The organism is Arthrobacter sp. AG367 (genome assembly GCF_007828995.1).
In the GTDB taxonomy this organism is placed as follows: domain Bacteria; phylum Actinomycetota; class Actinomycetes; order Actinomycetales; family Micrococcaceae; genus Arthrobacter.
On sequence record NZ_VIVE01000005.1, the window covers coordinates 169,380 to 224,753 of the forward strand.

The 55,374-nt window shown below is 67.3% G+C and carries 56 protein-coding genes (2 of these 56 running past the window's edge); 19 read left to right on the top strand and 37 right to left on the bottom strand.

The genetic code is table 11. The features are described from left to right. From uca to FB478_RS14705, 4 genes are all read right to left on the bottom strand, one after another. Positions 1–287, bottom strand: the beginning of a protein-coding gene (gene uca, locus FB478_RS14690; protein ID WP_144600981.1) for an urea carboxylase. 3,481 nt of this gene lie to the left of the window's left edge; the window shows 287 of its 3,768 coding nt (coding positions 1–287); its start codon is at positions 285–287; the stop codon falls past the left edge of the window. Continuing rightward, positions 284–961 (bottom strand): urea amidolyase associated protein UAAP2, encoded by a 678-nt coding sequence (locus FB478_RS14695; RefSeq protein ID WP_144600982.1) that lies wholly within the window; start codon positions 959–961, stop codon positions 284–286. The genes uca and FB478_RS14695 overlap by 4 nt, the downstream gene beginning before the upstream one ends. Then, positions 958–1,848, bottom strand: coding sequence for an urea amidolyase associated protein UAAP1 (locus tag FB478_RS14700; RefSeq protein WP_144600983.1), 891 nt, complete (start codon positions 1,846–1,848; stop codon positions 958–960). The genes FB478_RS14695 and FB478_RS14700 overlap by 4 nt, the downstream gene beginning before the upstream one ends. 64 nt (positions 1,849–1,912) lie before the next feature. Next, positions 1,913–3,415 carry an amino acid permease gene (locus FB478_RS14705; RefSeq protein ID WP_134165306.1) on the bottom strand — a complete coding sequence of 501 codons (1,503 nt, stop codon included), beginning with the start codon at positions 3,413–3,415 and terminating at the stop codon, positions 1,913–1,915. Positions 3,416–3,644: 229 nt separating this feature from the next. Between FB478_RS14705 and FB478_RS14710 the strand changes: the two genes are divergently transcribed. Together FB478_RS14710 and FB478_RS14715 are read left to right on the top strand one after the other, a co-directional pair. After that, positions 3,645–4,316, top strand: a complete 672-nt coding sequence (locus tag FB478_RS14710) for a TetR/AcrR family transcriptional regulator (RefSeq protein WP_056388396.1) — start codon at positions 3,645–3,647, stop codon at positions 4,314–4,316. A 58-nt stretch (positions 4,317–4,374) separates the two neighbouring features. Then, a complete protein-coding gene (locus FB478_RS14715) occupies positions 4,375–5,211 on the top strand; it encodes an alpha/beta fold hydrolase (RefSeq protein WP_144600984.1) in 837 nt (278 codons plus the stop codon). Between the two features lie 10 nt (positions 5,212–5,221). On the opposite strand, the gene FB478_RS14720 is transcribed toward FB478_RS14715, so the two are convergent. Both FB478_RS14720 and FB478_RS14725 read right to left on the bottom strand, forming a co-directional pair. Further along, a complete protein-coding gene (locus FB478_RS14720) occupies positions 5,222–6,724 on the bottom strand; it encodes an MDR family MFS transporter (protein WP_144600985.1) in 1,503 nt (500 codons plus the stop codon). 121 nt (positions 6,725–6,845) lie between these two features. Continuing rightward, a complete protein-coding gene (locus tag FB478_RS14725; RefSeq protein WP_134165307.1) occupies positions 6,846–7,412 on the bottom strand; it encodes a type 1 glutamine amidotransferase domain-containing protein in 567 nt (188 codons plus the stop codon). A 495-nt stretch (positions 7,413–7,907) separates the two neighbouring features. Between FB478_RS14725 and FB478_RS14730 the strand changes: the two genes are divergently transcribed. Further along, positions 7,908–9,536: an HNH endonuclease signature motif containing protein gene (locus FB478_RS14730; RefSeq protein WP_261377423.1), complete on the top strand. Its 1,629-nt coding sequence runs from the start codon at positions 7,908–7,910 to the stop codon at positions 9,534–9,536. A gap of 73 nt (positions 9,537–9,609) precedes the next feature. Here the strand turns inward: FB478_RS14730 and FB478_RS14735 are convergent, their stop codons facing one another. Next, positions 9,610–10,137 (bottom strand): TetR/AcrR family transcriptional regulator, encoded by a 528-nt coding sequence (locus FB478_RS14735; RefSeq protein ID WP_018770248.1) that lies wholly within the window; start codon positions 10,135–10,137, stop codon positions 9,610–9,612. A gap of 251 nt (positions 10,138–10,388) precedes the next feature. On the opposite strand from FB478_RS14735, the gene FB478_RS14740 reads away from it, so the two are divergent. Then, entirely contained in the window at positions 10,389–10,655 is a 267-nt protein-coding gene (locus FB478_RS14740) for a hypothetical protein (protein WP_018770249.1), read from the top strand. A 56-nt stretch (positions 10,656–10,711) separates the two neighbouring features. Here the strand turns inward: FB478_RS14740 and FB478_RS14745 are convergent, their stop codons facing one another. The 14 genes from FB478_RS14745 to dacB all read right to left on the bottom strand — a co-directional run bounded on the left by FB478_RS14745 (position 10,712) and on the right by dacB (position 24,668). Then, positions 10,712–11,641, bottom strand: a complete 930-nt coding sequence (locus FB478_RS14745; RefSeq protein ID WP_144600986.1) for a pantoate--beta-alanine ligase — start codon at positions 11,639–11,641, stop codon at positions 10,712–10,714. Next, positions 11,642–12,535 carry a Rossmann-like and DUF2520 domain-containing protein gene (locus FB478_RS14750; protein ID WP_144600987.1) on the bottom strand — a complete coding sequence of 298 codons (894 nt, stop codon included), beginning with the start codon at positions 12,533–12,535 and terminating at the stop codon, positions 11,642–11,644. Continuing rightward, positions 12,528–14,216 (bottom strand): PH domain-containing protein, encoded by a 1,689-nt coding sequence (locus FB478_RS14755; protein WP_395858352.1) that lies wholly within the window; start codon positions 14,214–14,216, stop codon positions 12,528–12,530. The genes FB478_RS14750 and FB478_RS14755 overlap by 8 nt, the downstream gene beginning before the upstream one ends. Further along, complete coding sequence (locus tag FB478_RS14760; RefSeq protein ID WP_018770253.1) at positions 14,213–14,725, bottom strand: PH domain-containing protein; 513 nt, start codon at positions 14,723–14,725, stop codon at positions 14,213–14,215. Before FB478_RS14760 ends, FB478_RS14755 begins: the two co-directional genes overlap by 4 nt. After that, complete coding sequence (locus FB478_RS14765) at positions 14,706–15,254, bottom strand: DUF3180 domain-containing protein (RefSeq protein WP_144600988.1); 549 nt, start codon at positions 15,252–15,254, stop codon at positions 14,706–14,708. Before FB478_RS14765 ends, FB478_RS14760 begins: the two co-directional genes overlap by 20 nt. Then, complete coding sequence (gene folK / locus FB478_RS14770) at positions 15,251–15,796, bottom strand: 2-amino-4-hydroxy-6-hydroxymethyldihydropteridine diphosphokinase (protein ID WP_144600989.1); 546 nt, start codon at positions 15,794–15,796, stop codon at positions 15,251–15,253. Before folK ends, FB478_RS14765 begins: the two co-directional genes overlap by 4 nt. Continuing rightward, positions 15,793–16,185 (bottom strand): dihydroneopterin aldolase, encoded by a 393-nt coding sequence (gene folB, locus FB478_RS14775; RefSeq protein WP_056388411.1) that lies wholly within the window; start codon positions 16,183–16,185, stop codon positions 15,793–15,795. Before folB ends, folK begins: the two co-directional genes overlap by 4 nt. A 13-nt stretch (positions 16,186–16,198) precedes the next feature. Beyond that, on the bottom strand, positions 16,199–17,137 hold the full coding sequence (folP, locus tag FB478_RS14780; RefSeq protein WP_018770257.1) for a dihydropteroate synthase: 939 nt from the start codon (positions 17,135–17,137) through the stop codon (positions 16,199–16,201). 9 nt (positions 17,138–17,146) lie between these two features. Further along, a complete protein-coding gene (gene folE / locus FB478_RS14785) occupies positions 17,147–17,791 on the bottom strand; it encodes a GTP cyclohydrolase I FolE (RefSeq protein WP_018770258.1) in 645 nt (214 codons plus the stop codon). A gap of 9 nt (positions 17,792–17,800) precedes the next feature. After that, the gene (gene ftsH, locus FB478_RS14790) at positions 17,801–19,864 is read right to left on the bottom strand and encodes an ATP-dependent zinc metalloprotease FtsH (RefSeq protein ID WP_144600990.1); all 2,064 of its coding nucleotides are present in this window, start codon (positions 19,862–19,864) and stop codon (positions 17,801–17,803) included. A 220-nt stretch (positions 19,865–20,084) separates the two neighbouring features. Further along, positions 20,085–20,636 (bottom strand): hypoxanthine phosphoribosyltransferase, encoded by a 552-nt coding sequence (gene hpt / locus FB478_RS14795; protein WP_018770260.1) that lies wholly within the window; start codon positions 20,634–20,636, stop codon positions 20,085–20,087. 30 nt (positions 20,637–20,666) lie between these two features. Then, positions 20,667–21,740 (bottom strand): tRNA lysidine(34) synthetase TilS, encoded by a 1,074-nt coding sequence (tilS, locus tag FB478_RS14800; protein WP_186447808.1) that lies wholly within the window; start codon positions 21,738–21,740, stop codon positions 20,667–20,669. Positions 21,741–21,851: 111 nt separating this feature from the next. Next, entirely contained in the window at positions 21,852–22,982 is a 1,131-nt protein-coding gene (locus FB478_RS14805; protein ID WP_026265930.1) for a zinc-dependent metalloprotease, read from the bottom strand. A 162-nt stretch (positions 22,983–23,144) separates the two neighbouring features. Continuing rightward, positions 23,145–24,668: a D-alanyl-D-alanine carboxypeptidase/D-alanyl-D-alanine-endopeptidase gene (gene dacB, locus FB478_RS14810; protein ID WP_144600991.1), complete on the bottom strand. Its 1,524-nt coding sequence runs from the start codon at positions 24,666–24,668 to the stop codon at positions 23,145–23,147. Between the two features lie 155 nt (positions 24,669–24,823). Here dacB and FB478_RS14815 point away from each other — a divergent pair, with 155 nt between their 5' ends. The 3 genes from FB478_RS14815 to FB478_RS14825 all read left to right on the top strand — a co-directional run bounded on the left by FB478_RS14815 (position 24,824) and on the right by FB478_RS14825 (position 27,590). Beyond that, positions 24,824–25,312, top strand: coding sequence for an inorganic diphosphatase (locus FB478_RS14815; protein WP_018770264.1), 489 nt, complete (start codon positions 24,824–24,826; stop codon positions 25,310–25,312). Between the two features lie 177 nt (positions 25,313–25,489). Beyond that, complete coding sequence (locus FB478_RS14820) at positions 25,490–26,833, top strand: carboxylesterase family protein (protein ID WP_082581652.1); 1,344 nt, start codon at positions 25,490–25,492, stop codon at positions 26,831–26,833. 4 nt (positions 26,834–26,837) lie between these two features. Next, positions 26,838–27,590 carry a DUF429 domain-containing protein gene (locus tag FB478_RS14825; protein WP_144600992.1) on the top strand — a complete coding sequence of 251 codons (753 nt, stop codon included), beginning with the start codon at positions 26,838–26,840 and terminating at the stop codon, positions 27,588–27,590. Positions 27,591–27,597: 7 nt separating this feature from the next. On the opposite strand, the gene FB478_RS14830 is transcribed toward FB478_RS14825, so the two are convergent. Further along, the gene (locus tag FB478_RS14830) at positions 27,598–30,039 is read right to left on the bottom strand and encodes a phosphoketolase (RefSeq protein ID WP_144600993.1); all 2,442 of its coding nucleotides are present in this window, start codon (positions 30,037–30,039) and stop codon (positions 27,598–27,600) included. A 222-nt stretch (positions 30,040–30,261) separates the two neighbouring features. Between FB478_RS14830 and FB478_RS14835 the strand changes: the two genes are divergently transcribed. After that, positions 30,262–30,861, top strand: a complete 600-nt coding sequence (locus tag FB478_RS14835) for a hypothetical protein (protein ID WP_056388417.1) — start codon at positions 30,262–30,264, stop codon at positions 30,859–30,861. Positions 30,862–30,912: 51 nt separating this feature from the next. Here FB478_RS14835 and FB478_RS14840 read toward each other — a convergent pair whose 3' ends face one another. The 4 genes from FB478_RS14840 to serS form a co-directional block, all read right to left on the bottom strand. Continuing rightward, on the bottom strand, positions 30,913–31,497 hold the full coding sequence (locus tag FB478_RS14840) for a histidine phosphatase family protein (protein WP_134165316.1): 585 nt from the start codon (positions 31,495–31,497) through the stop codon (positions 30,913–30,915). A gap of 62 nt (positions 31,498–31,559) precedes the next feature. After that, positions 31,560–32,453 carry an HAD family hydrolase gene (locus tag FB478_RS14845; protein ID WP_026265932.1) on the bottom strand — a complete coding sequence of 298 codons (894 nt, stop codon included), beginning with the start codon at positions 32,451–32,453 and terminating at the stop codon, positions 31,560–31,562. Positions 32,454–32,648: 195 nt separating this feature from the next. After that, positions 32,649–33,692 (bottom strand): type IV toxin-antitoxin system AbiEi family antitoxin domain-containing protein, encoded by a 1,044-nt coding sequence (locus FB478_RS14850; RefSeq protein ID WP_144600994.1) that lies wholly within the window; start codon positions 33,690–33,692, stop codon positions 32,649–32,651. A gap of 138 nt (positions 33,693–33,830) precedes the next feature. After that, positions 33,831–35,111: a serine--tRNA ligase gene (serS, locus tag FB478_RS14855; RefSeq protein ID WP_026265933.1), complete on the bottom strand. Its 1,281-nt coding sequence runs from the start codon at positions 35,109–35,111 to the stop codon at positions 33,831–33,833. Positions 35,112–35,202: 91 nt separating this feature from the next. On the opposite strand from serS, the gene FB478_RS14860 reads away from it, so the two are divergent. Further along, on the top strand, positions 35,203–36,285 hold the full coding sequence (locus FB478_RS14860; protein WP_144600995.1) for a diacylglycerol kinase family protein: 1,083 nt from the start codon (positions 35,203–35,205) through the stop codon (positions 36,283–36,285). A gap of 67 nt (positions 36,286–36,352) precedes the next feature. On the opposite strand, the gene FB478_RS14865 is transcribed toward FB478_RS14860, so the two are convergent. The 3 genes from FB478_RS14865 to FB478_RS14875 form a co-directional block, all read right to left on the bottom strand. Beyond that, complete coding sequence (locus tag FB478_RS14865; RefSeq protein WP_018770274.1) at positions 36,353–36,556, bottom strand: hypothetical protein; 204 nt, start codon at positions 36,554–36,556, stop codon at positions 36,353–36,355. Positions 36,557–36,650: 94 nt separating this feature from the next. Then, positions 36,651–37,631, bottom strand: a complete 981-nt coding sequence (pheA, locus tag FB478_RS14870) for a prephenate dehydratase (protein ID WP_018770275.1) — start codon at positions 37,629–37,631, stop codon at positions 36,651–36,653. After that, a complete protein-coding gene (locus FB478_RS14875) occupies positions 37,631–37,957 on the bottom strand; it encodes a rhodanese-like domain-containing protein (protein ID WP_056388424.1) in 327 nt (108 codons plus the stop codon). Before FB478_RS14875 ends, pheA begins: the two co-directional genes overlap by 1 nt. A 209-nt stretch (positions 37,958–38,166) precedes the next feature. On the opposite strand from FB478_RS14875, the gene FB478_RS14880 reads away from it, so the two are divergent. The 5 genes from FB478_RS14880 (at position 38,167) to FB478_RS14900 (ending at position 41,657) form a co-directional block, all read left to right on the top strand. Further along, the gene (locus FB478_RS14880; protein ID WP_144600997.1) at positions 38,167–39,576 is read left to right on the top strand and encodes an amidase; all 1,410 of its coding nucleotides are present in this window, start codon (positions 38,167–38,169) and stop codon (positions 39,574–39,576) included. 148 nt (positions 39,577–39,724) lie between these two features. Then, positions 39,725–39,949 (top strand): hypothetical protein, encoded by a 225-nt coding sequence (locus tag FB478_RS14885; protein ID WP_018770278.1) that lies wholly within the window; start codon positions 39,725–39,727, stop codon positions 39,947–39,949. Between the two features lie 131 nt (positions 39,950–40,080). Further along, on the top strand, positions 40,081–40,284 hold the full coding sequence (locus FB478_RS14890) for a hypothetical protein (RefSeq protein WP_018770279.1): 204 nt from the start codon (positions 40,081–40,083) through the stop codon (positions 40,282–40,284). Positions 40,285–40,547: 263 nt separating this feature from the next. After that, entirely contained in the window at positions 40,548–41,012 is a 465-nt protein-coding gene (locus tag FB478_RS14895) for a lipopolysaccharide assembly LapA domain-containing protein (RefSeq protein ID WP_144600998.1), read from the top strand. 63 nt (positions 41,013–41,075) lie between these two features. Continuing rightward, on the top strand, positions 41,076–41,657 hold the full coding sequence (locus tag FB478_RS14900) for a dihydrofolate reductase family protein (RefSeq protein WP_056388429.1): 582 nt from the start codon (positions 41,076–41,078) through the stop codon (positions 41,655–41,657). Between the two features lie 63 nt (positions 41,658–41,720). On the opposite strand, the gene FB478_RS14905 is transcribed toward FB478_RS14900, so the two are convergent. The 3 genes from FB478_RS14905 to FB478_RS14915 are packed head-to-tail and all read right to left on the bottom strand — an operon-like array spanning position 41,721 to position 45,872. Beyond that, on the bottom strand, positions 41,721–43,235 hold the full coding sequence (locus FB478_RS14905; protein WP_144600999.1) for a carboxyl transferase domain-containing protein: 1,515 nt from the start codon (positions 43,233–43,235) through the stop codon (positions 41,721–41,723). A gap of 1 nt (position 43,236) precedes the next feature. Next, a complete protein-coding gene (locus FB478_RS14910) occupies positions 43,237–44,445 on the bottom strand; it encodes a CaiB/BaiF CoA-transferase family protein (protein ID WP_144601000.1) in 1,209 nt (402 codons plus the stop codon). A 59-nt stretch (positions 44,446–44,504) separates the two neighbouring features. Beyond that, positions 44,505–45,872 carry an SLC13 family permease gene (locus FB478_RS14915; protein WP_018770284.1) on the bottom strand — a complete coding sequence of 456 codons (1,368 nt, stop codon included), beginning with the start codon at positions 45,870–45,872 and terminating at the stop codon, positions 44,505–44,507. Between the two features lie 136 nt (positions 45,873–46,008). Between FB478_RS14915 and FB478_RS14920 the strand changes: the two genes are divergently transcribed. Next, complete coding sequence (locus FB478_RS14920; RefSeq protein WP_144601001.1) at positions 46,009–46,707, top strand: FadR/GntR family transcriptional regulator; 699 nt, start codon at positions 46,009–46,011, stop codon at positions 46,705–46,707. Between the two features lie 122 nt (positions 46,708–46,829). Then, on the top strand, positions 46,830–48,275 hold the full coding sequence (locus FB478_RS14925) for a cytosine permease (RefSeq protein ID WP_144601002.1): 1,446 nt from the start codon (positions 46,830–46,832) through the stop codon (positions 48,273–48,275). 84 nt (positions 48,276–48,359) lie between these two features. Here the strand turns inward: FB478_RS14925 and FB478_RS14930 are convergent, their stop codons facing one another. Together FB478_RS14930 and FB478_RS14935 are read right to left on the bottom strand one after the other, a co-directional pair. Beyond that, on the bottom strand, positions 48,360–48,821 hold the full coding sequence (locus FB478_RS14930) for a DUF4190 domain-containing protein (RefSeq protein ID WP_134165326.1): 462 nt from the start codon (positions 48,819–48,821) through the stop codon (positions 48,360–48,362). Between the two features lie 35 nt (positions 48,822–48,856). Next, the gene (locus FB478_RS14935; RefSeq protein WP_261377420.1) at positions 48,857–49,453 is read right to left on the bottom strand and encodes a LysE/ArgO family amino acid transporter; all 597 of its coding nucleotides are present in this window, start codon (positions 49,451–49,453) and stop codon (positions 48,857–48,859) included. Positions 49,454–49,524: 71 nt separating this feature from the next. On the opposite strand from FB478_RS14935, the gene FB478_RS14940 reads away from it, so the two are divergent. Beyond that, positions 49,525–50,451, top strand: a complete 927-nt coding sequence (locus FB478_RS14940; RefSeq protein WP_134165327.1) for a LysR family transcriptional regulator ArgP — start codon at positions 49,525–49,527, stop codon at positions 50,449–50,451. On the opposite strand, the gene FB478_RS14945 is transcribed toward FB478_RS14940, so the two are convergent. After that, a complete protein-coding gene (locus FB478_RS14945) occupies positions 50,411–51,367 on the bottom strand; it encodes a nuclease-related domain-containing protein (RefSeq protein ID WP_056388444.1) in 957 nt (318 codons plus the stop codon). The two genes, FB478_RS14940 and FB478_RS14945, sit on opposite strands and share 41 nt — an antisense overlap. Positions 51,368–51,607: 240 nt before the next feature. Between FB478_RS14945 and pgm the strand changes: the two genes are divergently transcribed. Further along, positions 51,608–53,272 (top strand): phosphoglucomutase (alpha-D-glucose-1,6-bisphosphate-dependent), encoded by a 1,665-nt coding sequence (pgm, locus tag FB478_RS14950; RefSeq protein ID WP_056388446.1) that lies wholly within the window; start codon positions 51,608–51,610, stop codon positions 53,270–53,272. On the opposite strand, the gene FB478_RS14955 is transcribed toward pgm, so the two are convergent. Beyond that, positions 53,269–53,790 (bottom strand): 2'-5' RNA ligase family protein, encoded by a 522-nt coding sequence (locus FB478_RS14955; protein WP_056388448.1) that lies wholly within the window; start codon positions 53,788–53,790, stop codon positions 53,269–53,271. The two genes, pgm and FB478_RS14955, sit on opposite strands and share 4 nt — an antisense overlap. A gap of 134 nt (positions 53,791–53,924) precedes the next feature. After that, positions 53,925–54,530, bottom strand: a complete 606-nt coding sequence (locus tag FB478_RS14960; RefSeq protein WP_018770293.1) for a malonic semialdehyde reductase — start codon at positions 54,528–54,530, stop codon at positions 53,925–53,927. A gap of 199 nt (positions 54,531–54,729) precedes the next feature. On the opposite strand from FB478_RS14960, the gene FB478_RS14965 reads away from it, so the two are divergent. Next, on the top strand, positions 54,730–55,374 hold the start of the coding sequence (locus FB478_RS14965) for a uracil-xanthine permease family protein (RefSeq protein ID WP_144601003.1). The gene runs 708 nt beyond the window's last position; only the first 645 of its 1,353 coding nucleotides appear in the window; its start codon is at positions 54,730–54,732; the stop codon falls past the right edge of the window.

Genomic DNA, 55,374 nt, shown 5'->3' on the forward strand with positions numbered 1-55,374 from the left:
TCCTCGGAGAGGAAGCCGTAGCCGGGGTGGATGGCGCCGGCGCCGGTTTCCTTTGCCGCCGCCAGGATTGCGTCCACCCGGAGGTAGGACTCCTTGGCCGGCGCGGGCCCCAGCAGTACAGCCTCGTCGGCGAGCCGGACGTGCTTGGCGCCGCGGTCCGCCTCGGAGAAGACGGCAACGGTGCGCAGGCCCAACCTGCGGGCGGACTCAATGATGCGGCACGCGATCTCGCCGCGGTTGGCGATCAACAGTTTGTCGAAGGTGTTCGGCGTGTCAAAGGGGTTCACAGCGCAGCCTCCGGCCGGGTGACGATCATGCGGACGGGGGTGGGGTTGAAGCCGTTGCACGGGTTGTTGATCTGCGGGCAGTTGGAGACGAGCACCAGCGTGTCCACCTCCGCCTTCAGTGCCACGCGCTTTCCGGGGGCGGACAGGCCGTCAACGATGCCCAAGGCGCCGTCCGGGTCCACCGGGACGTTCATGAACCAGTTGATGTTGGACACCAGGTCCCGTTTGCCCAGGCCCCAGCGCGAGCCCTCGATCAGGAAGTTCTCCACGCAGGCGTGCTGTTCGCGGGTGTGCTGGCCGTAGCGGAGGGTATTGGATTCCTGTGAGCAGGCGCCCCCGATGGTGTCGTGCACGCCCACTTCGTCTGCAACGACAGTCATCAGGGCAGCGCCGGTGTCGGCGCGCAGGACCGAACCGGTGGTGAGGACGATGGACTGCTGTGCGGCGATGGTGGCTGCCGCCGAGTAGCGCACCGTGGTGTCCGCCGCGGCGTACAGCAGGCAGTCAACCGCCTGGTTGCCTTCCAGGTCCACGATGGTCAGCACGTCGCCTGCTGCCACCACGGCAGACCAGGGGCCGCGGGCTTCGACGAACTCATCAAGTACAACGGCGCCAGGGGCCAGCGCGGTGGCGGCGGCGTCCAGGATGGGCGTGGTGTCAACGGCAGTGTTCATCGGGCGTTCCTTGCGGCGAGGTCGTGTTCGGTGTTGCGGAGGGCCTGCAGGTGTTCCGGGGCCAATGGTCCGGCCAGGTGGCCGGCCTCCAGTGCTGCCAGGTCCTGCGGCGCGTGCCAGGCGACGATGTCGACGGCGGTCCCCGCAAAGTCAGCGCGCGGGTCCAGGGGGTGGGCGGTGTTGGCCAGTACCAGCACGGTGTCCAGCTGGAGCAGGAGTTCGACGGCGGCACCGGGCCCGGCGCTTCCGGTAAAGGTGATGCTGCCGGCAGGGTCGACGGTGATGCCTTTGAAGAAGGAGATGGACGGCGCCACGTCGCGGGTGCCCAGGCCGTTCTTGAGGGCGCCCAGGGTGAGCAGTTCGCGTGCTGCCGGGGAGGGGCTGTGGGCGGTTCCGGCGCCGTACTTGGCGGTGTTGCCGGCGAGGGTGGTGGCGCCGGTGAGTGCGTCATGCCGGGACGACGTGTCCGCCACGATCGTTGCCATCAGGCGGCCGGCGTCGGACAGCAGCGGGTGCCCGGCGGCGGGGTAGGCCTGCCACGGGACCTTGACGGTGTCGGCGACGTTCAGTCGTTCGTGGGTGGCCCCGGCGCGGTACAGGAGTGCGTGCACGCAGGCGTCGCCTGCCTTGTCGGTGAGCCGGACCCGGGTGCCGCGCGCCAGGGACATGGTGGTGTAGCGGCCAAAGGCGACGGATTCCGCCCATGTGGGGGACGCGGCGTCGGCCCCGTCCACTCCGGGCAGTCCGGCCAGAAGGTGCGCGGGCGCGGACGCTGCCGGTACGTGGCGCATGGTCTCAGCGGTCCTGCCGTGCTGTTCCCGGGCATGGGCGCGGGCACCGGCCGTGGTGGCCGTCCCGGCGGCTGGCGTTTCGATGGTCTGTGTCATGTCAGTCCTGTAGGTCTGGAAGCGTGGCTTGCGGAAGCGTGGTTTTTGGGTGCGGGGCGGGCGGTCAGGCCTTGGCGGCCAGGTTCCTGCTCCGGACCCAGATGCCCAGGAGCAGCACCGCGGTGACCATCAGCGGCGCGGACCAGAGAAGGAGGCCGTTCTCGCCTGTGGGGTCGTACACCTCGGGCCGGGGCCATGCCAGGTTGACCACCATGACGCCGCCGTAGAGGACGGCGAGGATGTTGACCGGAAGGCCCCAGCGGCCCAGGGAGAAGAGGCCTGCCGGCATGGTCTGCCCCACCCGGTTCCAGTCGCCGCGGAGGCGGTTGACCAGCTGCGGGACGGTGACCAGGAGGTAGGCGAGGTAGACCATCACGATGCAGACGCTGCACAGGGTGGTGAACAGGGCGGCGTTGCCGACGTTGATGGCCAGCACGGCGACTGCAAGGGCGCCGATCACGATGGAGGGCCACATGGGGGTGCCGCGGGTGGGGTGCACGGAGGAGAGCAGGGCCGACGCCGGGAGCTTGCCGTCGCGGGCCATGGAGAAGACCAGGCGGGAACCGGCGGTCTGGATCGCCAGGGTGCAGACGAAGATGGCGATGGCGACATCCACCAGCAGGACCTTGCCCCAGAAGGTGCCCAGGACCGCGGTGAGGACGTAGGGCAGGCCTTCGGTGGCGAGGCGGCCGTCGTCGAGGCTGGGCGCTGCCATGAGGGCGGTGATGATCATCAGCGCCCCGCCGATGCCGGAGATGAGGAGGGCGGAAAGGATGGTCCGGGGTGCGGTGCGGCGCGGGTCCTTGGTTTCCTCGGACAGTTCACCGGCGGAGTTGAAGCCCACCATGACGTAGGCGGCCATCAGCCCCGAGACCAGGAAGGCTCCCACGGCGCCCAGGTCCGATCCCTGCAGCACGGTGGTGTCCGCAACCACGTCGGGTCCGCGCTGGGCGGCACTGACGAGGGCCAGGATGACGGCAGCGACGCCCACGATCTCGCAGGTGACACCCACGGAGTTGACGTGGGCCATCAGCTTCACGCCCAGGGAGTTGATGATGGTGGTGGCGACCAGGAGGACGGCGCCGAGGACCACGGCGTTGGAAGCGCCGGTCACCGTGTTGAGCGCGGAGTCGCCGCCCACCACCTGGAAACCGTCCCAGAGCTGGGGCAGGACCACCTGCAGGGCGATTGCGGCAGCAGCTGCGGTGACCACCTGTGCGATCGCCATGAACCAGCCGGCGAACCAGCCTACGCCTTCCCCGCCCACGCGCCGCGCCCACTGGTAGACGGCACCGGACAAGGGGTAGCGGGCCGCAAGTTCGGCGAAGTTCAGGGCCACGAGCAGCTGGCCCACCAGCACTACGGGCCAGGTCCAGAAGAAGGCCGGCCCGGCGAAGGAGTAGCCGAACGCGAAGAGCTGGAAGATGGTGGTGAGGATGGAAACGAACGAGAAGCCTGCGGCAAACGAAGCGTAGCGGCCGAGCTTCCGGTGGAGGGTGGGCTGGTAGCCAAGGGACGTCAGGTCTGCGTCGTCCTGGTGGACGGTAGGGAGAACGGTTGATGTCATCGGGAATCTCCGGGGCTGGAAAGGGATCTTGGGGGCGAAGCCTCCCGGCACTGCAGCGCTCGGCCGAAGGCTGCGGATTACCGGTCACTTGATAGTTTTCCAGCGGGATGTCCCCAAACAGTTTCGCCTCTGTAAAAGGCGGATAGACATCCTGTTTCCGGCAGATTTCCGTCCCCTCACAACGTCCGGGCGTCATTTCCGCCGCGCCCGGCAATGCAAGAATGGGGCCGTGACTTCAGCCGGACCGGGACGCCCCCGCCACCAGCAGCCCTCGCGGCCAGGTGCCACCGCCCGCGATGAAATCCTGGACGCCGCGGCAGAGCTTTTCACCACCCACGGCTTTGCCAGCACCTCCACCCGGTCCATCGCGGACGCGGTGGGCATCCGGCAGTCGTCCCTGTACCACCACTTCAAGACCAAGGACGACATCCTCGAGGACCTCCTCGAGGGGACGGTGTCCGGTGGGCTGACGTTCGCACGCTCGGTGGCCGCGCTTCCTGCCGACGCACCTGGAACCGAAAGTCCGGCTGGAAGCCGGCTGCACGCCGTCGCGCTTTATGACGGCACCCAACTGTGCAGCGCCCGGTGGAACCTTGGCGTGCTGTACCACCTGCCCGAGGTCCGGAGCACCCGCTTTGCCCGGTTCCTCAACAACCGCCAGGAACTCAGGCGGCTCTACGGGGAACTGGGCGCCGGGTTGTCAGCCTCCCCGCACGGACCCGACGGCGGCGACTTCACCTTCCGCCTGGTCGAATCCCTGATCTACCTCCGCGCGGACGGCGCGGCCAACGCCGAATCGGCACTGCAGGCCGCCGACGCCGGGCTGATCCTGTGCGGGCTCGGGGACCGGCTGCCGGCCATCCGCGCCGCGAGCCAGGCCATCATCGACCGCCTTGCCTGACCTCCGGGCCGCCGGTGGCCGGGATGCCCCGCCCGGCTTGCTCGGCTAGGCTCGGAACATGACGCGAGAGAACATCAGGACCCCCGACGGCGGCACTGTGGAGCTCTTCTCCACCGGCGCTGAGCTTGCTTCTGCCGGTTCGGGCGTGGTGGTTGTGCCGCCTTCCATGGTGACCGCCGCGGATTACACCAAGTTCGCCCAGAAACTGAGCGCCTCCCTGGGCCGGCCCGTACACACCTTCAACCGGCGCGGCCGCGGATCCTCGTCACCGCAGCCCGAGGACTACACGCTGGACGTGGACATCCGGGACCTGGACACGGTGATGAAGCACACCTCCAGCACGGACGTCTTTGGGCACAGTTTCGGCGGCGCCGTCGCACTGCACGCGGCCCGGACCCTTCCGGTGGAACGGCTGGCCGTCTACGACCCCGCGGTCTCGGTGAACGGCAGCGTCACGGCCGACTGGATCGTGGAGTACGAGCGTGCCATCGCCGCAGGAGACCATGACCGCGCCCTCGCCGTGATCCAGCGCGGGCTGGAAGCCGGCGGCTCCTTCTCATCGCGCATGCCGCTGTCCATGCTGACCCTGGCCAACAAACTGACCGCCGGCACCAGCGAAGGCAAGCAGCAGCGCGAGCTGATGCGCACCGGAGTCCGCGAGATCAAAGCCATCATTGCCGCCGACATGCCGGCCGAACCGTTCCAGGCGCTCCCGCTGGAGACGCTGATCGTGGTGGGCGAAAAGAGCCCCGCCTACTTCGGCATCGCCTGCGGCCAGATCCACGACGTGCTTTCCGGCTCCAGCTACACCATCCTGCCCGGGCTGGGCCACGACGGCGCCATCAAGGCCCCGGACAGGCTGATCAAGGAACTGAGCGACTTCTTCGCCGGCTAGCGCGGCCTGGCTAATGTCCTGCGCCGTGGCCCGCGCCGGCGCCTTCGGTCTTGCGCATCATCGCTGAAAGCACGACGGCGGCAAGGGCTATGACGGTTGCCGTCAGGAAGGCGGCGCTCATCCCGGCGACGAGTCCCGACGTCGCGCTCACAACCGCGAAGATCGACACCAGCAGCGCCGTTCCAGCGGCACCGGCCACCTGCTGGGTGGTGCTCATGATCGCGGAGCCGTGCGAGTAAAGGTGCGGCGGGAGCGGGTTGAGCCCGGTGGTGAAGGCGGGGGTAAACAGCAGCGCGAGGCCGAAACTCAGCCCAACGTGCAAGGTGACGATCCACCACACCGCTGTTCCGGCGTCGAGCATTGAAAACTGCCAGAGGGTCACCACCATCAGGACGGACCCGGTAATGGTGAGCGGCAGCGGACCCACCTTGTCGAACGCCCGGCCGATGACCGGGCCCAGCAGGCCCATGGCCAGGCCGCCGGGGAGCAATGCCAGGCCGGTTTCCAGCGAACCCAGGCCCCGGACCTGCTGGAGGTAGAGCGGCAGCAGGATGACGCCGCCGAACAGGGCCATCATGGCCACCACCATCAGCAGGACGGAGACGGTGAACATCCGGAACTTGAAGGCGCGCAGGTCCAGCAGCGGCGCGGCTGCTTTCTGGAGGCGCACCTGGCGGAGGACGAAAACCGTCAGGGCGGCCACGCCGATGACCAGGGCTGCGATGGCGCCGGCACTGGGGCCGGCCTGGCCGCCATGGCCGCCGCCGATCTGGCTGAGCCCGTAGACCAGGCCGCCAAAGGCCGGGACGGTAAGGATGACGGACAGCACATCCAGCCTGGCCTTTTCAGGCTTCCCCACGTTGGTGAGGTATTTGGCGCCGATGGCCAGCGCCGCCAGGGCAACCGGCAGCACGAAGACGAACATGAAGCGCCAGGTGAAATGCTCCAGGATCAGGCCGGACACTGTGGGACCCATTGCGGGTGCCACAGAGATGGCAATGCTCACGTTGCCCATGACGGCGCCGCGCTTGGCCAGCGGGACCAGGGTGAGGATGGTGGTCATCAGCAGCGGCAGCATGATGGCGGTGCCGCCGGCCTGGACAATGCGCGCCAGGAGCAGGACCTCGAACCCGGGAGCCACCGCCGCAAGCGCCGTTCCACCCGCGAACAGGCCCATGGCCAGCATGAAGACGGCGCGCGTGGACAGGCTCTGGAGGATGAAGCCGGTAGTGGGGATCACCACCGCCATGGTTAGCATGAACCCCGTGGATAGCCACTGGACCGTGGGAGCGTCCACGCGAAGGTCCACCATGAGCCGCTGCAGGGCGACGTTCATGATGGTCTCGTTGAGGATCACCACGAATGTCGCCACCAGCAGCGTGCTGATGATGGTTACCGATTCACGGGACATCTTCTCCGGCGCTGCGGACTGGGTTCCTTTGCGGGTTTCAGCGCGTATTCCTTCGCCCTGAACGGGCTTGCCGCTGGCGTTCGGAGAGACTTCGGTAGACATGGGTGTTCCCTCAGGGGTTTTTGGAAGTGATGCACGGCCGGCGCCGCTGCAGATGCAAACACTCTACCCGCTGGAGTAATTCCTCCATACGGGTTTTTCAACCCTGAGGGAACATTGGGGGTCAGGCGGTCTGGCCCGCGTGCTGGCCTTCGGAGATCTCTTCCACCAGCTTGTTGTTGAAGGCCGGGAGGTCGTCCGGGTTCCGGCTGGTCACCAGGCCCTGGTCCACCACCACTTCCTGGTCCGTCCAGTTGGCGCCGGCGTTCTTCAGGTCGGTTTCAAGCGTGAAGTAGGACGTGACGTTCCGGCCCCTGATGACTCCCGCCTCGATCAGCAGCCAGGGTCCGTGGCAGATGGATGCCACGGGCTTGTGCTGTTCAAAGAAGCTGCGCGTGAAGCTCTGGGCATCCTTGTCCACCCGCAGGTGGTCCGCGTTGACGACGCCCCCGGGAAGCACCAGGGCGTCAAAGTCCGTGGCATTCGCCTCTGCCACGGTGAGGTCGACGTCGAAGGTGTCGCCCTTCTCGGTGCCGTTGTAGCCCTGCAGCTTGCCGCTCTTGGGTGCCACCAGGGTGGGCTCGCCGCCGGCATCCTTCACTGCCTGCCAGGGGCTGGTGAGCTCCACCTGCTCCACGCCGTCAGTGAGCAGGAATGCCACCTTCTTGCCTGCGATGCTGTGCTCTGACATTGATCCTCCTCATGCTTGCGGTTGCACGCTTTTGGCGCACAGGTCCCGCTTCGAGAGTTGTTTGCCTGACGCTTTCCAGCCTAGGAAAGTTGAAAGTCATAAGCAAGCTGACTATTTACTGTCCGGGGTACGTGCTTCGTTCGGTACGGCGGCTGCGCCGGCAAGGACGACGGCGGCACGGGGCTGCACGCTGGCGGGTTGTCTGCGGGCCTTCGGGTTCCTTCTGCGCACGGCATAGGGAGCCGTGAGTCCTGCGGATTGTGCCTTGGCGCCCTTTTCGCTGCGGATATCTTTTGGCGCTGCGCATCTTCCTTTTCGCGCGGCATATTTGGGGTGCGAAAAGGAATGTGCGTGTCGACAAGGCGTACGACGGCGGCACGGGGCTGGCACGCTCGCGGCACCTTGGCTGCGGCTGACGTTGGGGTACGGGCAGGAGCCTGGGGGCAGGGCTGGTCGGCAGGCCTGATTGTCAGTGCCTCGCTGGATGATGTTTCCATGGGAATCGGCACGGGTGTTGGGGTGGTTTTGGAGGGTGTTTCTGCCTCTGTTGCTGCCCTCGATGCGCTGGACCGTGAGGATCATTTCCTTGCCGCCGGGACTGGTGTTGGCGCTGATGTCGATGTGCTGCAGCGGCGGTATGAGCTCCGGCTGGAACGGCTGGAGGCAGTCTCCCGGGTCGAGGCTCAGCTCGCGGCGGTGAAGGCCCGTGACGCGGCAGAAGCGGTCGAGATCCAGCAGGCACTGCTTGCCCCCGACGCCCCGGTGGATGAGCGCATGTTTTCGGAGATGTCAACGGTGGAGGAGATCGCCGGTGTCCTGACCGTCAGTTCCGCGGCCGCGGGTGCTTTGGTGGAACAGTCCCGCCGGGTGTGTTCCCTGCCGCCGATGATGGCTGCCCTGTCAGCCGGTGACCTGTCGTGGCAGCATGCCAGGATCGTCGCCGATGAAACCGAAGGGCTCACCCCTGACGGGGCTGCTGCCTTGGTGGCGCACTTCTTCGACCCCGACGCGCCCAACCCCGCCCGCGGCGCCGCGCCCGGTGAACTTGTCCCTGCCCGGTTCCGCGCCAAGGTCCGCGCCTGGCGGGAACGCCACCACCCCGAAACCCTCGAAAAACGCCACGCCAAAGGTGTGGCGGACCGGCGGATGGAATACACCCCCGACCGCGACGGCATGGCCTGGCTCTCGCTCTACCTCCCCGGCGACACCGCCTGCGCCATCTGGAACCGCACCACCGCCACCGCCCGCGGCCTGCAGGGCCCTAACGAGCCCCGCACCCTCACCCAACTCCGCCCCGACATCGCAGCATCACTCCTCCTCGGCGCCGGAACCACCACGGCCACGGGTGAGGCTGCTCCGGGTGGGGCTGCACGGGCTACAGGTGATACGGCGGGCGCAGGCAGCGATTCCGGCACAGGGGGCACTGGTGATGTTGGCAAGGTCCCCACCCCGCGGGCCGATGTCCTGGTCACCGTCCCGGTCTTCGCCCTGCTCGGACTCACCGATGAGCCGGCGGCGCTGGACGGCATGGGCCCGATCCCGGCGTCGATGGCGCGGAGGCTTGTCGCGGACGGGGCGGAGTCGTTCTACCGGGTCCTGGTCGACCCCCGCGACGGGGCACCCCTGGAGATCGGACGCACCCGCTACCGGCTCCCCGAAACCATCAAACAATGGATCCGCATGCGGGACCGGAAATGCACCTTCCCCGGCTGCACCAACCACACCCCCGACAACCACACCGACCACCTCACCGCCTGGGAACACGGCGGCAGAACAGCCGTCCGGAACCTGGCGCAGCTTTGCCCCAAACATCACCGTTTGAAGCACGCCCGCACCTGGAACCCGGATCCCGCGACGGAACACGGACCACCCGGCTGGACCTCACCCACAGGCCGCCACTACAACCCCGAACACCAAGACCCCGAACCAACCCACTGGCCACAATGGCCCATGCCCGCTGCTGCAACCCCGGGTGGAGATCCCGGCCCGGAGCACCCACAGTGGGAACCAGACGACGACACCTTCATAGACCTCAACGACCTGTCACCCGAAGACCCCCTCTGGGCAGACTTCTACACCACGCCATTCGCGCCCTTTCCGGACCGCGTTGGCGCCGGGCAGTAGTAACTGTGGCGCCGGAGCAATGCATCGCGTCGTACCTTATGCCTCGCCCCGGACGCCTATCTGGCGTCGGGCGCTATGCCCGGTGGTGCTCGATGAGCCAGCGCGCCATCTGTTGGGCGCGCTGGGCGGCCTGGAGGTCACCCTCGGTGGCTGAAGTTATGGAGCCCTTCATCAGGATGTGCCAGGAACGCGAAAATTCCTCCGGTCGGGCCAGACCGGCTTCCTCCGCCAGCCCCCGGACGTGCCCGCGGACCTTCGCCAGGTAGTCGATGCTCGCCTGGCCCAGAGGGTGGGAGGGCCCCATCTCCAGCAGGACATTGATAAAGGCACTGCCTTCGAAATCGTCCTGCTGGAACCAGTCGCCCAGGACGTCGAAGATCGCCAATAGTTGCTCAACGGGAGTGCTTCCCTTGCTGCGGGCCTTGGAAATGATGCTGTCCTCCGTCCACTGCTTATCCCGCCGTTCCAGGAAGGCCAGGACCAGCGAATCCTTGGATGGGAAATGCCGGTAGAAAGTCGCCTTCGCTACACCCGAACGCTCGATGAGCTCGTTGACGCCCACAGCCCGGATCCCCCGGCGCGAGAAGAGCTCGTACGCCACGGACAAGATCCGTTCCTCCGGGCTCGACTGGCCGCTCGGCGAAGCCGGCGCCGCTGGGGGTGGCACTGGCGATTCCGGCCCTGACGATGCTGGGGACGATGAATTTTCGGGCTCCGGATTCGTCACGTCCATGGGGTAATTCTGTCATGAGACAGACTTGTCTTCCCCGTTGTAGTGTTTGTCCTACGTGCAGTGCATTCGAACGTCGCGGTGGTTCCCCGGCCACTGCAGCTTGATGCAAGGAGGCCACTATGACCGTAGAGCGGTCGGTCCAAGGCGTGCCGTCGGCTCCCGAGCCGTGGATCCCCAGTGATACTCCTGTGGAGATCCGCCAGTTCGCCATCGAATCCCTGCGCTGGCAGGCACAGGAGATTATCGACGAACAGCTTTCCAGCACGGATCCGGCCGAAGAACTCTCCAGGGCACGGCTTCGACAGTTCGTTGCACGCAACCCCGGCCGTCCGGAAAAGGCACTCCTGGAACAGCTGATGGCCAGCGAGGACGGGCTTGCCCCTTAGCCCGCCATCCTCGTTCCCGGCGCTTCAGCCCGGCTGGAGGCCAGTGAAACAAGAAGTCAGGAACTGAGCGGCATATTGTCGATCAGCCGCACCGGGCCAACCTTGGCGGCGATGAGCGCCAGGGCCTCCCCCCGGAAGGGAGTCTCGCGGCAGTTCTCGGCCAACGGTTCAAGGGTTCCCGGATCCACTACCTCGAAGTAGTCCAGTTCCACCAGTGGCTGGGACCTCACAAGCGCCAGCGCTGAGTCCAGGTCCAGCGGGTCATGCGCGTTTGCCCGCTCCTCCAGCAGCCGCAGGGCCCTGGACAGGACAAGCGCGGCCTCCCGCTCGGCGTCGGACAGGAAGCGGTTGCGGCTGGACAACGCCAAGCCGTCCTCCGCCCTGACCGTGGGCACGCCGACGATCTCGACCGGAAAGTTCAGGTCGGCAGCCATCCGCCGGACCAGGGCCAGCTGTTGTGCGTCCTTCTGCCCAAAGTAGGCCCGGTACGCCGGCAGGCCGCCTGCTTGTGAAGCCCCGTCAGTGGAACCGGAAGGAAGGCCCGCTGCCGGCATTCCGTAGTGCAGCAGTTTTGCCACAACGGTCAGGGCGCCGTCGAAGTGTCCGGGCCGGGAAGCGCCCTCCCACTTCTCCCCCAGGCGGCCGGAGGTAATCCGGACCAACGGCTCCCCACCGGGGTAAACCTCCTCCACGGACGGCGCGAACACCAGGTCAACACCCTGTTCCTCCAGCAGCGCAAGGTCGGCGTCCAGCGTCCTGGGATAGCGGTCAAGGTCCACAGCGTCGCCGAACTGCAGGGGGTTGACGAAGATGCTGGCCACCACAACGTCATTGTGCTCGACGGCGGTGCGCGCCAGAGCGGCATGGCCTTCGTGGAGTGCGCCCATGGTGGGCACCAGGCCCTGCGAGGTCCCGCGCCTGGCGCCAAGGAGCCTGGCGCTTTCCGCGTGCAGTTCGTGAACGGTTTTGACGAGTTGAATGGACATTCAGTCCTCCTTTGGATCGAGGGCCTCGTGCAGCCCCTTCAGCTGGTCAGGTTTCAGCAGTCCACGTCCTTCTGCCCTGAGGGCAGTGGCCCGCGCCATCGCAAGGTAGGCCTCAAGCACATCACCGTGCCCGCCGTCATCGAACTCCCGCAAAGCCTCCGCATGGGCACGGACCGTCCCCACGTCCCCGCGGGCCACCGGGCCGGTCAGCGCAGACTCCCCTGAGGCCAGCGCGTTTTCCAGCGTGGCCCTCAGCAGCGGACCAAGCATGCGTTCGGGCGCCTCCACGCCAACCTCCCGCAGGAGCTGCGACGCCTGCGCCACCAGGGTCACCAAATGGTTGGAGCCGTGCGCCAGGGCAGCGTGGTAAAGCGTCCGGTCCGCCTCGGCGATTGCAACCGGTTCCGCCCCCATCTCCACTACCAGCGCCTGGGCGATGGGCAGCATGGCGGCATCGGCCGTCACCCCGAAGGTGCAGTCCAGCAGCCGGGTGAGGTCCAGGCTCATTCCGGTGAAAGTCATGGCCGGGTGCAGCGCCAATGGAATGGCACCGGCGGCGCGGACGGGATGCAGCACGCCGACGCCGAACCGACCGGAAGTGTGTGCCACAAGCTGGCCGGGCTGCCATGCCCCAAGCTTCGCCAGGCCCTCCACCAGGCCCGGGAGGGCGTCATCCGGCACTGCCAGCAACACCAGTTCCGCGCGCTCAACGATGTCCTGCACTTCCAGGATGGGCACGCCGGGCAGCAGCGCTTCAGCCCGTTCCCGGCTTGCGTCGGACACCGCCGACACCCCGACGACGGCGTGCTCGGCTGCGCGCAAAGCCGCGCCAAGCACGGCTCCCACCTTGCCGGCACCGATGATTCCGACGCCGAGGCGTCCGGGCTTAGCCATGCTGCTGGCCTTCCTGTTGGTGGTGGGTGCGGGTTTCGCCGGCCGCCGCCTGGGACATCGGCGCGGCAGGGGTCGGCCCGGCAGGCAATTGCACGCCCAATTGCATGCCACCCGGCAGCGTGGGCGCAACTGCCGGAACAACCTGCAGCAACCATTGTTCGGTGGTTTGCCGCTTCCGGGCCAGCCGTGCGCGTGCTGACTGGTCGTCGAAGAGTTGCCTGGCTTCGTCCAGCCCGGCCTGCCTCAGGCGCGGCACAACCGGCCCGGCGGTTGTATGCAGGACCAGGTCCGCCACCCGGAACCGGCGTGCCAGGGGCCCCTGGTGCAGGGCCAGCGACTGGGTCCGCTGATGGGGAACCAGCACCAGCTCACGCCACCACCGCCCGGAACGGATCAGGAGGGCCGTGTCCGTTGACGTGAACCCGTTCCGGCGCCACGCGAGGGGCGCCAGCAGCCGGGCCCGGCGCGGCGTGGTGACGAATCCGCCGTCGGAATCCCTGCCTGCAAGCCCGGTGGTGAACACCAGCTCCGGCCGGTCCGTCCCGGGGTCCGGCAGGACCAGCGACAGCATTGCCATGACGTCGGCAAGCTTGCCGACGGGCAGGAGGATGGTCCTGGTGTTGCCCTCGACGGCGTTGCCGGAAACCCCGTAGCCGGCCGCATTCACCTGCATCCGATACCAGCCGAACGGCCGCCACAGCGGAGGCTGGGCGATTTTCACCGCCTGGATCCGGCCGGGCGGAAGCGTCTGCGCCTGGGTGTCCAGCAGCCCGTACCGCAGCCGGATGCCGTCGGGCGAAACCGCTGCGGTGAAGTTGAATCCCTTGTTGAAATAGTTCCAGTAGCCGGCGGCAAGGCCCAGGGCCGCGGGCACCAGGTAGAAGTAGAACGCGCGGTTGTCCGTCAGTGCCGACAGAACCACCGACGCAATGCCGCCCACCACAATGAAGACGCTTTGCTCGCTGAGGATCAGCGATCCGAGAAGGCGCGACGGCGGCACGGCGAGGACAGTGATTTCCGGCGCCTCGGGTGCGGGTTGGGGAAAGCGTCCCGGCCCCTTACTATCCCCGGAAAAACCATCCGGGGCGGAACCAGCGCCGGCACCGGTATGGGAACCGGCGCCGGAGACTGCTCCGGAAGCCTGCGCCAGGATGGTGGCACGAAGCTGGCGGGCGTCATCGATCTTCAGGTAGGCCAGGCGCACCGCTGATTCGCCGGCGTCGGCCACCTCGAATTTGAGTTCGGCCAGTCCGAAGATCCGGGCCAGCAGGGGCTGCACGATGTCAATGGCCTGCACCCGGTCCAGCCGTGCCTGCCGGTGCTGGCGGAAGATGAGCCCGCTGTTGACCCGGACGTAGCCACCGGATACCTGGTACTTGGTGAAGTACCAGGTAAGCACGAATCCCAGCACCGCCACGGCCAGCACCACGGCCCCGCCGCCCAGCAGCCATGGGGCGCGCCTGGCGAACCCCTCCTCGAACACGGGCTGGCCCTGCAGTGTCCGCTCGAAGAGGTCCCGGCCGAAGAAGAACGTGATGGCTGCCAGGGCAACCCAGCCGCGGACGAACGGCGAGGCGGGATGTACGCGCAGCCATTCGCCGTCGGGCGTTCCGTTGGTTTGCGGCCCGGCCGCAGCAGGCGGAACCGCTGCCTGCCCGGGCAGCTGGCCGTCAGTGGTCACAGCCCTGCCAGCCTGGCTTCGCCGCGGGCGGCCAGCTGTTCCCGGAGCCGTGCGCCCTCCGCTGCCGGCAGGCCGGGGATGCGTGCGTTCGTTCCGGGTGACGCGGTGTGCAGCTTCACGGTGCACAGGCCCAGCGCGCGTTCCACGGGTCCGACGCCGATGTCCACGTACTGCATGCGGCCGTAGGGGACGGCCATGGTGCGCTGGAAGAAGATCCCGCCCCGGATCAGCAGGTCCTCGTCGCGCTCGGCGTAGCCGATGGCCCTGACCTGCCGCGGAATGAGCACCAGCCGCCACAGGGCAGCCAGGAGCGTGGCAGACGGAACAGTGATGGCGAGCCACAGCGGCGGCCACCGCCACCAGCCCAGGAGGACAAACAGCAGCGGAGCGGCCAGGACCACTACGGTGACAAGGTTGGCCACAGCCCATTCCACCAGGCGGACTGTGATGTATTTCGGTGAAACCCGCTGCCAGGCGATACCCGGCGGGTCAATCGCCTCGGTATGCATATTCGCCTTCCCCGGCGGCTTCCCCGCGGGCAGGGCGGCCCTTCTTCCCGTCGAGGCTGTTGGCGTCGCCGTCCTCCGGGGGGATCTTGCAGAAACGCTCCACGAGGAGCCCCACCACGATCATCACCAGGCCGCCGCCGGCCATGGCCAGGGCCAGCCAGGTGATGCCCTGGTCGCTGCGCAGGCTCCAGATCCGCAGCTGGTCCAGGAAGATGCCCACGTGCCAGCCCAGGAGCACCGTTCCAGCGTAGGCGCACGCCTGTGCCAGAATCAGCGTCCGCGCGGCGAGAAGGGGGTCCAGCTGAGTCTTCCTGGCCGTGCTGTTGGGCTGGAGGCTGTTGCGCCACCGCAGCACCCGGATACCCAGAATCAGCGTGATGGCAACGATGACGCCCATGGTGGCCAGCGCTGTGGCGGGCAGGACAGGCGTGGCCATGCTGTACCGGCTGGTGACTACCGTGGCTGACCAGCCCGCCACAGCGAGGATCACGCAGATCAGCAGGAGGCGCAGCGGGTTGATCGGCTTCATCGCTCCTCCACCGCTCCCGCCGTGGGCATGCCGTCAAAGTCGCCGAACCCGTCGAACGGCGACAGGTCCTTGAAATCCTCTGCCCGGGCTGCCAGGGCGCTGATCCGTTCGCCGTCCAGCGTGGCGGCTGGTTCGATAAGCGACCAGGGGTAGAGGACGAAAGCCCGCGACGCGGCGCGCGGGTGCGGCAGGGTCAGCGCGGGATCATCGCTGCGGTGGTCGCCGTAGGTGATGATGTCGACGTCGAGCGTCCGCGGCCCCCAGTGGACCTCGCGGACGCGGTGGTGCTTGTTCTCCACCGCCTGGCAGTGTTCCAGCAGTTCCTGCGGGCTCAGGCTGGTTTCCACCGTGATGACCATGTTCAGGAAGTCCGGCTGCCCGGCCGGGCCGCCCACGGCTTTGGTCTGGACTATGGGTGAAACGGCAAGGAGCCGGACCTCCGGCGGATCCACCAGGTCCCCCACAGCCTCGGTCAAGGTCTCGTTCCGTTCACCAAGGTTGCTGCCCAGGGCCAGCACGGCCTTGGTATAGGTCCCGTTCACGTCTGCACCCCGGCCAAGGCATGGCCAGCGGGGACCAGTGCCCGGTGGACGGTGACAGCCACGTCCCCGAAAGGAACCGCGATGGGAGCCTGCGGCTTGTGCACGGTGATGTCCACGGCCTGGAGCTTGAATTCGGACAGGAGGCTGTCGGCGATCCGCACTGCGAGTGCCTCGATGAGGTTGAGTGGTTCGCCGGTGATCCAGTCGGTGATACGCTGCGCCACCTCGCCGTAGTGCGCGGTGTCCCGCACATCGTCGGACTTTGCCGCTTCGGTGAAGTCCAGGTGGAGCACTGCGTCCACCACGAAAGGCTGGCCCTCCCGGCGTTCGAAATCAAAGACGCCGTGATGGCCGACGGCGGTCACTCCGGTCAGCGTAATCCTGTCCATGGGTCCCCCGGCCCTATTGGTTTTTGGGTACGGCTTGTGCCGTGGATGCTGCGGCCATGCGTGCAGCCACCTTGACGGCGTCAAGGCTGGACCCCACCTCGTGCACACGGACGGCCCAAGCCCCGCGGTAGGCGCTGATGGCTGTGATCGCCGCTGTGGCCCCGTCCCGTTCCTCCGGGGCGGCGGACTTGCCGGCCACCGTCAGCAGGGTGCCGAGGAAGCGCTTGCGGGAAGCGCCCACCAGGACCTTGTGGCCCAGGCTGTCCAGCTGGTCCAGGTTCTGCAGCAGTTCCCAGTTCTGGGCGTCATTCTTGGCGAACCCCAGGCCGGGGTCGATGATGATCTGTTCCTGGCTGACACCTGCGGCGTAGAGCTTGTCGCGGACTCCTGCCAGCTCGGCCACCACTTCACCGGCAACGTCCGTGTACTCGGCGAGGGAGTTCATGGTGCGGGCGTCCCCACGGCGGTGGGTGAGGACGTACGGCACCTTGGAGGCCGCCACGAACTCGGCCATTTCGGGCTCGATGCTCAGGCCGGAGATGTCGTTGATGATGGCTGCGCCGGCTTTTACCGCCGCTGCCGCCGTCGAGGCATGCGTTGTGTCGATGCTGACCAGTGCGCCGGCCTTCACCAGGGCCTCGATCACCGGCAGGACGCGGCGCTGTTCTTCTTCCGGGCTGACATCGTCAGCGCCGGGCCGGGTGGATTCGCCGCCGACGTCGATGATGTCCGCACCCGCGTAAAACATCCGCAGGCCGGCGGCGATGGCGGTGTCAGCCGTGGCGTGCTTCCCGCCGTCGCTGAAGGAATCGGGGGTGACGTTGAGGATTCCCATGACCAGGGTGCGGTCGGTGGGCAGGCCTTCGAAGCGCGCGGCCGGGCGGGGCTTGCGCAGGATGGGCAGCGGGGAGGTTGCGGGCCCCGTTCCAGGGGCTGCAGCGAGTGAATCCATGGTCTGTAGTTACCTTCCGAGGATGAGGCTCATGGCTTCGGCACGGGTGGCCGGGTCATGAAGCTGCCCGCGGACCGCACTGGTGACGGTCTTCGCTCCGGGCTTGCGGATACCGCGCATCGACATGCACATGTGTTCGCATTCAACGACCACGATGGCGCCACGGGGCTTGAGGTAGCGGACCATCGCTTCGACGATTTCAGTGGTGAGGCGCTCCTGCACCTGCGGGCGGCGGGCGTAGATGTCCACCAGGCGGGCCAGCTTGCTCAGCCCGGTGACCTTGCCGTCGTGGGACGGAATGTACCCCACGTGGGCCACCCCGTGGAACGGCACCAGGTGGTGCTCGCAGGTGGAGTAGAACGGGATGTCCTTGACCAGGACCAGTTCCTCATGGTCCAGGTCGAAGGTGGTGGACAGCACGTCAGCAGGATCGTGGTGCAGTCCCGCGAAGACCTCGGCGTACGCCTTCGCAACCCGCTTCGGGGTGTCGCGCAGGCCGCCGCGGTCCGGGTCCTCGCCAATGGCAAGGAGGATCTCGCGGACGGCCGCCTCGATCCTCGGCCGGTCCACCTTTTCGCGTTTCGAATGGTGGGATCCGTCCTCCGCCAGGTGTACGGCGGAGGCGGGAACGTCGTCGTCGTCGAAAGAAGTCACAGGGAAAGCTTAGCCGCGAAGGGTGTCAGGCCCCGAGTCGGAGGTGCCTCCGTGAAACGGAGCGTCCTCCGGAACGCCCTGCGAGTGCGGCGGCTGGGCGTCCAAAGGCTCGTCCAGCCGGGCCTTCTTTGCCTCTTCCTGCGCCTCGCGTTCCGCCCTTTCCTGGCGGGACTCCACGGGGCCTGACATCTGGACAGGACGGGTTTCCTTGGACAGCCACACTTCGCGGAAGTCGCGCTTGCGCACGTCGCGGAAGATGTCGGCAATCTCGGACTGGTTTAGGGTTTCGCGCTCCAGCAGCTCAAGGGCCAGGATGTCCAAGATGTCGCGGTTCTCGGTAAGGATCTCGTAAGCCTCGTCGTGGGCCTGCTCGATCAGCCGGCGCACTTCCTCGTCCACCACGTAGGCGATCTGGTCCGAGTAGTTGCGCTCGTGGCCGGCGTCGCGGCCCAGGAAGGGTTCGCCGCCGCCCTGGCCCAGGCGGACAGCGCCGACGCGTTCGCTCATGCCGTACTCGGTGACCATCTTGCGGGCAGTGCCGGTGGCCTTCTCGATGTCGTTGGAGGCGCCGGTGGAAGGGTCGTGGAACACGATCTCCTCGGCAACGCGCCCGCCCATGGCGTAGGCCATCTGGTCGAGGAGTTCGTTGCGGGTGATGGAGTATTTGTCGTTTTCGGGGACCACCATGGTGTAGCCCAGGGCCCGGCCGCGCGGAAGGATGGTGATCTTGGTGACCGGAGCCGAGTTCCGCAGGGCTGCCGCCACCAGGGCGTGGCCGCCTTCGTGGTAGGCGGTGATCTTGCGCTCGTGTTCCTTCATGACGCGGCTGCGCTTCTGCGGGCCGGCCATGACTCGGTCAATGGCCTCGTCCAGGGCGCGGTCGTCAATCAGGTTGGCGTTGGAGCGCGCGGTGAGCAGTGCGGCCTCGTTGAGGACGTTGGCGAGGTCTGCGCCGGTGTAGCCGGGCGTCTTCTTCGCCACACCCTTCAGGTCGACGCCGGGCGCCATCGGTTTGCCCTTGGCGTGCACCTGCAGGATCTGGTCGCGGCCAATGAGGTCCGGCGCCTCCACCGAAACCTGGCGGTCGAAACGGCCGGGGCGCAGCAGTGCCGGGTCCAGGACGTCGGGCCGGTTGGTGGCGGCGATGAGGATCACGTTGGTTTTGACGTCGAAGCCGTCCATCTCCACCAGCAACTGGTTGAGGGTCTGCTCGCGTTCGTCGTTGCCGCCGCCGATGCCTGCACCGCGGTGGCGGCCAACGGCGTCGATCTCGTCCACGAAGATGATGGCGGGCGAGTTGGCCTTGGCCTGTTCAAAGAGGTCGCGGACGCGGGATGCGCCGACGCCGACGAACATTTCCACGAAGTCCGAGCCCGAGATGGAGAAGAAGGGGACGCCGGCCTCACCGGCCACTGCGCGGGCCAGCAGCGTCTTGCCGGTGCCGGGCGGGCCGTACAGCAGCACGCCCTTGGGGATCTTGGCGCCAACGGCCTGGAACTTGGCAGGCTCCTGCAGGAATTCCTTGATCTCCTGCAGTTCCTCGACGGCCTCGTCCGCGCCTGCGACGTCGGCGAAGGTCACCTGCGGCATGTCCTTGCTGACCATCTTGGCCTTGGACTTGCCGAACTGCATGATCTTGGAGCCGCCGCCCTGCATCCGGGTCATCAGGAACCAGAAGAGGGCACCCAGCAGGATGACGGGGATCAGGAGGGAGAGCAGGCCGGAGAACCAGTTGCTTTCAATCGGCTGGTCGGTGAAGCCCTGGGCCGGCTTGGCGTCGGTGACAGCCTTCACCACGTCCTGTGCGCGTGCGTCAACGAAGAAGAACTGGACGCTCTTGCCTTTGTCCTGCCCGTCCACCTGCAGGTTGTCCTTCAGCGTGAGGTCAACGCGGTTCTCGCCGTCGAAGATCTTGGCCTGCTCCACCTTGTTGCCGGAGAGCAGTTCCAGGCCCTTGTCCGTATCGATGCGGGCGGCACCGCCGGGGGCGAGCGTTGCAAAGGCCACCAGGAGCAGACCGACCACAACGACGATCCAGATGCCCGGGCCTTTGAAGAAGTTCTTAGCTTTCATCTGTTCGGGGGCTGGCCCCGTCCCTTCCGGTAGTGCTTCACGGCGAGTAGTCTGCGCGCGTGATGGTGCTGCGTCAGCTTCTAGCTATACACCGTCCGGAGTACATCACGCATAGCGAAAAGCAAAAGTTCCCTGTGGGCGTAGCAGTGCCGGGACAGCCCAGGAGTTGCCCACATGGCGCGGTTTTACCGGAGTACGGCGGCGGAGTGTGCGGCGCCGCTTACTCGTAGACGTGCGGGGCCAGGGTGCCCACGAAGTCAAGGTTGCGGTACTTTTCGGCGTAGTCCAGGCCGTAACCCACCACGAACTCGTTGGGGATGTCATAGCCGACGTACTTGACGTCGATTTCCACCTTGGCGGCTGTGGGTTTGCGGAACGCCGTGCAGATCTCCACGGACGCGGTGCCGCGGGACTCCAGATTGGTCTTGAGCCAGGACAGGGTGAGGCCGGAGTCGATGATGTCCTCGACGATCAGCACGTCCTTGCCCATCAGGTCAGTGTCCAGATCCTTCAGGATGCGTACCACGCCCGAGGACTGGGTGCCCGAACCGTAGGAGGACACTGCCATCCAGTCCATGGAGATGTGGCTGTGGAGTGCGCGGGCAAGGTCAGCCATGACCATGACGGCGCCCTTGAGCACGCCCACCAGGAGGATCTCGCGCCCTTCGTAGTCCTTGTCGATCTGCGCAGCGAGCTCCGTGATCCGCTGCTGGATCTGCTCCTTGGTGTAGAGAACGTGCTTGAGATCTGCCTGGACGTCGTTTGAATCCACCAATGGCTCCTGTTTAGATGCGGGGTGCGACTATTTTGCGGGCGGTTTTTGGGACCGGAATACTAGCTTCCCACAGCGCGCCCGTTCGCGGGGAACAGAACCGGGGCCGCCCTGGGCACCCGGCACGCCGGCGTCCTTTGATCCCTCCAGCTGTGCCAGCGACAGCCGGTACACGCTGACGCCGCCGGGAAGCTCCACCGGACCCGCCGAACCCTGGCGCCGCAGCAGCGCTTCCGCCGCCAAAAGGCGCTGGTAGCTGGGCTGCTGGCCGCCGACGTCGGCCGCTGCCTTGGCGATCACACGGAACCTGATGGCCGGGGCCAGGGCACGCAACGCCTCCTCGGGCAGCGCCAGTGTGCCGCCGTCCCGCTCCACCAGGGAGGCGAAGGTGCTTTCCGCCACAGCCTCCAGGTAGTCGGCGTCAAGCTGCAGGATGGCGGCGGTCCGGGCCAGGGATTCGGCAACCCCGGGGCCCAGGTTCTCCTCGAGGTGCGGTAGGACCTCCACGCGGGTCCGGGAGCGTGCAAACGCGGGATCGGCGTTGGTGGGATCGTGCCAGGGATCCAGGTCCTCCACCGTGCAGATCTCCTCGGTGTCCGCCCTGCGCAGGCCGAGGAACGGGCGCAGCAGGACACTGTTTCCGACGCCTGCCCGGGACGGCCGCATGCCCGCGAGCGAGCGGGAGCCGGAGCCCCGGGCCAGGCCCAGCAGTACCTGCTCCGCCTGGTCGTCGAGCGTGTGGCCCAGCAGGATGGCGCCGGCGCCCTGTCCCGCCGCGGCGGCTTCGAGCGCGGCGTGCCGGGCTTCGCGTGCGGCGGCCTCTGGGCCCATACCGGCACCAGCCACCGTGACCGTGCGGATCTCAACCGGTGAAAGGCCCAGCTCCTCCAGGGTCTTGGCGGTGCGCGCGGCAATGTCGCCGGACCCCTCCTGCAGCTGGTGGTCCACCACCACGGCTCCCACGGTCACCGGGCGTCCGTCCACATGCCCGCGCCGGGCAAAGTACGCAGCGACGGCGGCCAGCGCCAGGGAATCGGGGCCTCCGCTGCACGCCACGACGACGTGGCCGGGATATCCGGCATCGGCGAGCGCGTTTTGCAGCATCCTGCGCGCAGTCCCGACGACGGGCGCGAGCCTTCCAGGCCGGCGCCGTCCGCTGCGTGGCCCGGCGGTGCCGGCAGGCCACTCAGTCCCGGGTACAGGTGTGTCCGTCAATCAGTGACCCATCCGCTCAAGCCACAGCTTGGCGTCGTGGATTTCGGGCTCGGTAGGCAGGTGGTCCACGGACTCCCAGACTTTGTTGAAGCCGTCCATTCCGGCCACGTCCACCACGGCCCGGACGAAGCGGGCGCCGTCGGAGTACTGGCGCATCTTGGCGTCCAGGCCCAGGAGGCTGCGGATGAACTTCTCGATCACGCCCCGGTCCTTGCCGCGGTCGTTGAACCGCTGCCGGATGGTCTTCACGGACGGGACGATGCTGGCGTCGACGGCGTCCATCACCACGTTGGCGTGCCCTTCGAGGAGGCTCATGACGGCGGTGAGGTGCGAGATGGCGGCCTTTTCCTCCGGATCCTGCAGCAGGTCCAGGATTGCGCCGCGGCCGGGAGTGTTTCCGGTGGCGGAGCGGTCCTTCAGGGAGCGGGCAGCAGCGGTGGCGCGCTCCATCAGGGTGTCGACGTTGCCCAGCAGGTGGCCGCTGAGTTCGTCGATTTGTTCCAGCATGTGGTGCCGCAGCCAGGGGGCGGCCGCGAACTGGACACGGTGGGTTTGCTCGTGCAGGCAGACCCAGAGCCGGAAGTCCTCGGGCGTGACGTTGAGTTCCCGTTCCACCGACACGATGTTGGGGGCCACCAGCAGGAGCCGGCCGGCCGCGGGAGCCGTGGAGTTTTCTGCCAGCGCCGCGAAGGGATCGTACTGGCCCAGGACCTTGCTGGACAGGAAGGCAAGCACGGCGCCCAACTGGCTGCCGGTGATGGCGCCGCTGACCTGGGCGGCAGCGGGGCTGAGGCTTCCGCGGCGGCTGTCCAGCATCTTCTGCATTGCGGGTTTGAGCATCACCGCGAAACTCTGCGTGTTGGCTTTGGCCCAGGACGCTCGGTCCACCACCAGCACCGAGGAATCGCGAAGGTCGCGCGCCGCCTCCAGGCCGGTGATGTCGTGCACGTGCGGAACGGAAGCGTCCGCCAGCCGTCGAAGGCTGTCCACCGCTTCCCCGATGGCCTTTTCATCGAGCTCCGGCCCGGCGGGAGCCAGCCGCGCTGCGGCAGACGCAGCGAGGTCCCAGTTGATCAGGGACTGGGCTGTTGGGGACAACGTCGATGCGGATTCGCGCGCAGTGGACTCCATGGTTCCCATCAGAACACAGCAGGCTGGGGATCGTCCTTAAGTTCGCTGACCGGCGAACTTGCACAGCCCCGGCACAGGAGGCCAGAAGCGCCGTCCCAGTCCAGGCCGGCACGTTGGAAGTGCAGGAGGAATCCCCCTCATGGAGTACCAATGGCAGCCGTGCTAGCGGCAGCCGCAGCCCGCCAGCGCCGTGGCGGCCCGGTCCAGGGCTTCCTTGTTGCCGGCCGCGCCCGGGGTCAGGCCGTTGCCGATGAAGGAGAAGACCAGGAGCCGCCCGTCGGAGTCCACCACATATCCGCTCAGCGCCAGAACGGTGTTCAGTGTCCCGGTCTTGGCGCGAACCAGGCCGGCACCGCCGGACGTGGTGGCATCCCCGTAGCGGGTGTCCAGGGTTCCTGACAGGCCACCAACCGGAAAGCCGTCCAGGGCGGCCCGCAGCCTGGTGTCGGCGCCGGTGGTGATGGCCCGCACCACGTCAGTGAACTGGCGGGCCGCAACCTGGTTGCCCATGGCCAGCCCGCACACATCCACCAGCTTCACGGCGTCAGAGGGGATGCCCGCTGCCGCGAGTTCGGCCGCGACCACGGCCGTGGCACCGTCATTGCTTCCGGGCCGGCCGGTGGCCAACGCGGCCATCCGGCCCATGGTTTCGGCAAGGTAATTGTCAGATACCTGCAGCATCAGGTTCACCTGCTCAGCCACGGTGGCCGATTGGACGGCCGCCAGGGCTGGGGCGGCGGCTTGGGACGCGCCGGGTGAGCGTTCGACGCCGGCCGCCACGGTGAGGCCGGCCCCGGCACCTGCCGCACGGAGCCGGGCCGCGAACTCCTCCGCGGCGGTTATGGCTGAATCCTGGGGCCGGGGGCCGGTGGTGACGGCGGGGTCGAAGCGTGCAGAGTTGAGGGCCAGGGGGTACAGCGGCGCTATTTCGCCCGCCTCCACGTCGCCGCTCTGCCAGGCCGGATTCAACGCCGCGCCGGTGAAGAGGGAGTCATCCACCACTACCTTGATGTCTCCCGTGGTTCCGGCGGCCTGCAGGGCCTGCACCGTAAGGGCGGCAAGGGTGGCAAGGCCGGCGTGGCCCATAACCTGGTCCGGCTTCGACTCCCCGGCGGCCAGGAGGACGTCGCCGCCGCCCACCAGCACCACCTCCCCGGCGGCGGAGCCCGGCACCACCTTGGTGGCGAAGCGGTGGTCCGGCCCCAGGGTGCGCAGTGCGGCCACCGCCGTCAGCAGTTTAAGGTTCGACGCCGGCACCCGGCTTTCCGCGCCGCCCCGGTCAAAGAGGACCTGGCCCGTGAGCGCGTCCTGCACCATGCCGGTGAAGGTACCGCCGCCGTCGGCCTTCAATGCCGGGTCCACCTGGGCTGCCACCGCTGACGGAAGGGGCACTGGGGCGGACTGCTGAAGCGGGGCGAGCGCCTGCGGGGCGGACAGGGTGGCGGGGGCCTGCTGCCAGGCGGGGGGCGCCGGGGCGGATTCGGGGGCTTCCGCACCAAAGAACCCTGGGCCCAGGAATCCGGGGGCCACCAGCAGGGCTCCCGGGAGGGCGAGGACAAGCAGGATCAAGGCCGCCAGGGCCAGCGGCCAGGGCTTGCGCGGCCCTACCGCGGGGGTCCGGCCAGAGCTGCCGGGGCGCCCGGACCGATGCGCGCGCAACGGTTCCTGGCCGGTTGTTTTGGTCATGCTGGTGCTGGTCCTCAAGTCCTGAAATTTCCCCACAAGTTCCTGATTCCAGGGCCTCTCGCTATATCCTCAATAGTAGTCGGCGGCACCGACACTCTTTTTTGTGGGCCCGTCAAGTGTGCCGCGCACCCCCTGCAATTGCCGAGGAGCATTCCATGAAGCACGACGTGACCATCGAGATCCCCAAGGGATCGCGCGTCAAGTACGAAGTTGACCACGAGACCGGCCGTGTCCGCCTGGACCGCGTCCTCTTCACCTCAATGCAGTACCCCACGCACTACGGGTACTTCGAAAACACCCTCGGCGAGGACGGCGACCCGCTGGACGCGCTGGTGCTCCTGCAGGACTTCGACCTGCACCCCGGCGTCATCGTCGAGTCCCGCCCCATCGGTGTCTTCAACATGACGGACGACGGCGGCGGGGACGCCAAGATCCTCTGCGTCCCCGTGGATGCCCGCTTTGACCACATCCAGGAAGTCAGCGACGTCAACGAATTCCTGATCAAGGAGATCGAGCACTTCTTCACCCGCTACAAGGACCTGGAGCCCGGCAAGTGGGTCAAGGCCGAGGGCTGGGGCGACCGCGCCGCGGCCGAAGCCGAGCTGGAAGCCTCCATCAAGCGTTACGTGCCCGCGTCGCACTAGTTCCACGTCGCACTGGTTCCACCGGCGCACTGGTTCCACCGGGCCACCGCCTTAGTGCGGCCAGGCCCTGAATCCCCGTCGGCCGGACAAGTCCCCGCTTCATGCAAGAGGGATAGGTCCGGGAGGCGGGGATTTGTCGTTGTCCCCACTAAGGTAAATCTGTGGAATCGTGGGGCTGTGAGTTCTGAGCCAGCACTGACTTCCCAGCTCTTGTTCCATCCGCCCTGCGGCCCTGTCGCCGGCTGGCGGGACGGCGAGGTTATCCGCGCCTCAGGGATCCCGTACGCCGAGGCCGCCCGGTTCCAGCCGCCCGTGCAGGTCCCGGACTGGACCTCCGAGCTGTCCGCCACGTCCCTCTCCCCTGCCTGCCCCCAGGCGCCCGTGCCGTTCCTCGACGACGTCCTGGGCACCAGATACGGGGAGCTTCCGGGGAGCGAGGACTGCCAGAACCTTTCCATCACCATGCCCGGCGACGTCAGGCCGGACGAAAAGCTGCCCGTCATGGTCTGGATCCACGGCGGCTCCTACACCACCGGCTCCGGGGACCTGGCCATCTTCGACCCCGCCCGGCTGGTGGCCGAGAACCGCGTCATCGTGGTTTCCGTGACGTACCGGCTGGGGCTGTTCGGGTTCCTGGCCACACCCGCGGGGCGTCCCGGCAACCTGGGGCTCCTGGACCAATTGGAGGCATTCCGGTGGGTGCGGCGGAATATCCAGGCCTTTGGCGGCGACCCCCGCCGGGTCACCGCATTCGGCCAGTCCGCCGGTGGTGACGCGATCGCCCACCTGATGGCCACACCCGAGGCGCCCACACTCTTCCAGCGCGCCATCATCCAAAGTGCACCGCTGGGCATCACCCGCGGGCGGGCCAAAATGAACCACGCCATGGGCATCGCCGCCGAATCGGTCACCGAACAGACACCGGCCATGGACGTGGTGGCGGTCGAGGAACAGGTCACCCAGGTGGCCAAAAAGTTCGGCATGCTGGCCGCCATGCCCTTTGGCACACAGTACGGGCACGATCCACTCCCGGAGGAAGCCGGGATCGAAGCGGCGTGGGACCGGACGGCGCCCGGCATCGAGGTGCTGATCGGCCATACCTCGGAGGAGGCGCGCCTGTTCCTTCCCCGCAGCCCTCGACTGATGCGGCTGGCCGGGATCCCCTTGGTGGGTCAGCACGCCGTGCGTGCCATCGACTGGGTGGTCACCGAAACCGTGTACGGCCGGGCAACGCGCCGGTTCGCCCGGCGCCACGCCAAAGCGGGCGGAAACGCCCACCGGTACCTCCTGACCTGGCATGCCCCCGGCAATATCTTTGGCGCGGCCCACACCGTGGACCTGCCCCTGCTGCTCGGCACCAGGGAAACATGGGACGGGGTGGGACTGATCGCCGGCGCCCGCTGGGAGGACGTGGAGGCGGCTGGCCGGAAGATGCGGGCCCTGTGGGCCGGTTTCGCCCGCGGCGCCGACCTTGGGAAGTCCGGCGGCATCACCGGAGTCCTGCAGTATCAGGCAGCCTGAGAGCGTGAAAACGCTGGGCGTGGACCTGGCGGCGGCCACCAGGAAGACCGCCGTCGCGGTGATCGAGTGGGAGCCAGATACGGCCCGGCTCACCCACCTGGCCCTGGACGTGGACGACCAGGACATCGTGGAGCTGTTCGGCTCCTGCGAGATGACCGGCGTCGACTGTCCGGTGGGCTGGCCCGACGCGCTGATCCCGTTCCTTACCGGCCACCTGAACTTCGACGCCGATCCCGTCCTCGAGTACGACGGAATTGCCGGCCGGAGGCTGCTCGCCTACCGGGACACCGACCGCTTCGTCACGCGCGAAACCGGGCTGATCCCGCTCAGCGTCTCCGCCGACCGGCTGGCCCATCCTGCCATGCGCTGCGCCGTGATCCAGGCAAAGATCGGCGCCCTGCACGGCCCACAGGCGCGTGACGGCTCAGGACGCCTGGCCGAGGTCTACCCGGCAGCATCCCTGAAGATCTGGGGCCTGAACGGGCGCGGTTACAAGGGCCGGGGCGTCCTGGAAGCCGAACGCCTCGGCCTCCTGCTGGCGGCCCTCGAAGAGCAGGCGCCATGGCTGGACCTGGGCGGGCACCGGGGCACGCTGGCCGGCTCGGACGATCTCTTCGACGCCGTCATCGCTTCCCTGACTGCCCGGGCCGCCGCCCGTCGTCGTACGCTCTTGCCGGACGGTTCCCATGCGCAGGCAGCGCGCAGCGAGGGCTGGATCCACCTGCCCTCCTGCACGCTGGACGAACTCCGCAACTAGGTGGGGGTCAGCCGCCCAGCTTCCAGTTCCGGATCTCCTCCGGGTCCTCGCCGTGGGTGCGGGTGTGCTCGCGCGCCCGGTTGCGGCGGTCCTGCAGGTCCTGGCGCAGGAGCGAGTGCTTCTCAGCCAGGCCGGGTACCCGGTCGATCGTGTCGATAGCCAGGGTGAACCGGTCGATTCCGTTGAGCATGGCCATGTCGAACGGCGTGGTGGTGGTCCCCTCTTCTTTATAGCCGTGCACGTGGAGGCCCTGCTGGTTGGTCCGCCGGTAGGCCAGCCGGTGGATCAGCGCCGGGTAGCCGTGGTACGCGAAGATGACCGGCTTGTCGGCGGTGAAAATCCCGTCGAAGTCATGGCCGGGGAGGCCGTGTGGGTGCTCGCTGTCGTCCTGCAGCCGCATCAGGTCCACCACGTTCACCACCCGCACCTTGAGTCCGGGCGCGCCCTTCCGGAGCAGTTCGGCGGCCGCCACGGTCTCCACGGTGGGGACGTCACCGGCGCAGGCCAGGACGACGTCGGGCTCCTCGCCGGGCACCTCGGAACCGGCAAACGTCCAGATCCCCAGGCCGCGGCGGCAATGGTTGGCGGCATCGGCCGGACCGAGCCAGGTGGGTGAGGGCTGCTTCCCACTCACCACGATGTTCACGTAGTCCGTGGAGGCCAGGCAGTGCTCCATGACGGAGAGCAGGGTGTTGGTGTCCGGCGGCAGGTAGACCCGGATGACCTCGGCCTTCTTGTTCACGGCGTGGTCGATGAAGCCGGGGTCCTGGTGCGAGAAGCCGTTGTGGTCCTGCTGCCACACGTGCGACGACAGCAGGTAGTTCAGGGATGGCACCGGCTGGCGCCAGTGCAGCTTCCGGGAGACCTTCAGCCATTTGGCGTGCTGGTTGAACATGGAGTCGACAATGTGGACGAAGGCCTCGTAGCAGTTGAAGACGCCGTGCCGGCCGGTGAGGAGGTACCCCTCCAGCCAGCCCTGGCACAGGTGCTCGCTCAGCACCTCCAGGACCCGGCCGGAGCGCGCAAGGTGCTCGTCGACGTCGTCGATCCTGTACTGCCACACCTTGTCGGTGACCTCATAGACGTTCTGCAGCCGGTTGGAGGCCGTCTCGTCCGGGCCGAACAGCCGGAAGTTATCCATGTTCTGCGCAATCACGTCCCGCATCCAGGATCCGAGCGTAACCATGGGGCTGACCCGCTCGGTGCCCGGGCTGGGAACCTCCACGGCGTGGTCGCGGTAGGCGGGCAGCTTCAGCGCGCGCCTCAACAATCCGCCGTTGGCATGCGGTGTGGCACTCATGCGGAAGTCGCCCGTGGGCGCACCTTCGGCGACGTCGGGCCGGAGCCGGCCGTCGCCGTCGAACAGTTCCGCCGGCCGGTAGGACTGCAGCCACTCCTCCAGCTGCTTCAGGTGCTCGCCGTTGGTGCGGACCTCGGACAGCGGCACCTGGTGGGCCCGCCAGGTGCCTTCCACCTGCAGCCCGTCAACCATGCGGGGTCCGGTCCAGCCCTTGGGCGAGCGCAACACGATCAGGGGCCAGCGGTGTCCGCCCTCCCCCGCCTCTTCACCGGAAGCGTCCTGCCGGTGGGCATCCTGGATGGCCTTGATATCCGCCAGGCACCGGTCCAGGACGCCGGCGAAATCGCGGTGCGCCTTTTCGGTGTCGTCCGGGTCCGCCACCGTGACGAAGTACGGTTGGTGCCCGTATCCGCGCAGCAGCTGCTCCAGCTGGTCCTGGGGCATCCGGGCCAGGATGGTGGGGTTGGCAATCTTGTAGCCGTTCAGGTGCAGGATGGGCAGGACGGCACCATCCACGGCGGGATCAAGGAAGTTGTGGGAGTGCCAGCTGGCGGCCAGTGGACCGGTTTCCGCCTCGCCGTCGCCAATCACCACGGCGGTCACCAGCTGCGGGTTGTCGAACACCGATCCGTACGCGTGGGCCAGGGAGTACCCCAGCTCCCCGCCTTCGCTGATGGAGCCGGGGGTTTCCGGGGCCGCGTGGCTGGGGATTCCGCCGGGGTAGGAGAACTGCCGGAAGAGTTCGGCCAGGCCTGCCTCGTCATTGCCCACGTGGGCATAGATTTCGGAGTAGGTCCCCTCCATCCAGGCATTGGCGACGACGGCGGGACCGCCATGGCCGGGACCGGCGACGAAGAGCATCTCCAGGGAGTCGCGGCGGATCACGCGGTTCAGGTGGGCGTAGACGAAGTTGAGTCCGGGGGTGGTGCCCCAGTGCCCCAGCAGGCGGGACTTGGTGTCCTCTGCCTGCAGCGGTTCCCGCAGCAGGGGGTTGGACCGGAGGTAGATCTGCCCCACCGAAAGATAGTTGGCGGCCCGCCACCATTTGTCGACGAGGCCCAGGTCTTCCTGCCCCGGCCCCTCCTGCCGTGCGCCGCCCTGCTGCACGTCGTCCTGCTGCATCTCATCCTGCCCAGTGCTGCCGGCCATAACCATCCTCACGTCGGGTGTGCCGCTGCAGGCGGCCGTTCCCCCATGGCAACAGATGGAGGGGCAGGCAGGCAAGCCCCGCCGTCGGGCTTTCCGCTCTTGCCACCCCGCGCCAGCCGGCATGGGCTCGCCCGGGCCGGGAAAATCTCCTGCCCAACCGGCAACCGGGCCCTGCAATCGGCCGTTCCGTAGTTCCTACTTCCGGGTAGTGTGGATCCAGAAATGTTCACGTTGACCATCAATCAGACGGACAGCCGGCGCGACGGCGACCAGGTGCCGCAGCTGCTCAAGGCGCTGCGGCACATCCCTGCGCGCCTGGACTTCGACCGGTCGGTGGAGGACGAAGTCCAGGGAATCGTCGACTGCCCGCACCAGGCCGTGGATGCCGCACTGATCGCACTTCGCAGCGGGCACTGGTACGTGGGGATCGGCGCGGGGCCGGTAAATGAGCCGCTGCCCAACCAGATCAAGGACGCCTCCGGCCACGGTCTGGTGTACGCGCGCCGGGCCGTGGACAGGCTCCGCAGCAGCAAGGAGCGGATCCCGGTGGCGGTGGAAGGGCCGCTGGCCGATGTCGCCCACGACGCCGAGGCCATCCTCAGGCTGCTGGGCCATATCGTGCGTGACCGTTCCGATGCTGAATGGCGGGTGCTGGACCTGCTGACCCCCGGTGTCCGGGGGCAGCAAAAAGCCGTGGCGCAGGAACTCGGCATTACCACCCAGGCCGTCAGTAAAGCGGTGGCCCGGGCGCAGTGGAACGAGGAGCACGGCGCCCGGCCCGCAGCTGCCAGGTTGCTGGCACTGATCCTCGAAGCCCGGTAGCCAGCTGACTGTCCAGGCAGCGCTCGTTAGCTACCTTCCGGGCCGGCCGGCCTAGTTGCCGGCGGCTGCCATCACGGGCTCGCCGTTGAAGTACTCCAGTTTCCAGCCGTCCACCGCGTGGTGGTGCGCCAGGTTCAGCACCGCGTTGTCCACGCTCGCCAGGGTCTGGCCAATGGCCCGGCTGAGGCTCACGCGCAGCAGGGTGCCGTGGGTGACCACCAGCAGCCGCTGGCCGCGGAACTCCTCCGCCAGCGCCTCAAGTGCGGCAAGGCCGCGGTCGGCGGCCTCGTCTTCACTTTCCGCGCCCTTGAAGCCGCCCGGAATGCGCAGCGCGTCCAGTTCGGGTCCGGCCTGCATCCCTTCGGCCGGGCCGAAACTGCGCTCGGTGAGTTCCGGAACGCGCCGGGAAACCGCCAGCCCGAGCCCTTCGGCAATCAGGTCTGCGGTTTCCGCGGCACGGCTGAGGGGCGACGAAACGATTGCGTCCCATTCGTACGGGGCAAGGACGGCGACGGCGTCCCTCGCCTGGCCGCGTCCGACGTCGTTCAAGGGGATGTCGGTGGCTCCCTGCAACCGGCGCTCGGCATTCCAGTCGGTCTGGCCATGGCGGACGAGGGCGAACGTCGTAAGGGTCATGCTTCTATTCTGCCTTGACCCAGGACGCGGTCCGGAATCGGGACGGACGGAAGTACCCCGGCCTAGAGGAGGCTGCGCAGCACGTGGGCGGCGCCGTCGTCGTGCACTGAATGGGTGACCTCATCAGCGGCGGCCACCACCTCCGCCGGAGCCTGGCCCATGGCTACACCCCGGCCGGCCCAGGTGAGCATCTCGATGTCGTTCCGGCCGTCACCGACGGCGACGGTGAGGTGCTCTTCAAAACCAAGGCGGACCCGAAGGTTTTCCAGGGCGCTGGCCTTGGTCACCCCTGCGGCAGCGATATCCAGCCACGCAGTCCATCCCACCGAATAGGTCACTCCCGCCAGGCCCACGTGGTTGATGGCCTCGTTGAACTCCTCCGGCGTGTTTTCGGTGCTGAAGACCACCACGCGGACGGCGGTGGCTTCCAGCATGGTGTGGAAGTCCACGCCCACGGCCTCCACCCCGAAGCTGGCGTCCTGGAACCGCTCGGTGGAGAGGAAATTGCCGTCGGCATCCTCGAGTGCGTACTTGGCGGACGGGAGGCGCTCCCGGAGCGCACGCAGGGCCGGAGCGGGATCGAACGTGGCCTTGTGGATCACTTCGTAGCCGTTTTCGAGTTCCGGGTGGAGCCGGAGCGTTACGCCGCCGTTGCAGCAGACGGCGTATCCGCGCTCGATTCCGATCTTCTCGATGATGGGAAGGGTGGCGTTCAGGGAGCGTCCGGTGGCGATCATCACCTCGTGCCCCGCTGCAACCACGGCCTGGGCGGCTTCCCGCACATCAGGGGACATGTGGCCGTCGTGGTTCACCAGGGTGCCGTCCACGTCCAGGGCGACCATGAACTTCTGGTCCACACCGGCGAAGCCGAGGGTGTTGGTGTTGGTGTTGTTGTTCGGATTGTTGTCTCGCCGGTCATCGTTGCCGGCGACTGAGGTTTCAGTCAGCGTTGTCATCCACATAGTGAACCAGACGTAACTGACACGCGCTAGGACGCAGGACACAGGTTTATTGAACTGTTGGTAAACACGGCGGATTCCCACATCCCGGCGGTCCCTCGCGCAGCAGATCCCCCTGGGCGGACGAGTCCCCGTCTTCCCTGGACCAACAGTCCTCACCTCGTTCGCACATCCGTGCCTTCACGGTTCTGATTAGCGAACCAGCTTCTGATTCGCGGGCGAGGACGTGCCGCAGCCCGGGCGGAGTCCGGCTGCCAGGAGCTTGCACCGCAGCCGGCTGGGGTCCGTGAGGTCAGCCCATCGCCAGCGAACAAAGCCGTGGCCCAGCGCCCGGATCCGGTCCTCGCGGAGCTTCTCCCGATATACGGCCTCGTCAGCTGTGATCCCGTCACGCAGGGCGGCCTGGACGTACTTCCCCTTGCCGTCGAACTCACCCACCACCCCCTGGGAAGGCCACCAGAAATCGCTCCTGCCGATGAAGCCGTTGCCGTCCTTAAAGACGTGTTGAAGTTCGGGCTGTTCGAAATCAAGGAACTCAAAGATGGCCCGGCTGTACGACTCCCCAACGGACTCCGGCTGGGGGCTCGCCAGGGCAGCGACCCGCTCCGCGCGGCGCCGGGCAGCCGCAGACGGAAGAGCCGCTATGCCGGCGGCAATGCCCGGCACGGACAGAAGGTTGGCACCATGATCCACAACGCCGTCGGCCAGGAGTCTGCGGGCGGCCCCGTCTGCGAGTACCAGTGCCTGGCTCAGGTTCGTGGAGGAAATGACATCAACGGTGGTCTCCATGAGTCCTGTGCAGAGGAACTCCCCATGGCGGACAGGTTCCAGCACGCTCTTGAGCCGGTACCTAAGCGGATAGGAACGCGTGCGGCGTACGTCTTGGGCCGTTCTGTCCCCGCCCAGGACCAACAGCGGCGATTTCCTGATGCCGCTTCGGCCGGGCAAGGCAGTCGCCAACTCCACGCACGGTGGCGTTCCCAGCGTCGGCAGACCGCTCGCCACCGCTGCCGTTTGCCCGCACAAAACGGCACCTTTGACCGATCTGGCGAGTGACGTCGTCGTCCATGCGACGCGCTGGGACGGCAGCGCGTTGAGCCAGTCCTCGGTGGAGACGTAGAAGCCGCGCCGAATCCGCACCAATTGCCCTGCTTTGAAGGCGCGGTGCACGCCGTCGGTGCCGGCGCCCGTGCGGAGAATGGCGGCAGTATCAATCAGTCCGGGCGGCATATCCATTCAAACAGGATGTTGGACCATGGAAGCGCGGTCACCGGTCCGCTGCCTGTATGTGGACAAGCGTCCGTCAGGCCTAAGCATGTTCGCGGATCAGAACCATGAAGGTCCTGATCCGCGAACAAGCTTATGAAAGCTCCCTTAGAGAACCGGCAGGACCTCGAGGCCGCCCAGGTACTTCTGCAGCGCCTTGGGCACGTTGACGGAGCCGTCCGGGTTCTGGTGGTGCTCCAGCAGCGCCACGATCCAGCGCGTGGTGGCCAGGGTGCCGTTCAGGGTGGCCACTGCCCGGGTGCCCTTGGCGACGCCCTCGGAGTTCACCACGCGCTCACGGATATTCAGGCGGCGCGCCTGGAAGGTGGTGCAGTTGGAGGTGGAGGTCAGCTCGCGGTAGGCGCCCTGCGTGGGAACCCAGGCTTCGCAGTCGTACTTGCGTGCGGCGGAGGTGCCGAGGTCACCGGCAGCGGTGTCAATCACGCGGTACGGCAGTTCGCACTTGGCCAGCATTTCCTCTTCCCATGCCAGGAGGCGCTGGTGCTCGGCGGCGGCCTCTTCAACAGTGGTGTAGATGAACATCTCCACCTTGTTGAACTGGTGGACGCGGATAATGCCGCGGGTGTCCTTGCCGTGCGAGCCGGCCTCGCGGCGGTAGCAGGAGCTCTGGCCGGCGTAGCGGATGGGGCCCTTGGAGAAGTCCAGGATCTCGTCTGCGTGGTACCCGGCCAGGGCAACCTCGGAGGTGCCCACCAGGTAAAGGTCGTCTTCGGCGAGTCGGTAGATCTCGGCGTCGTGCTTCACATCGAAGCCGGTCCCCTGCATGGTCTCGGGACGCACCAGCGTGGGGGTGATCATAGGCACGAAACCTGCCTCGATGGCCTGGTCCATGGCCATCTGCAGCAGGGCCATCTCCAGCCGCGCACCCACACCGCGCAGGAAGTAGAACCGGGCACCGGAGACCTTGGCACCGCGTTCCATATCTATGGCACCGATCAGCTCGCCAATCTCCAAGTGGTCGCGCGGCTCGAAGTCCGGGAATTCACGGGGGGTGCCGACGGTCTTGACCACCACGTAGTCGTCCTCGCCGCCCTCGGGCACGCCGTCCTCAATAAGGTTGGGGATGGTGCGCAGGAGTTCTTCCTGCTTGGTCTGCGCGGCATCGGCCTCGGCAGACGCAGCCTTAACCGAGTTGGCGAGCTCCTTGACCTCTGCCAGCAACGCCTGCTTCTCTTCACCCTTGGCCTGCGCCACCTTCTTGCCGAACACGTTCTGCTCGGCGCGGAGGTTTTCAAAGCGGATCAGGGCAGCGCGGCGGGCGGAATCCGCGGAGATGATCGCGTCCACCACTGATTCGTCCGCGCCACGGGCACGCTGGCTGGCACGGTATTTCTCCGGGTTTTCGCTGAGGTCTTTTACGTCGATCACCACACAAGGGTATCCAATACCGCGCACGACGGCGGGCGGCAGGGTGCGTGCCCCCACGCGCCGCCGCCCGCACGGCTACTGTTGAAGCACCATGAGCGACTGGATTCTCTACCTGCTGATTGCGGTGGCGCTTGCCTTCGCCACGTCCAGCTGGTGGGGGGTGCGCCGCCTCAAAGCACTGCATATGCGCAGCACCGTGGCGGGGGAAGTTTACGACTCCGGGCTGGCGCAGCAGCGGGTGGCCGTGGTCCTGAATCCAATCAAGGCGCGGGCCGGGGAAGCGAGGGAAATCATCCAGCGCGCCTGCCTGGCAGCCGGGTGGGAGGAGCCTGTCTTCTTCGAGACGACGGCGGAGGACCCCGGCTTTTCCCAGATGCAGGCCGTCCTGGCCGGCAAGCCGGACGTCGTCCTTGCGGGCGGCGGCGACGGTACCGTCCGGGTGGTGGCCGAGGCCCTGGCGCACACGGACATTGCCATGGGTTTGATTCCACTGGGTACCGGCAACCTGCTGGCGCGGAACGTGGACCTGGATGTGAACGACCTTCACGGCAACGTCCAGACAGCACTCTTCGGCCGCCAGCGCTACATCGACACCGCACGGATGGCCATCGAGAACTCCCGGACCGGCCACTACTCCGAGCACATCTTCCTGGTGATCGCCGGGATAGGCATGGATGCCGAGATCCTGGCCGACACCAATGACGGGTTGAAGAAGGCGGTGGGCTGGCTCGCGTACACGGAGGCGGGCGTACGCCACCTGCCGGGCCGGCGAAAGAAGGTTTCCATTGCGCTGGACGGAAACCCGGAGCAGGTAAGGAATATCCGCAGTGTGCTTTTCGCCAATTGCGGCCTTGTCCCCGGCGGCATCGACCTGATCCCGCAGGCCATGATCGACGACGGCATGCTCGACGTTGTGGTGATGAGCCCCCGCAGCGCGCTGGGGTGGCTGCTGATGTACGTGAAAATCATGTTCAAGCACAGCGGCAAGCTGCCCATCATGACCGTTTACCGGTCAGGCAGGGTGGTGATCAAGTGCCCCGAACCCATGCCCACACAGCTCGACGGCGACACCTCGGGTGAAGCCACGCAGCTCACCGTCCAGGTTCTGCCGCGGTCACTCCTGGTCCGGGTCAAGCGGGACGTCCATGGCAGCAGTGCCACGGCGGTGCGTTAGCAAAGGTGCGTTGACAAAAGAGCGCTGACAGCGCTGTTACGTGACAAAAGCAAGAGTGCTGCGCGGCTCAGGCGCTGGCCTGCTTCTTTGCATCGGCGGCCGCCTTGGCGGCAGCGTGGGCTTCAGACTGCTCGCGGATCATGGCCTGCTCTTCCTCGAAGCGCAGGCGGTCGGCGCGGTCAGCGTCATCCCCGTCCCAGTCCTGGTTGTCAGCGGCCGGCTTGGGGTTGACGATCATCCCCTGGCCGTCGTTCTCAGTGCTGCTGGTCATGACCCTCTCCCTTCGTCAGGGGCCATACCCCGTGTGGATCAAGCAAGCATACGCATTGTCCGCAGCCCGCGGAAGTAGTTCCCAAGCCATTTGCCTACGCTCTGGGCGAAGCTGCGGAACCGGTTTCACCTGCGAAGGATTCTGCATCGAGTATGGATTCCACCCATGATTGGGCCGCAGAGAACGCCGCGTCGGAGACATAGGCCGGGACCGGCGTCTGCTGCTTGTCTGCCCGGGCGTACGAGCCAAGGAAACGCGTCCCCGGGCTGATGCGGTGCAGCCCCGCCAGCGCGTCGGCCACCCTCGCCTCGCCTGCGTGGCCGTCGGCATCAATGCTGAAGAAGTAGTGTCCCAGGTACTGGCCCGTGGGCCGGGACTCGATCCGGCTGAGGTTGACGCCGCGGCTGGCGAACTGGTCCAGGATCTCCATCAGGGCTCCGGGACGGTCCTCCGGAAGCGGCACCACCACCGTGGTTTTGTCCGCACCGGTCCGGGCCGGCAGGGCCCCTGGCAGGCTCACCAGGATGAAGCGGGTGACCGCACCCGGGTTGTCACCGATATCCTCCGCCAGCACGGACAGTCCAGCATGTTCGCTGGCCACCAGCGGCGCGCAGATGGCCGCGTCGTAGTGGCAGTCGGCCGCCAGCAACCCCACGGCCGCGGCGGCGGTTGAGGAACCGGGAACGTATTCCGCATCGGGTATGTTCTTGTCCATCCACAGCCTGCACTGGGCCCAGGCGTGGCCGTGCGTGGAAACGCGCCGGACATCTTCCAACCGAGCCCCGGGACGGGTTACCAGGACAAAGCTGATGGGAATCAGGACCTCGCGGATGATCCGCAGTTCCTGGCCGGTGGCGATGGCGTCCAGCGTGGCCGTGACACCGCCCTCCACGGAGTTCTCGATGGGGACCATGGCGGCGTCGGCCGCACCTTCACGGACCTTCCCAAGGGCGGAGTTGACGTTCGACGCCGGGATCCTCACCGCCTCAAGGGCATCGGGTACCTGGAGGAGGGCAGCCTCGGTGAAGGTGCCTTCCGGACCCAGGAACGTGTAGGTGCGGGAAGTACCGGCCACTAAAGCACCAACGGCTTGAGTCCGTTGTCCGAAACCAAAGGTTTGCCGGCCTCCAGCCACTGGTCCATCCCGCCCGAGACGTTGATGGCGGAATATCCCTGGCCGGTGAGCCATTGGGCAACGCGGAAGGAGCGGCCGCCCGTACGGCAGATGACATAGAGGTCCTCGTCCGGATCGAGCTCACCCAGCCGGGCCGGGATCTGGTCCATGGGGATGTGGAGTGCGCCGTCAGCGTGGCCGGCGACCCATTCGTAGTCCTCCCGGACGTCCAGGATCACCGCGTCAGCGGGAATGTCATGCACGGGGACGGTATCGAAGTCACTCATCGGAGTCCTGTCTTGGCGGATCAGAGTCAGGTTTAAGCCTAGCTCTTCCGCCCCCTTCCACCGTGAACAGGTATGCAAAAAGCCCCGGGTTAGGCTGGTGAAGCCCAAGGAGGTTTTCATGTCCCAACAGCCCGCCGCCCTCCCCGCACCCCCGGCTCCGGCCGCCCGCACGGAACGGCCTGCCGGTGCGCAAACGGAGTCCCGGTTCCGTGACTGAAGTCCATGAGCTTTCGGCACTGGCCCTGCGGGACCTCCTGCGGAGTGGAGCAGTGTCCGCCGCGGAGGCCGCCGCCCATTTCCTGGCCCGGACCGGCCAGCGGAACGCCCTTCTCGGCGCCTTCATCACCGTGACCGCGGAACAGGCCATGGACCAGGCCAAGGCGGCCGATGCCCTGCATGCCCGCGCCGACGCCGATGACCTGCCTGTGCTGCACGGCATGCCGCTTGCCTTCAAGGACCTGACGGACGTGGCCGGGGTGGTGACCACTCACGGCAGTGCCGCCCTTGACCACAAACCCGCCCCCGCCGACGCTCCGCTGGTGTCCCTCTTCAAGGACGCCGGCGTGGTTTCGCTGGGCAAGACACAGGTACCTGAATTCGGACTGACGGCCTACAGCGAAAACCGCATCGCACCGCCGTCGCGCAATCCCCATGCACCCAGCAGGAGTTCGGGAGGTTCGTCCGGCGGCAGTGCAGCGGCCGTGGCAGCGGGGCTGCTGCCTTTCGCTCCGGGGACCGACGGCGGCGGGTCAGTCCGCATCCCGGCGGCAGCATGCGGCCTGGTGGGCCTGAAGCCGGGCCGGGGGCTGGTGGCAGCCGGGGAAAGTGCCGGCGATCCCGCGCGGCTGGTGGTGCCCGGTCCCCTTGCCCACAGCACGGAGGACGCGGCGCTGATGATGGACGTCATGGTCCCGGGAAACCACTACCTCCGGGCAGTGCAACAAGAGGAGCCGCCGCGGCTGCGGATCGGCGTCACCCTGGACAGCCCGTGGTCCGGCACGTTTCCCTTCACGCCCGAACAGGACGCCCTGGACGCGCTCCGTGCCGGTGAGGCCCTCCTGGAACACGCCGGCCACAGCCTGGGTGATGCATCCGTCCGCTACGACAACCGTTACCCGGATGCCTTCACGACGGCGTGGACCGCCGGGGTGGGCGCAGCCAGGATCAGTCCGACGCGTGAAGCTCTGCTGGCCCCCTTGACGCGGACCTTCCGCCGTCGGGCACAGCAGCGCAGCCCCGCCAAGCTCGCGGAGGCACTGGCATTCCTGCGGCAGTTCCAGCATGACACGGTGGCGCAGTACGGGCAGTGGGACCTGATGCTGATGCCGGCCCTGGCGCAGACGCCGCGGCCGGTGGGATGGTTTACCGGCACGGCGCATGGCGGGGAGCGCTGGCCGTCGGCGCAGTGGCCCGGGGACGCCGACGGCGACTACCGGAAGCAGTGCGAATACGCCCCGTGGTCCTCCATGGTGAATGTGTGCGGCCTGCCGGCCATCACCGTTCCCGTGCACTGGACCGCGGGTAGCGCCGGCAGTGGACTTCCCATGGGAATCCAACTTGTTGGCCCCATGGGCTCCGAAGCCCTCCTCCTGCAGGTGGCCCACCAGCTGGGCTACTAGGGAAACTTCGGGAAGCTCCGCCGGAGGGCAGATGTTGACCTGCTCCTAACACCGGCTTAATCCGCTGGTAACCCTGGCGGCGCACACTTGAAGGAGCACCTTTCAGCACCCTCCATTCGCCCTCCGCCCGATGAGGAGTTGCCCCACCATGAACGTTGAACACCCTGCCCCAGGCACCGAAGCCACCATAACGGCAGACGACGGACGTCCAGACATGAGCAACTCGAACGTCAGGGAAGACCTGGCGATGACCGGCCGGTGCGCGCTGGTCCACCTGCCCACGGGACGGACCTGCCTCCTTCCCCTCCGGCATCAGGGGCCCTGCGAGTTCCACCGCCCGCAGGAGGCACAGGACGTGGTTGACGGCGCCTGATAATCGCGGACATTACTCCTGCGGCCGCTGAGGCCTCTGGTGCGTTCGTTGCCCCTGGACTGGGTTGGCGTATCGACTCCCCCGCCAATCAGGAGGACGATTAAAGGGCAGTCACCATGAGGAGGTCTGTGATGTGCTACGCATCGAACAAGGACTTCGGGTGGGGCGCCAGGAAAGAAACCAAGCGCCGGCCTGAAGCCGAAACGGAAGCCCCTGCGGAAACTCCGGAGGAGCCGGTCAAGGCACCGGACTTCACGTTCTGGGCCTTCCCCAACTGGCGCAGGATGCCTGCGCCCCGCACCCCCTCCGCCGAACGGAGCAAGGAGAGGGTCTGACCCGGGCGGTGAGACCCGGGCCGGGCTGACCGGACCGAAAATGGTCCGGCCAGACTGCCGGAAGGAGGGGTTCTCACGTGAGGGCCCCTCCTGGCCGACGGCTCCCCCGCACCCTTTTCCTGCGCAGGTCATTGCGCCGGTCATTGCGCCGGTCATGACGCAATTCCTAACGCAGGACGCGGTACCGGTCGTTGTGCCGCGTCAACCGGGGCGTCTATGGTTAGACAATAAGCATGCTTAGCATTTTGGGAAAGGGGACGGACATGAGCGCAGGACAGTACACGCCAGGGCCGGAAGGCCGGCAGGAACCGGATGCCACCACGCCGTCGAACGCAGCGCAGCCATCGGGAGACCGGGCCGCAACCTACGGCGGCGCGCCGTCCTACGCACCGGACGCAGGGGGAACAGTCGGAACAACGGGGACACCGGCCACCGGGACAGCGGCGACGGGCCGTGGATTCCCTGAACGCAAGGTCACCCGCGCCGGAGTCATCTGGGCAGGTGTAGTGGCATCCTTAGTGCTCCTGATCCTGCTGATCGTCTTCATCCTGCAGAACCAGGACCAGGCCCTGGTCCGGTTCCTTGGTTTTGAGGGGTCCGTCCCGCTGGGGATGGCACTGTTCATCGCTGCCGTATCAGGCGGCGTCTTGGTGGCCGTGGCAGGCGGAGCGCGCATCCTGCAGCTGCGCAGGAACGCCCACCGGACCAGAGTCCAGTCCAGGAGGTAGTCCCTTGGCAGCGGGTGCCGCCCGCCACCGCGGGCGCTTCCCGCCACGGAAAGGCTGACCGCAGTGGGCAAGGTCGTGGTGATGAACCATGTGACGCTCGATGGCGTCAGGCAGGGACCGGGGCGCCCGGATGAAGATCCGCGGGGAGGATTCACCGGCGGCGGCTGGGCCGTTCCGCATGCCGATCAGGCGACGGTCCAGAAGATGGGCGGGCGCATGGGCGCCGGCCACGCTTTCCTCTTTGGACGGCGCACCTACGTGCAGCTCCTGTCGTCATGGAACGCCCAGGGCGGTCCATTCAAGGACGCCCTGAACAACACGCCCAAGTACGTCGCCTCCGGTGACCCCGCCTTGAAGCTTGAGTGGCCAAACTCAACGCTCCTTCGGGGGGACGTTCCGGCGGCTGTGAAGGAGCTCCGGGAAACCTTCCCCGGGAACCTCGTGATCATGGGCAGCGGAGTGCTGATCCGCAGCCTTATGGCGGCAGATCAAATCGACGAGTACCTGCTCATGATCCATCCCCTGGTGCTGGGCAACGGTCACCAGCTTTTCACCGGGGCAACAAGAACGCCGCTGCGGCTCCTCGAAGCCGAACACACCGCCACGGGCGTCATTATGGCCCTCTACGTGCCGGACCAGCCGTAGGAAGCGCCGGAACCGATACTCCGGCGCCTCCCGGGCCTGCCCCCCACGACCAAGTGGCAACCGTCAGCTGCCGCCGAGGGATGCGAACTTCCGCGCCCGGGCAGCCACGAGTTCCGGCACGGGAACGCCGGCCACCGAGCCCAGCTCAAACTCAATCGCCCGGGCCATCCGGGTGCAGAATTCGCGCGGCTCCAGAGAAGCATCGTCCCGCTCATCCACAATGTGGTCCACCAGGCCGTTCGCGTACAGCGCGGCCACGTTCACTCCCTGCGCCTGGGCCATGGCCGGGGCGAACGCGGTGGTCCGGTGCACGATGGCGCTGGCACCTTCCGGAGGAAGCGGTGAAAGCCAGCTGTGCTGGGCCGCGATGGTCCTGTCCGCGGGCAGCAGTGCCAGCGCACCTCCCCCGGCGCCCTGGCCAAGCAGCACGGAGACCGACGGCGATTCCAGACCGATCAGTTCGTGCAGCGAGCGCGCAATTTCGCCGGCAAGTCCGCCCTCCTCCGCCTCCTGCGACAAAGCAGCGCCGGCGGTGTCGATCACGGTGAGCAGCGGCAGCCGCAGTTCCTCCGCCAGCTTCATGCCGCGGCGCGCCTCCCGCAAGGAACCCGGTCCCATCCCGGCGGCGTCCTTCCGAAGCGGGCGGGCGTGGCCCAGGACGATGCAGGACTGGGTGCCAAAACGCGCCAGTGCCAGCAGCAACCCGGGGTCCTTCTCCCCCTGTCCGGTTCCGTTCAGGGGGAGAGCGTCGGTGGCGCCGACCTTCAGCAGCTGGCGCAGGTCCGGCCGCCGGGGACGCCGGGAGATCCCGATGGACGTCCAGGCGTCAACTGTTGAAGGCCGGACGTTGAGGGTCTCGGGAGGGGCAGGGCGCGCAGCCACCGGACCCCCGGGAGAGAGGATGTCCAGTGCCCGGCCCACCAGGTCTGCAAGATCGCCGGGTTCCACCACGCCGTCGATCAGTCCCTTGTGGAAGAGGTTCTCCGCCACCTGCACGTTCTCCGGGAACGCCTCGCCGTACAGCGCCTCGTACACCCGGGGACCCAGGAAGCCCAGCAGGGACCCAGGTTCCGCCACGTTGATGTGGCCCAAGGAACCCCACGATGCCATGACGCCGCCGGTGGTGGGGTGCCGCAGGTAGACCAGGTACGGCAGGCCGGCCTGCCGGTGCGCCCGGACGGCGCCGGTGATTTTCACCATGGACAGGAACGCGAGCGTCCCTTCCTGCATCCGGGTTCCCCCGGACGCAGGACCGGCCAGCAGCGGCAGCCCCTCCGCGGTGGCGCGTTCGACGGCGGCAACGATCCGTTGCGCCGCCGCGTGGCCGATGGAGCCGGCCAGGAAGGAGAATTCGCTGACGATCAGCGCAACGCGGCGGCCGCGGATGAGGCCGGCGCCGGTGACCACCGACTCATCGGCGCCGCTGCGTTCGCGCGCTTTTACCAGGTCGCGGGCGTACTCGTCAGAGACGTCCGGCTGTTCCGGCTCGGTGTCCCAGGAGACGAACGAGCCCTGGTCCACCACGGCGTCCAGCAGTTCGGTTGCGTTCAGGTGCCGCACCTTTTCCTTCGTCGGCATGCTATTTGGCCCCCGCCGTTGCAGAAGCCAGGCCCAGCCACTCGCGGATTGCCGGCCCGTCCTCGTCCAGCAGCGGCGGTGCATCGTGCTGGGTGGGGGTGGTTTCGGCCGCATCCCCGGGAGCGAAGAACCGCAGCGGCGGGCCGGGCAGGCTCACTTTTCCGAGCAGCGGGTGGTCCACATCCACCACCAGCCCCTGGGATGCCACCTGCTCCCAGGCGTACACCTCGTCCAGCGAGCGGACCTTCCCTGCCGGGATCCCGGCGTCGTTCAGTTTCGCCAGCAGTTCCGCCGCACCGTAGCCGGCGAAGGCGCGTTCGACGGCGGCAATCACCCCCGCACGGTTCCGCACCCTTTCGGCATTGCTGGCAAAGCCGGGGGCACCCGGCTCCAGGCCAAAGGCCGCAGCAAAGGACGCCCACAGCTTCTCGCTGCCGACGCTGATCTGTACGCTGCCGTCCTTGCAGTTGAACAGGCCGTAGGGGGCGATGGACGGGTGGTGGTTGCCCTGGGCCTGGGGAACTTCGCCTGCAACGGTGGTCCTGGTGCCCTGGAAGGCATGGACGCCGATCAGCGATGCCAGCAGCGACGTGCGTACCACCTTGCCCTGGCCGGTCCGGGTCCGCTCCACCAGCGCCGCGAGCACGCCGAAGGCGCCGTTCATCCCGGAAAGCAGGTCGGCAATTGGAACGCCGACGCGCTGGGGGTCGTCCGGCCCTGACCCGGTGAGGGACATGAGTCCGGCCTCGCCCTGCAGGATCTGGTCGTAGCCGCTGCGCTGGGACTCGGGCCCGTCGTGGCCAAAGCCGGTTATGGACAGGATCACCAGCCGCGGGTTGATCTCATGCATCGCCGCGGTGGAGAAGCCCAGCCGGTCCATGACCCCGGGCCGGAAGTTTTCGATCACCACGTCCGCCCGCTCCAGCAGGCCGCGGAGCACCGCCTGCCCGTCGCCGCTCTTCAGGTCCAGGCTGATGGACTCCTTGTTGCGGTTGCAGGACATGAAGTAGGTGGACTGGAGGTCGTCTTCGGGGCCGACGAAGGGCGGCCCCCAGCCGCGGGTGTCGTCACCGGTTCCGGGGTTCTCCACCTTGATGACGCGGGCGCCGAGGTCCGCCAGCATCATGCCTGCGTGGGGTCCGGCCAGTGCGCGGCTGAGGTCGACGACGGTGTGCCCGGCCAGGGGGCCTTGGCGGTTCTCGGTGCTCATGGTTTGGGTTTCCTTTCTGGAACGGGTGGCGGACGGCCGCCGGTGTGGGGCAGCGGCGGCTAGAGCCAGCCGGGCACCACCAGCGCCAGCCATGCCAGGACGGGGCCGGCCACGATGACGATGCCGCTGTAGCCGAGGATCCGCTTGTAGAACTGGTCCTTGTCCACGCCTTCCGGGGCATTGGCCAGCACCAGCGCGCCGTTGGTGGAGAACGGTGAGACGTCCACGATGGTGGCGGACACTGCGAGGGCGCAGATGACGCCGACGGCGCCGATCTCGCCGGTGGAGAGGAACGGAACCGCGAGCGGGATGAGCGCTGCAAGGATGGCGGTGGAGGAGGCAAAGGCGGATACCACGGCACCGATGAAGCAGATGATGAGGGCGGCCAGGAGCGGCATTCCCATTCCGGCAACGCCGCTGGAAACGAACTTGATGGTTCCGGCTTCCTCCAGCACTCCGACGAACGTCAGCATGCCGCAGATCAGCAGCACGGTGGACCAGCTGATCTTGTTGATGGCCCCCTTCTGGGCTGCGGGTGACACCAGGGCCAGCACAATGGCGATGGTGATGGAGACGAAGCCGACGTCCATCTTGAAGCCAAGGGCCACGACGGCCAGCACGATCAGGCCTGCAATGGTGACCAGCTGCGGAATCCGCTCTTTGCGCTCCTTGGTGGCCGCGACGCCGTCGCCTGCGGGGTCCCGGGGACCGTACATGCCGGAGCCGAAGCCCTTGAAGGGGACGTCGGCGCCGGCTTTGGCGCCGACGCTGACGGCCATCCGTGCCTCAGCTGCCTGCTCCACGAACTGTCCCACCTTGGAGGACATGAGGTTCCTGCCGCCGAGGACCACGAAGAGCACCAGTGCGATGACCAGGTTGAAGATGAAGCTGGACAGGAACAGCGCGGTGGGGCTGAAGGCAAGGTCCGTCTTGGCCAGGATGCCGTTGACGGTGACACCGTAGACGGCGATGGGCGAGAAGCCGCCCGCCTGCGCGCCGTGGATCACCATCATGCCCATGAGCAGCGGGCTGATCTTGTACTTGCCGGCGAAGCTCAGGGCGATGGGGGCAATGATGGCGACGGCGGCGGGAGACAGGGCGCCCACGGCGGTGATGACGGCGGTGATGGCGAACATGACCCACGGGATGAGGGCAACGCGGCTGCCCACCAGGCGGACTGCGCCGCGGACCAACAGGTCGATGGTTCCGTTGTTCTGCGCTATGGCGAACAGGTAGGTGACGCCGACGATGGTGAGGAAGAGGCCGCCGGGAAAGTTGGCCAGGATCTCGTTGGTGGACATGCCCAGCACCAGGGCGCCGAGCAGGAACGCGCCGACGAAGGCGAGCGCGCCCATGTTGAGGGGCAGGACGGTGGCGAGCAGGAACATCGCCGCGAGGATGATGATCGATAAGACAGGAGCGGACATCGTTGGTCCTCCGTTGGGGGAAAGAAAGAATGTGACGTGAGTTACTGGCTCACTGGACTAGCCTCTTAGACAGTGAGTCTATCTGTCAATAGACGAAGGAGGTATTCTGGTCCCTACGACCCCGAGGGAGGGCTTTGTGGAGAAGACAGCACGGCTGGGCCTGGAACGCGTCACCCGGCCCCGGCTGTACGAGCAGCTGGTGGAGCAGATCCTCGCCTACATCGAGTCCGCCCAGCTCCGGCCGGGCGATCTCCTGCCGGCGGAGCGCGACCTTGCCGAACGGCTTGGGGTTTCCCGCGCCACGCTGGCGCAGGCGCTGGTGGCCCTGGAAGTGCTTGGCGTCATCGACGTGCAGCACGGCACCGGCGCAGTCCTGGCCCGGCGGCCCAGCGTAGCCTCGGTCATCAAGGGCCTGCGCGAGCACCAAAGCCGGCTGCCCGAAATCGTGGAGGCGCGCAGCACCCTGGAAGTGAAGCTTGCCGCCCTCGCCGCCGAACGCCGGACCGACCAGGACCTTGCCGCCATCGACGATGCCCTGGACGTCATGGCCAGGGAAATCAACGACGGCGACCGCGGCACCCACGGCGACGAACTGTTCCACCAGGCCATCACCGCGGCAGCACACTCGTCCGTCCTGGCACAGCTGATGGCCTTCATCGCCGAGATGATCCTGGAAACGCGGATGGAGTCGCTGGGGCAGCCCGGCCGGCCCGAACAGTCCCTGGCGTCGCATCGGAAAATCGCGGATGCCGTCCGGGCCCAGGATGCGGAGGCGGCCGCGGACGCCATGCTGGCGCACATCGAGCTTGTCTCGGACGTGGAGCTGCTCCGCTAGCCAGGCCGCGCGACACGCGGAGGCGTCTGGTTTCCCGGACAGCAGGACCCGGTTGCGGGTGTTGGCCGGCCGCCAAACCCGGTGTGATGGACCCTACGTTTCCATCACTGAGGAGTTAGGCCATGGCCGGAGGCAGTACCGCCGTTGAGGCACGATCGATCGACATGATCCCACCGGGCGAGCGGCACGGCCACCCGCGCGGCCAGTTCACCCTGTGGTTTGGTGCCAATGCCCAGATCACCGCCATCGTGGACGGCGCCCTGGCCGTGGTGTTCGGCGCGGACGCCTTCTGGGCAATAGTGGGCCTGCTGGTGGGAAATGTGCTGGGCGGCGCGGTCATGGCCCTCCACTCAGCCCAGGGTCCCAAGCTGGGCTTGCCGCAGATGATCTCCAGCCGAGCCCAGTTCGGCGTCTACGGGGCCGTGATTCCGCTGGTGCTGGTCATCCTCATGTACGTCGGGTTCGCCTCAACAGGCACCGTCCTCTCGGGGCAGGCGATCAACCTCATGCTGGGAGTGGACGCGCCCGCCGTCGGAATCCTGGTCTTCGGTGCCGCAACGGCCCTGCTGGCCATCCTGGGGTACAAGTACATCCACGCGCTGGGCCGCATCGCCACCGTACTGGGTCTGGCAGGCTTCCTGTACCTGACCCTGGCGGTTGCCACCAAGTTCGACATCACCCAGGTGATGATGGTCAAGGGCTTTGAATGGCCCACGTTCCTCACCGCCGTTGCCCTGGGTGCCGGCTGGCAGCTCACCTTCGGCCCATACGTAGCCGACTACTCCCGCTACCTTCCCGCGGACACCTCGGAACGGAAGACCTTTTGGTACACCTTCGCCGGCTCGGTGGGCGGGGCGCAGTGGGCCATGACCCTCGGCGCCCTGGCCGGCGGACTCTCCGCCGCCAAGCTGGGCGGGGACTTCCTGAAGAACCAGGTGGGCTACATGGGCGATCTCGCCGGCGGCGGGCAGATCGCCGTCTTCATTTACCTGATGATCGTCACCGGCAAGCTGACGGTTAACTGCCTGAATGCCTACGGCGCCTTCATGTGCGGCGTGACCATCAGCACCGCCGTCAACCGGAGGGATACCGTCTCCAAAGCCGTGCGGATTGCCTTCATCGTGGCGGTAATCGGCGCCAGCGTGCTCATCGCACTGTTCGCCAGCAAGGATTTCCTGAACCTGTTCAAGAACTTCGTCCTCCTGCTGCTCATGGTCTTCACGCCCTGGTCCGTGATCAACCTGGTGGACTACTACAAGGTCTCCCGGGACCGGCTGGACATCCCCGCCCTCTACAACCCGGACGGCCGCTACGGCCGCTGGAACGTGGCCGCCCTGGTTTCCTATGGAATCGGCGTCGTCATCCAGGTCCCGTTCCTGGCGCAGGCGCTGTACACGGGCCCCGTCACCAAGCTGCTGGGCGGCGCGGACATTTCCTGGCTGGTGGGAATCGTTGCCACCCTGGCCGTCTACTACCCCTGGGCCAAGGCCACCAACCGCGCGCCGGCGGAGACCATTTACCCCGGGTATCCGGTAGAGGTGCCCGCCACCGCAGCAGTCAAGGGGTAAGGCACGACGGCGGCAGAAGGGACGACGGCGGCACGGGCGCAGGTGCCCGGCCGCCGTCGCCGCTGCTTTCCCAGCCGGCCAGGGCTAGAAGGTGCCTGTATTGGAGCCGGCGGTGCCGGCGATGGCCAGGCCGATGATGAGCAGCAGCCAAAGGGCGCCGTAGCCCAGGAGGCACAGGTAGCCCAGCACCAGGCCGGTGATGGACATCCCCCTGCCGGAGGGTTCGCGCCGGAGGGCCAGGTGGCCGGTGATGATTGCGGCAAACTGCGGAAGCAACAGCCAACCCGTGATGACCGAGGCGATGCCGCAGACCATGCTTGCGATGCTCAGGGTCTTCGCTTCCACCGGCCGGCCATAGTAGGACGGCTGGCCGAAATACTGCGGCTGGCCGTACTGGCCCTGGTTGTAGGAGCCCGGGTTGTACTGGGGCTGGCCGTACTGTCCCTGCCCGTACTGTCCCTGCCCGTACTCGGCCGGCGGCCGGTAGCTGGGCCACGGCGAACCGTCACGCTGGTAGTCAGGCCCCTGGGATGGCTGGTTACTCATGGTTTCTCCCCTGCGGATCTCGGCTCCAGCCTACTTCAGTGCAGGACCAGGCGGATGGCCAGGGCCAGCATCAGCACACCGATGGCAGCATCAATCCAGCGCCACGTTCGCGGGCTGCCGAGCACTCCAGCCAGCGCGCGTGCCCCATACCCCAGGGCGGAGAACCACAGCACGCTTCCGGTGACTGCGCCTGCGGCAAAGACCCAGCGCAGATCGGCTCCCTGCTGGTTGGCGAGGCTGCCCAGCAGCACCACGGTGTCCAGGTAGACGTGCGGGTTCAGGAAGGTCAGGGCGGCCGTGGCGGCGATCACCGAGTTCTTCGACTTGGGCGCCTGCTCCGCCAGGGTGGAGGGTTTAACCGCCGCCATGAAGGACCGCGCGGCGAACCACAGCAGGTACGCGGCGCCGGCCCAGCGCAGGACTTCCAGCGCCTCGGGGAACCGGGTGACCAACGCCCCGATGCCGGCCGTGCCAGCGACGATGAGCAAGGCGTCGCCGGCCATGCAGACGGCCACTACCGCCCCGATGTGCTCGCGCCGGATGCCCTGGCGCAGCACGAAGGCGTTCTGGGCGCCGATCGCCACGATCAGCGCCATCCCGGTGAGCATTCCCGTTATTCCGGCAGTCCACATACCTACTGACAGTAGGATCCGCATGGTATACAGGCAAATGAATGATTCTTGGTATTCATTAGGATGTCTTCATGAATCTTGAGCACCTGAAGGCCCTGGTGGCTGTCATCGACGAAGGAACGTTCGAGGCAGCGGCCGATCTGCTCCGGATCACGCCATCCGCCGTGAGCCAGCGGATCAAGGCACTGGAAGCGTCGGTGGGCCGGGTCCTGGTCCGCCGAAGGCTGCCCTGCACGGCCACCGACGCCGGCGCGCTGCTGCTGCGGATGGCCCGCCAGGTGCAGGTGCTGGAAGCGGAGACGGCGGCGGCACTGGGCGCAGGGTCGCCGGCCCGGGCCCAGCTGCCGGTGGCCGTCAACGCGGACTCACTGGCCACGTGGTTCGTCCCCGTCCTGCATCAGGCCGCCGCGTGGGAGGACTCAGCCCTCGATCTCCACGTTGAGGACCAGGGCTACAGCAGCCAGCTGCTCCGCGAAGGCGAGGTCATGGGAGCGGTGACGTCGGACCCTGCCCCGGTGAGCGGGTGCAGGGTGGAACTGCTGGGCTCCATGCGGTACGTTCCGGTGGCCACCCCCGGGCTGCGCCGGCGGTTTTCCGTGTCCGGCGGCGTGGATTGGGCGGCAATGCCGGTCCTGAAATTCAACACGAAAGACAACCTGCAGGAGCAGCTGCTCACGGCCAGGAGCCTGCGGCAGCTTCCTCCAACGCACACCGTCCCTTCGTCCCAGGGATTCCTCGCGGCAGTCAAAGCCGGTTTGGGCTGGGGGATGATTCCGGAGCTCCAGCTCACGGACGAGCTGGAGTCCGGCGCCCTGGTGCGGCTCGAGGACGGCCCCCACCAGGACGTGGCCCTGTACTGGCAGGCCTGGACCCTGGACTCGGAACGGCTCAACCGGATGACCGGAGCAGTCCGCGCGGCCGCCAAAGACCGGCTGCTGCCAGGAGATGCGCCGGAGGCTAGCGGCCCAAGTAGGGCAGGATATAGACGGCAAAAATGACGAAGGCCGCCAGCAGGGCAAGCTTCCCTCCACTGGTGCCGCCATGCTGCTGCGCTTTGCCGTTCCTGCCGCGGCGCGCCGATCCCGCCGACGCCCCGGTCCGCGTTCCGGCCGGCGCTCCCGCCCTGTGCCCTGTGGGTTGTCCTGCCTTCGTTCCGCCCGGGGGGAGGGCCCGCCCTGCGGGGTGCCGGGATGCACTTTGGCTGCGGCCCGTTTCGTCCGGGGAGCCGGGCTTCCCGCGGGGAGTTGCTGCGGGGCCGGCCGGGGGCAATGCTCCCGCCGGGCGCACCACGGTTCCCGGCCGTACGCTGCGAAAAGCGGTGATGCCTGGTTCCTGTTCATGGGTGAGCTGCTGGCCCAGGTGCGCGTACAGGCCCACCACTGTTTGCTGGTCGAGCACGGCCGGCAGCGCTTCGATGGCTCCCACCACCCGCTGGGAACCGGCCACGGCAACGTCGGATTCAGTCACCCCGAAAAGGTCGGGCTGCGCGGACATGCAGATGAGTGGACGCACCAGGCGGCGGTGCGGCGGAGTCAGCACCGAGGCCACGGCAGCACACTGGGCCAGGGCCCCTTCCACTGCCTGGGTTCGCGCAAAGCGGCCCTGCCACAGCACCCCGGAAGCCACCCGCACCTCACCGGTCCAGTTCTTCGAGTCGATCACCACCACGCCGCCGGGGCCCACCAGGACGTGGTCAAGGTTCGCTTTGGGCCGGCCGGGCCAGTGGACATCGTGGAGGACGTACCAGCCGCGCGGGACCAGTTCGCTGAGCTTGTCGGCCACCACCCGCTCCCCTGCGGCGCCGGCGTCCCACGCCTTCGTGGAACGTTCGGCCTGGTCCAGTTGGCGCTTCAGCCTCGCAACGCGCTCGGCAGCCAGCCTGGACTGCTCCGCTGCCCCGTCTCCTGCCCCCATTGGACGTCCCCGTTTCCTAGCCGGACAGGACTCCGGCGGCGGCCCGCCGTCGTCCGTTCCTTTCCCTTGTTTCCTGGAATTTTTTGAAAGGTAGCAGGGCGTCAAAGGGCCGGTATATAGGTACTTTCCGGGCCGGGTACTCAGGTGGACTACTTGGTTTGACGAGCACATTGCGCGTCACAGGGTCCGGATTATGGGCGGGTCGTTTGGACTCCTGCCAGGTTCTGGCATGCTGGAGCCATGGCTAGCCGCGCGGGTACAGTTGCCCAACCCCAGGACCTTGTTGACATCACTGCGCTTCTTGACGCGTATTACGACATTGCGCCGGACCTGGGTGATCCCGGCCAGCGCGTCGTCTTTGGCACCTCCGGGCACCGGGGCTCCAGCCTCAAGGCCTCGTTCAATGAACAGCACATCGTTGCCATCACGCAGGCAATCGTGGAATACCGGGCTGCGCAGGGCGTCACCGGCCCGCTGTTCCTGGCCAAGGACACCCACGCACTGAGCGAGCCCGCGCAGAACTCCGCGCTGGAGGTGCTCGCCGCGAACGGCGTCCAGGTCCTCGTCGACGCCAGGCACGGCTACACCCCCACCCCGGCGCTGAGCCACGCCATCCTGACCTACAACCGGAAAGCCGCACCGGGCGCCCCGCAGGCCGACGGCATCGTGGTGACCCCCAGCCACAACCCGCCCGGCGACGGCGGCTTCAAGTACAACCCCCCGCACGGCGGCCCGGCGGACTCGGATGCCACCGGCTGGATCGCCAACCGCGCCAACGAGCTGCTGGAGAACGGGCTGCGCGGCGTGAAGCGGATCCCGCTGGCGGACGCCCAGGCCGCAGACACCACCGGCAAGTTCGACTTCCTGAGCAGCTACGTGGACGACCTTCCGTCCGTCCTGAACCTGGACGCCATCCGCAATGCCGGGGTCCGGATCGGTGCCGATCCCATGGGCGGCGCGTCCGTGGACTACTGGGGCGAGATCGGCGAGCGCCACCACCTGGACCTGACCGTGGTGAACCCCACGGTGGACCCGCAGTGGGCCTTCATGACCCTGGACTGGGACGAGAAGATCCGCATGGACTGCTCTTCGCCGTCGGCCATGGCGTCGCTGATCCAGCGGATGTCCGACGCCGCCGCCTCCGGCCAGCCTGCATTCGACGTGGCCACGGGCAACGACGCCGACGCCGACCGCCATGGCATCGTCACCCCGGACGGCGGGCTGATGAACCCCAACCACTACCTGGCCGTCGCCATCGACTACCTCTACCGCAACCGCAGCGGCTGGAACCCCGCCTCGGTGATCGGCAAGACGCTGGTGTCCTCCTCCATCATCGACCGCGTGGCCGAGAGCCTGGGCCGCAAGCTCGTTGAGGTGCCCGTTGGCTTCAAGTGGTTCGTGCCCGGCCTGCTCTCGGGTGAAGGGGCGTTCGGTGGCGAGGAATCCGCCGGTGCCTCCTTCAACAAGCTGGACGGCAGCGTCTGGACCACGGACAAGGACGGCATCCTGCTGGCACTGCTGGCCTCGGAGATCACCGCGGTCACCGGCAGCTCCCCGTCCCAGCTGTACAAGGGGCTGACGGACCAGTTCGGCGCCCCCGTCTACGCCCGGATCGACGCCGCCGCCACCCGCGAGCAGAAAGCTGCACTCGGCAAGCTGTCGCCGTCGGACGTTACCGCCACGGAACTGGCGGGCGAGACGATCACCGCCAAGCTCACGGAGGCGCCAGGGAACGGCGCACCCATCGGCGGCCTGAAGGTGGTCACCGAAAACGCCTGGTTCGCGGCCCGCCCGTCCGGCACGGAGGACGTGTACAAGATCTACGCCGAGTCCTTCAAGGGCGAGGAACACCTGAAGCAGGTGCAGGCGGAGGCCAAGGCGCTGGTGGACAGCGTCATCGCCTAGTACTGCGAAGGTTCCTGGCTCCACAACCGGAGGATGCGCCTGATGGCGTGGTCGCCGCCGGGCGCCATGTCCACCAAAGCCACGCGGTCAAGCACGACGGCGTCGCCCCGGTGGAGGCGCTTGGCGTCCGGGCCTGGGGTGGCCTGGTGGGAGACGTGCGGCCGGTAGCCGGACAACGTGTGGCGCGGCGTGAGGATCCTGCCGCCCGCGTCCACCACCACCTGCACCAGCCGCTCATGCAGCTCCTGCAGGGCGGGGTGCGGCTCCACCAGGTTGACGGGGACGGACCCGTTGCGGCCAAAGGCGGCGTCCTCCCCCACGGTCAGCTCCGCGCCAAGCGCTGCGTTGGCCGGCCCATCTGCAAGCGCGGCGATGCTTTGGGCGACGTCGGCACCGTCCGCGGCGGCGGCGGCGGCGTCGAACCTCACCAGGGTGACGTGCAGCGGCCACTCCGTCCGCAGAAAAACCTGGCCGTCCGCCACCGGTTCCACGAAGGCCACAAAAATGAGGTTCCGCATCGGCATACGCCCAGTCTCCCACCGGCCCACCTCCACGCCTCTAAACGCCCCATCACATCCCGCCCAAAAAACCCAAACGCCCCATCACCAGGTGATGGGGCGTTTGGAGAAAAGACGCAGGAAGTGATGGGGCGTCAGACGGTGCGGACAGCCTCGTCGTAGGAGAATTTGGGCTTTGCCTCGCCCCAGGCGTCCTCGCCCGGCTGGCCGATGTTGACCACCAGGAAGCTCTTCTGGTCGCCGGCCGGGAAGAAGGCGGCGTCGATGGCGTTGAAGTCAGCGCCGGTCATGGGGCCGGCGGCGAAACCGAGCGAACGGACGGCCAGGATGAAGTAGCCGGCCTGCAGGTGGGCATTGTTGTTGCCCGTGGCTGCGGCGAGCTGCGGGTCGGCGTCGTACATGGCCTTGGGGGCGTTGTAGCCGGGGAGGAAGTCGTCCCACTTGCCGGCCCAGTCGGTGTCGTAGCTGAGGATGGCCACCAGCGGGGCGGAAGCCGTCTTGGCCTGGTTGCCGCGGGACAGGGCATCCACCAGGGTGGCGCGGGCCTCAGCCGAGCGAACATAGGTGACGCGCAACGGCTGGGAGTTGAACGCGGTGGGGCCGAACTTGGTGAGCTCGTAGATGGCCTGGGCCTGCTCCTCGGTCACCTCGCCGGTGAAGGAGTTGGCGGTGCGGGCCTGGGCAAAGATGGCGTCCACGGCTGCCGAATCGATAACCGCTTCTTCGTGGGCAATGGTCATTGGCTTACCTTTCGCTGCGCCGCCCGCCTGCGGGGGTGGCCTCTGATGCTTTCCATAGTTGCAACTTCAACTGCTTTCCTCCTCTTCCCGTGACGCCGGGTGACCTTGGCCACAGCGGGCCCGCACAAACACTTGGCGGTATTCTGGAGCGAGTTGATCTTCGCCCCCTCGCGGCACCCCCTGAAAGGCATTCCTTCCCATGAGCATGCTCGGAATCAAATGGAAGCTGCACGGCACCGGCAAAACCATCAAGCCCGGCCAGGTGGTGGCCCCGGATGAGCGGCTGGCGTGGCCCCTGACCATCGGCGTGGGCATGCAGCACGTGGTGGCCATGTTCGGCGCCACCTTCCTGGTTCCCATCATCACCGGGATGCCGCCCGCCGCCACGCTGTTCTTTTCGGGGATCGGCACGCTGCTGTTCCTGGTGGTCACCAAGGGCCGGGTGCCCAGCTACCTGGGTTCAAGCTTTGCCTTCATTGCACCCATCACCGCCTCGCAGGCGCAGTTCGGCATCCCCGGCGCCCTGGGCGGCGTGGTGCTTGCCGGCGCCACCCTGGCCCTGGTGGGGGCCGTGGTGCAGAAGTTCGGCGCCGGCTGGATCAACCGGTTGATGCCGCCCATCGTCACGGGTGCCATCGTGGCACTGATCGGCCTGAACCTTGCCCCCGCCGCCAAGCAGAACTTCGACGCCGCCCCGATTACGGCCCTCATCACACTGGTCACCATCATCCTGGTCAGCGTCCTGTTCCGCGGAATCCTGGGCCGGCTCAGCATCCTGGTTGGCGTTGTGGTGGGCTACCTGGTGGCCATGCTCCGCGGCGAGGTGAAGTACGACAAGATGGAC

What these genes read in the sequence shown, in the direction of transcription:
- FB478_RS14910 (WP_144601000.1), bottom strand. Translation starts at nt 44,445, where the DNA reads ATGAGCACCGAGAACCGCCAAGGCCCCCTGGCCGGGCACACCGTCGTC.
- FB478_RS14730 (WP_261377423.1), top strand. Translation starts at nt 7,908, where the DNA reads ATGGGAATCGGCACGGGTGTTGGGGTGGTTTTGGAGGGTGTTTCTGCC.
- FB478_RS14705 (WP_134165306.1), bottom strand. Translation starts at nt 3,415, where the DNA reads ATGACATCAACCGTTCTCCCTACCGTCCACCAGGACGACGCAGACCTG.
- FB478_RS14890 (WP_018770279.1), top strand. Translation starts at nt 40,081, where the DNA reads ATGTGCTACGCATCGAACAAGGACTTCGGGTGGGGCGCCAGGAAAGAA.
- tilS (WP_186447808.1), bottom strand. Translation starts at nt 21,740, where the DNA reads ATGCTGCAAAACGCGCTCGCCGATGCCGGATATCCCGGCCACGTCGTC.
- FB478_RS14905 (WP_144600999.1), bottom strand. Translation starts at nt 43,235, where the DNA reads ATGCCGACGAAGGAAAAGGTGCGGCACCTGAACGCAACCGAACTGCTG.
- FB478_RS14740 (WP_018770249.1), top strand. Translation starts at nt 10,389, where the DNA reads ATGACCGTAGAGCGGTCGGTCCAAGGCGTGCCGTCGGCTCCCGAGCCG.
- FB478_RS14750 (WP_144600987.1), bottom strand. Translation starts at nt 12,535, where the DNA reads ATGGCTAAGCCCGGACGCCTCGGCGTCGGAATCATCGGTGCCGGCAAG.
- FB478_RS14845 (WP_026265932.1), bottom strand. Translation starts at nt 32,453, where the DNA reads ATGACAACGCTGACTGAAACCTCAGTCGCCGGCAACGATGACCGGCGA.
- FB478_RS14945 (WP_056388444.1), bottom strand. Translation starts at nt 51,367, where the DNA reads ATGGGGGCAGGAGACGGGGCAGCGGAGCAGTCCAGGCTGGCTGCCGAG.
- dacB (WP_144600991.1), bottom strand. Translation starts at nt 24,668, where the DNA reads ATGACCAAAACAACCGGCCAGGAACCGTTGCGCGCGCATCGGTCCGGG.
- FB478_RS14700 (WP_144600983.1), bottom strand. Translation starts at nt 1,848, where the DNA reads ATGACACAGACCATCGAAACGCCAGCCGCCGGGACGGCCACCACGGCC.
- FB478_RS14885 (WP_018770278.1), top strand. Translation starts at nt 39,725, where the DNA reads ATGAACGTTGAACACCCTGCCCCAGGCACCGAAGCCACCATAACGGCA.
- FB478_RS14695 (WP_144600982.1), bottom strand. Translation starts at nt 961, where the DNA reads ATGAACACTGCCGTTGACACCACGCCCATCCTGGACGCCGCCGCCACC.
- FB478_RS14915 (WP_018770284.1), bottom strand. Translation starts at nt 45,872, where the DNA reads ATGTCCGCTCCTGTCTTATCGATCATCATCCTCGCGGCGATGTTCCTG.
- FB478_RS14955 (WP_056388448.1), bottom strand. Translation starts at nt 53,790, where the DNA reads ATGCGGAACCTCATTTTTGTGGCCTTCGTGGAACCGGTGGCGGACGGC.
- FB478_RS14865 (WP_018770274.1), bottom strand. Translation starts at nt 36,556, where the DNA reads ATGACCAGCAGCACTGAGAACGACGGCCAGGGGATGATCGTCAACCCC.
- FB478_RS14960 (WP_018770293.1), bottom strand. Translation starts at nt 54,530, where the DNA reads ATGACCATTGCCCACGAAGAAGCGGTTATCGATTCGGCAGCCGTGGAC.
- FB478_RS14815 (WP_018770264.1), top strand. Translation starts at nt 24,824, where the DNA reads ATGAAGCACGACGTGACCATCGAGATCCCCAAGGGATCGCGCGTCAAG.
- FB478_RS14725 (WP_134165307.1), bottom strand. Translation starts at nt 7,412, where the DNA reads ATGTCAGAGCACAGCATCGCAGGCAAGAAGGTGGCATTCCTGCTCACT.
- FB478_RS14935 (WP_261377420.1), bottom strand. Translation starts at nt 49,453, where the DNA reads ATGTGGACTGCCGGAATAACGGGAATGCTCACCGGGATGGCGCTGATC.
- FB478_RS14765 (WP_144600988.1), bottom strand. Translation starts at nt 15,254, where the DNA reads ATGAAGCCGATCAACCCGCTGCGCCTCCTGCTGATCTGCGTGATCCTC.
- FB478_RS14895 (WP_144600998.1), top strand. Translation starts at nt 40,548, where the DNA reads ATGAGCGCAGGACAGTACACGCCAGGGCCGGAAGGCCGGCAGGAACCG.
- FB478_RS14925 (WP_144601002.1), top strand. Translation starts at nt 46,830, where the DNA reads ATGGCCGGAGGCAGTACCGCCGTTGAGGCACGATCGATCGACATGATC.
- FB478_RS14830 (WP_144600993.1), bottom strand. Translation starts at nt 30,039, where the DNA reads ATGGCCGGCAGCACTGGGCAGGATGAGATGCAGCAGGACGACGTGCAG.
- ftsH (WP_144600990.1), bottom strand. Translation starts at nt 19,864, where the DNA reads ATGAAAGCTAAGAACTTCTTCAAAGGCCCGGGCATCTGGATCGTCGTT.
- FB478_RS14840 (WP_134165316.1), bottom strand. Translation starts at nt 31,497, where the DNA reads ATGACCCTTACGACGTTCGCCCTCGTCCGCCATGGCCAGACCGACTGG.
- FB478_RS14875 (WP_056388424.1), bottom strand. Translation starts at nt 37,957, where the DNA reads ATGAGTGACTTCGATACCGTCCCCGTGCATGACATTCCCGCTGACGCG.
- FB478_RS14850 (WP_144600994.1), bottom strand. Translation starts at nt 33,692, where the DNA reads ATGGATATGCCGCCCGGACTGATTGATACTGCCGCCATTCTCCGCACG.
- FB478_RS14860 (WP_144600995.1), top strand. Translation starts at nt 35,203, where the DNA reads ATGAGCGACTGGATTCTCTACCTGCTGATTGCGGTGGCGCTTGCCTTC.
- FB478_RS14940 (WP_134165327.1), top strand. Translation starts at nt 49,525, where the DNA reads ATGAATCTTGAGCACCTGAAGGCCCTGGTGGCTGTCATCGACGAAGGA.
- FB478_RS14930 (WP_134165326.1), bottom strand. Translation starts at nt 48,821, where the DNA reads ATGAGTAACCAGCCATCCCAGGGGCCTGACTACCAGCGTGACGGTTCG.
- FB478_RS14805 (WP_026265930.1), bottom strand. Translation starts at nt 22,982, where the DNA reads ATGGAGTCCACTGCGCGCGAATCCGCATCGACGTTGTCCCCAACAGCC.
- folB (WP_056388411.1), bottom strand. Translation starts at nt 16,185, where the DNA reads ATGGACAGGATTACGCTGACCGGAGTGACCGCCGTCGGCCATCACGGC.
- pgm (WP_056388446.1), top strand. Translation starts at nt 51,608, where the DNA reads ATGGCTAGCCGCGCGGGTACAGTTGCCCAACCCCAGGACCTTGTTGAC.
- FB478_RS14745 (WP_144600986.1), bottom strand. Translation starts at nt 11,641, where the DNA reads ATGTCCATTCAACTCGTCAAAACCGTTCACGAACTGCACGCGGAAAGC.
- FB478_RS14835 (WP_056388417.1), top strand. Translation starts at nt 30,262, where the DNA reads ATGTTCACGTTGACCATCAATCAGACGGACAGCCGGCGCGACGGCGAC.
- folP (WP_018770257.1), bottom strand. Translation starts at nt 17,137, where the DNA reads ATGGATTCACTCGCTGCAGCCCCTGGAACGGGGCCCGCAACCTCCCCG.
- FB478_RS14715 (WP_144600984.1), top strand. Translation starts at nt 4,375, where the DNA reads ATGACGCGAGAGAACATCAGGACCCCCGACGGCGGCACTGTGGAGCTC.
- FB478_RS14760 (WP_018770253.1), bottom strand. Translation starts at nt 14,725, where the DNA reads ATGCATACCGAGGCGATTGACCCGCCGGGTATCGCCTGGCAGCGGGTT.
- FB478_RS14720 (WP_144600985.1), bottom strand. Translation starts at nt 6,724, where the DNA reads ATGTCTACCGAAGTCTCTCCGAACGCCAGCGGCAAGCCCGTTCAGGGC.